At 65.0% G+C, this 55,354-nt stretch carries 54 protein-coding genes and 4 tRNA genes (2 of these 58 cut by a window edge); 16 read left to right on the top strand and 42 right to left on the bottom strand.

Annotated elements, in window-relative coordinates; genetic code table 11:
- From QUV35_RS04005 to QUV35_RS03995, 3 genes are all read left to right on the top strand, one after another.
- Nucleotides 1-372, top strand: partial view of a TRAP transporter substrate-binding protein gene (locus QUV35_RS04005; protein WP_300871038.1) — the end only. 675 nt of this gene lie to the left of the window's left edge; the window shows 372 of its 1,047 coding nt (coding positions 676-1,047); its start codon lies beyond the left edge, outside the window; the stop codon is at nt 370-372.
- 75 nt (nt 373-447) lie between these two features.
- Nucleotides 448-1,002, top strand: a complete 555-nt coding sequence (locus tag QUV35_RS04000; RefSeq protein ID WP_300871037.1) for an NUDIX hydrolase — start codon at nt 448-450, stop codon at nt 1,000-1,002.
- A gap of 36 nt (nt 1,003-1,038) precedes the next feature.
- A complete protein-coding gene (locus QUV35_RS03995; RefSeq protein WP_300871036.1) occupies nt 1,039-2,226 on the top strand; it encodes an MFS transporter in 1,188 nt (395 codons plus the stop codon).
- On the opposite strand, the gene QUV35_RS03990 is transcribed toward QUV35_RS03995, so the two are convergent.
- Nucleotides 2,223-2,546 (bottom strand): ATPase with chaperone activity, encoded by a 324-nt coding sequence (locus QUV35_RS03990; RefSeq protein WP_300871035.1) that lies wholly within the window; start codon nt 2,544-2,546, stop codon nt 2,223-2,225. The two genes, QUV35_RS03995 and QUV35_RS03990, sit on opposite strands and share 4 nt — an antisense overlap.
- A gap of 80 nt (nt 2,547-2,626) precedes the next feature.
- Here QUV35_RS03990 and QUV35_RS03985 point away from each other — a divergent pair, with 80 nt between their 5' ends.
- Genes QUV35_RS03985 through QUV35_RS03975 form a run of 3 tightly spaced genes read left to right on the top strand, consistent with a single transcriptional unit; the run spans nt 2,627 to nt 3,618 of the window.
- The gene (locus tag QUV35_RS03985; RefSeq protein ID WP_300871034.1) at nt 2,627-2,791 is read left to right on the top strand and encodes a hypothetical protein; all 165 of its coding nucleotides are present in this window, start codon (nt 2,627-2,629) and stop codon (nt 2,789-2,791) included.
- Nucleotides 2,788-3,042: a TIGR03643 family protein gene (locus QUV35_RS03980; RefSeq protein ID WP_300871033.1), complete on the top strand. Its 255-nt coding sequence runs from the start codon at nt 2,788-2,790 to the stop codon at nt 3,040-3,042. Before QUV35_RS03985 ends, QUV35_RS03980 begins: the two co-directional genes overlap by 4 nt.
- Before the next feature lie 21 nt (nt 3,043-3,063).
- Complete coding sequence (locus QUV35_RS03975) at nt 3,064-3,618, top strand: pyridoxamine 5'-phosphate oxidase family protein (RefSeq protein WP_300871032.1); 555 nt, start codon at nt 3,064-3,066, stop codon at nt 3,616-3,618.
- Between the two features lie 3 nt (nt 3,619-3,621).
- Here the strand turns inward: QUV35_RS03975 and QUV35_RS03970 are convergent, their stop codons facing one another.
- Entirely contained in the window at nt 3,622-5,646 is a 2,025-nt protein-coding gene (locus QUV35_RS03970; protein ID WP_300871031.1) for a PAS domain-containing sensor histidine kinase, read from the bottom strand.
- Between the two features lie 132 nt (nt 5,647-5,778).
- On the opposite strand from QUV35_RS03970, the gene QUV35_RS03965 reads away from it, so the two are divergent.
- The gene (locus QUV35_RS03965) at nt 5,779-6,255 is read left to right on the top strand and encodes a hypothetical protein (RefSeq protein ID WP_300871030.1); all 477 of its coding nucleotides are present in this window, start codon (nt 5,779-5,781) and stop codon (nt 6,253-6,255) included.
- A gap of 58 nt (nt 6,256-6,313) precedes the next feature.
- Here the strand turns inward: QUV35_RS03965 and QUV35_RS03960 are convergent.
- The 10 genes from QUV35_RS03960 to aceA form a co-directional block, all read right to left on the bottom strand.
- A tRNA-Pro gene (locus QUV35_RS03960) sits at nt 6,314-6,390 on the bottom strand.
- A 36-nt stretch (nt 6,391-6,426) separates the two neighbouring features.
- Entirely contained in the window at nt 6,427-6,882 is a 456-nt protein-coding gene (locus tag QUV35_RS03955) for a MerR family transcriptional regulator (protein WP_300871029.1), read from the bottom strand.
- A 274-nt stretch (nt 6,883-7,156) separates the two neighbouring features.
- Nucleotides 7,157-7,483 carry an integration host factor subunit alpha gene (locus QUV35_RS03950; protein ID WP_300871028.1) on the bottom strand — a complete coding sequence of 109 codons (327 nt, stop codon included), beginning with the start codon at nt 7,481-7,483 and terminating at the stop codon, nt 7,157-7,159.
- A 25-nt stretch (nt 7,484-7,508) separates the two neighbouring features.
- Nucleotides 7,509-9,938, bottom strand: a complete 2,430-nt coding sequence (pheT, locus tag QUV35_RS03945; protein ID WP_300871027.1) for a phenylalanine--tRNA ligase subunit beta — start codon at nt 9,936-9,938, stop codon at nt 7,509-7,511.
- Nucleotides 9,939-10,075: 137 nt separating this feature from the next.
- Entirely contained in the window at nt 10,076-11,128 is a 1,053-nt protein-coding gene (gene pheS, locus QUV35_RS03940) for a phenylalanine--tRNA ligase subunit alpha (protein ID WP_300871026.1), read from the bottom strand.
- 121 nt (nt 11,129-11,249) lie between these two features.
- The gene (rplT, locus tag QUV35_RS03935; protein ID WP_069046248.1) at nt 11,250-11,609 is read right to left on the bottom strand and encodes a 50S ribosomal protein L20; all 360 of its coding nucleotides are present in this window, start codon (nt 11,607-11,609) and stop codon (nt 11,250-11,252) included.
- A 24-nt stretch (nt 11,610-11,633) separates the two neighbouring features.
- A complete protein-coding gene (gene rpmI / locus QUV35_RS03930) occupies nt 11,634-11,837 on the bottom strand; it encodes a 50S ribosomal protein L35 (RefSeq protein WP_069048846.1) in 204 nt (67 codons plus the stop codon).
- Between the two features lie 184 nt (nt 11,838-12,021).
- Entirely contained in the window at nt 12,022-12,633 is a 612-nt protein-coding gene (gene infC, locus QUV35_RS03925; protein ID WP_300871072.1) for a translation initiation factor IF-3, read from the bottom strand.
- A 108-nt stretch (nt 12,634-12,741) separates the two neighbouring features.
- Nucleotides 12,742-14,649 carry a threonine--tRNA ligase gene (gene thrS / locus QUV35_RS03920; RefSeq protein ID WP_300871025.1) on the bottom strand — a complete coding sequence of 636 codons (1,908 nt, stop codon included), beginning with the start codon at nt 14,647-14,649 and terminating at the stop codon, nt 12,742-12,744.
- Between the two features lie 261 nt (nt 14,650-14,910).
- A complete protein-coding gene (aceA, locus tag QUV35_RS03915) occupies nt 14,911-16,242 on the bottom strand; it encodes an isocitrate lyase (RefSeq protein WP_300871024.1) in 1,332 nt (443 codons plus the stop codon).
- A gap of 349 nt (nt 16,243-16,591) precedes the next feature.
- Here aceA and QUV35_RS03910 point away from each other — a divergent pair, with 349 nt between their 5' ends.
- On the top strand, nt 16,592-17,512 hold the full coding sequence (locus QUV35_RS03910; protein ID WP_300871023.1) for a DMT family transporter: 921 nt from the start codon (nt 16,592-16,594) through the stop codon (nt 17,510-17,512).
- A gap of 1 nt (nt 17,513) precedes the next feature.
- Here the strand turns inward: QUV35_RS03910 and QUV35_RS03905 are convergent, their stop codons facing one another.
- Both QUV35_RS03905 and hemN read right to left on the bottom strand, forming a co-directional pair.
- The gene (locus QUV35_RS03905; protein WP_300871022.1) at nt 17,514-18,185 is read right to left on the bottom strand and encodes a sulfite exporter TauE/SafE family protein; all 672 of its coding nucleotides are present in this window, start codon (nt 18,183-18,185) and stop codon (nt 17,514-17,516) included.
- A gap of 66 nt (nt 18,186-18,251) precedes the next feature.
- On the bottom strand, nt 18,252-19,631 hold the full coding sequence (gene hemN / locus QUV35_RS03900) for an oxygen-independent coproporphyrinogen III oxidase (RefSeq protein ID WP_300871021.1): 1,380 nt from the start codon (nt 19,629-19,631) through the stop codon (nt 18,252-18,254).
- Nucleotides 19,632-19,779: 148 nt separating this feature from the next.
- On the opposite strand from hemN, the gene fnr reads away from it, so the two are divergent.
- Nucleotides 19,780-20,499, top strand: coding sequence for a fumarate/nitrate reduction transcriptional regulator Fnr (gene fnr, locus QUV35_RS03895; protein WP_300871020.1), 720 nt, complete (start codon nt 19,780-19,782; stop codon nt 20,497-20,499).
- 47 nt (nt 20,500-20,546) lie between these two features.
- Here the strand turns inward: fnr and QUV35_RS03890 are convergent, their stop codons facing one another.
- From QUV35_RS03890 to QUV35_RS03850, 9 genes are all read right to left on the bottom strand, one after another.
- Nucleotides 20,547-20,777 (bottom strand): hypothetical protein, encoded by a 231-nt coding sequence (locus tag QUV35_RS03890; RefSeq protein WP_300871019.1) that lies wholly within the window; start codon nt 20,775-20,777, stop codon nt 20,547-20,549.
- Nucleotides 20,778-20,808: 31 nt separating this feature from the next.
- Nucleotides 20,809-21,099: a hypothetical protein gene (locus QUV35_RS03885; RefSeq protein ID WP_300871018.1), complete on the bottom strand. Its 291-nt coding sequence runs from the start codon at nt 21,097-21,099 to the stop codon at nt 20,809-20,811.
- A gap of 36 nt (nt 21,100-21,135) precedes the next feature.
- The gene (gene ccoG / locus QUV35_RS03880; RefSeq protein WP_300871071.1) at nt 21,136-22,509 is read right to left on the bottom strand and encodes a cytochrome c oxidase accessory protein CcoG; all 1,374 of its coding nucleotides are present in this window, start codon (nt 22,507-22,509) and stop codon (nt 21,136-21,138) included.
- A 90-nt stretch (nt 22,510-22,599) separates the two neighbouring features.
- Nucleotides 22,600-23,517, bottom strand: a complete 918-nt coding sequence (gene ccoP, locus QUV35_RS03875; protein ID WP_300871017.1) for a cytochrome-c oxidase, cbb3-type subunit III — start codon at nt 23,515-23,517, stop codon at nt 22,600-22,602.
- A 46-nt stretch (nt 23,518-23,563) separates the two neighbouring features.
- Entirely contained in the window at nt 23,564-23,701 is a 138-nt protein-coding gene (locus QUV35_RS03870) for a cbb3-type cytochrome c oxidase subunit 3 (protein ID WP_300871016.1), read from the bottom strand.
- Between the two features lie 16 nt (nt 23,702-23,717).
- On the bottom strand, nt 23,718-24,344 hold the full coding sequence (ccoO, locus tag QUV35_RS03865; RefSeq protein WP_300871015.1) for a cytochrome-c oxidase, cbb3-type subunit II: 627 nt from the start codon (nt 24,342-24,344) through the stop codon (nt 23,718-23,720).
- Nucleotides 24,345-24,357: 13 nt separating this feature from the next.
- Nucleotides 24,358-25,803, bottom strand: coding sequence for a cytochrome-c oxidase, cbb3-type subunit I (gene ccoN / locus QUV35_RS03860; RefSeq protein WP_300871014.1), 1,446 nt, complete (start codon nt 25,801-25,803; stop codon nt 24,358-24,360).
- Between the two features lie 79 nt (nt 25,804-25,882).
- The gene (gene ccoS / locus QUV35_RS03855) at nt 25,883-26,020 is read right to left on the bottom strand and encodes a cbb3-type cytochrome oxidase assembly protein CcoS (protein WP_300871013.1); all 138 of its coding nucleotides are present in this window, start codon (nt 26,018-26,020) and stop codon (nt 25,883-25,885) included.
- Between the two features lie 42 nt (nt 26,021-26,062).
- Nucleotides 26,063-28,453 carry a cation-translocating P-type ATPase gene (locus tag QUV35_RS03850; protein WP_300871012.1) on the bottom strand — a complete coding sequence of 797 codons (2,391 nt, stop codon included), beginning with the start codon at nt 28,451-28,453 and terminating at the stop codon, nt 26,063-26,065.
- A gap of 79 nt (nt 28,454-28,532) precedes the next feature.
- On the opposite strand from QUV35_RS03850, the gene QUV35_RS03845 reads away from it, so the two are divergent.
- Both QUV35_RS03845 and QUV35_RS03840 read left to right on the top strand, forming a co-directional pair.
- Entirely contained in the window at nt 28,533-28,976 is a 444-nt protein-coding gene (locus QUV35_RS03845; protein ID WP_300871011.1) for a universal stress protein, read from the top strand.
- 50 nt (nt 28,977-29,026) lie between these two features.
- On the top strand, nt 29,027-30,406 hold the full coding sequence (locus QUV35_RS03840; RefSeq protein ID WP_300871010.1) for an MATE family efflux transporter: 1,380 nt from the start codon (nt 29,027-29,029) through the stop codon (nt 30,404-30,406).
- Between the two features lie 3 nt (nt 30,407-30,409).
- Here the strand turns inward: QUV35_RS03840 and QUV35_RS03835 are convergent, their stop codons facing one another.
- The 7 genes from QUV35_RS03835 to QUV35_RS03805 all read right to left on the bottom strand — a co-directional run bounded on the left by QUV35_RS03835 (nt 30,410) and on the right by QUV35_RS03805 (nt 38,039).
- The gene (locus QUV35_RS03835; protein ID WP_300871009.1) at nt 30,410-31,951 is read right to left on the bottom strand and encodes a malonyl-CoA synthase; all 1,542 of its coding nucleotides are present in this window, start codon (nt 31,949-31,951) and stop codon (nt 30,410-30,412) included.
- A gap of 32 nt (nt 31,952-31,983) precedes the next feature.
- Nucleotides 31,984-32,754, bottom strand: coding sequence for an enoyl-CoA hydratase-related protein (locus QUV35_RS03830; protein ID WP_300871008.1), 771 nt, complete (start codon nt 32,752-32,754; stop codon nt 31,984-31,986).
- A gap of 8 nt (nt 32,755-32,762) precedes the next feature.
- On the bottom strand, nt 32,763-33,749 hold the full coding sequence (locus tag QUV35_RS03825) for a tripartite tricarboxylate transporter substrate binding protein (protein WP_300871007.1): 987 nt from the start codon (nt 33,747-33,749) through the stop codon (nt 32,763-32,765).
- Nucleotides 33,750-33,780: 31 nt separating this feature from the next.
- Nucleotides 33,781-35,109, bottom strand: a complete 1,329-nt coding sequence (locus tag QUV35_RS03820; RefSeq protein ID WP_300871006.1) for a malonyl-CoA decarboxylase family protein — start codon at nt 35,107-35,109, stop codon at nt 33,781-33,783.
- Entirely contained in the window at nt 35,106-35,774 is a 669-nt protein-coding gene (locus QUV35_RS03815) for a GntR family transcriptional regulator (RefSeq protein WP_300871005.1), read from the bottom strand. The genes QUV35_RS03820 and QUV35_RS03815 overlap by 4 nt, the downstream gene beginning before the upstream one ends.
- Before the next feature lie 216 nt (nt 35,775-35,990).
- Complete coding sequence (gene lgt / locus QUV35_RS03810; protein ID WP_300871004.1) at nt 35,991-36,791, bottom strand: prolipoprotein diacylglyceryl transferase; 801 nt, start codon at nt 36,789-36,791, stop codon at nt 35,991-35,993.
- A 285-nt stretch (nt 36,792-37,076) separates the two neighbouring features.
- Nucleotides 37,077-38,039 (bottom strand): LysR family transcriptional regulator, encoded by a 963-nt coding sequence (locus tag QUV35_RS03805; protein WP_300871003.1) that lies wholly within the window; start codon nt 38,037-38,039, stop codon nt 37,077-37,079.
- Nucleotides 38,040-38,135: 96 nt separating this feature from the next.
- On the opposite strand from QUV35_RS03805, the gene ilvD reads away from it, so the two are divergent.
- Nucleotides 38,136-39,842 (top strand): dihydroxy-acid dehydratase, encoded by a 1,707-nt coding sequence (gene ilvD, locus QUV35_RS03800; RefSeq protein WP_300871002.1) that lies wholly within the window; start codon nt 38,136-38,138, stop codon nt 39,840-39,842.
- A gap of 78 nt (nt 39,843-39,920) precedes the next feature.
- Here the strand turns inward: ilvD and QUV35_RS03795 are convergent, their stop codons facing one another.
- Nucleotides 39,921-40,166 carry a TIGR04438 family Trp-rich protein gene (locus QUV35_RS03795; RefSeq protein ID WP_300871001.1) on the bottom strand — a complete coding sequence of 82 codons (246 nt, stop codon included), beginning with the start codon at nt 40,164-40,166 and terminating at the stop codon, nt 39,921-39,923.
- A gap of 123 nt (nt 40,167-40,289) precedes the next feature.
- On the opposite strand from QUV35_RS03795, the gene QUV35_RS03790 reads away from it, so the two are divergent.
- Nucleotides 40,290-40,595 (top strand): c-type cytochrome, encoded by a 306-nt coding sequence (locus tag QUV35_RS03790; protein WP_300871000.1) that lies wholly within the window; start codon nt 40,290-40,292, stop codon nt 40,593-40,595.
- A gap of 82 nt (nt 40,596-40,677) precedes the next feature.
- Here the strand turns inward: QUV35_RS03790 and acs are convergent, their stop codons facing one another.
- Entirely contained in the window at nt 40,678-42,672 is a 1,995-nt protein-coding gene (gene acs, locus QUV35_RS03785; protein ID WP_300870999.1) for an acetate--CoA ligase, read from the bottom strand.
- 203 nt (nt 42,673-42,875) lie between these two features.
- On the opposite strand from acs, the gene QUV35_RS03780 reads away from it, so the two are divergent.
- Nucleotides 42,876-43,475 carry a TIGR00645 family protein gene (locus QUV35_RS03780; RefSeq protein WP_300870998.1) on the top strand — a complete coding sequence of 200 codons (600 nt, stop codon included), beginning with the start codon at nt 42,876-42,878 and terminating at the stop codon, nt 43,473-43,475.
- Nucleotides 43,476-43,533: 58 nt separating this feature from the next.
- Here QUV35_RS03780 and fumC read toward each other — a convergent pair whose 3' ends face one another.
- Nucleotides 43,534-44,919, bottom strand: a complete 1,386-nt coding sequence (fumC, locus tag QUV35_RS03775; RefSeq protein WP_300870997.1) for a class II fumarate hydratase — start codon at nt 44,917-44,919, stop codon at nt 43,534-43,536.
- Nucleotides 44,920-45,043: 124 nt separating this feature from the next.
- On the opposite strand from fumC, the gene QUV35_RS03770 reads away from it, so the two are divergent.
- A complete protein-coding gene (locus QUV35_RS03770; protein ID WP_300870996.1) occupies nt 45,044-46,597 on the top strand; it encodes a fumarate hydratase in 1,554 nt (517 codons plus the stop codon).
- Nucleotides 46,594-47,394, top strand: coding sequence for a glutamate racemase (gene murI / locus QUV35_RS03765; protein ID WP_300870995.1), 801 nt, complete (start codon nt 46,594-46,596; stop codon nt 47,392-47,394). Before QUV35_RS03770 ends, murI begins: the two co-directional genes overlap by 4 nt.
- Here the strand turns inward: murI and QUV35_RS03760 are convergent.
- The 9 genes from QUV35_RS03760 to tig form a co-directional block, all read right to left on the bottom strand.
- Nucleotides 47,383-48,696 carry an MFS transporter gene (locus tag QUV35_RS03760; protein WP_300870993.1) on the bottom strand — a complete coding sequence of 438 codons (1,314 nt, stop codon included), beginning with the start codon at nt 48,694-48,696 and terminating at the stop codon, nt 47,383-47,385. The two genes, murI and QUV35_RS03760, sit on opposite strands and share 12 nt — an antisense overlap.
- An 86-nt stretch (nt 48,697-48,782) precedes the next feature.
- Nucleotides 48,783-49,406, bottom strand: a complete 624-nt coding sequence (locus QUV35_RS03755) for a DUF6806 family protein (protein ID WP_300870991.1) — start codon at nt 49,404-49,406, stop codon at nt 48,783-48,785.
- 40 nt (nt 49,407-49,446) lie between these two features.
- A tRNA-Leu gene (locus tag QUV35_RS03750) sits at nt 49,447-49,539 on the bottom strand.
- A 113-nt stretch (nt 49,540-49,652) separates the two neighbouring features.
- Nucleotides 49,653-49,726: transfer RNA gene (locus QUV35_RS03745), tRNA-Cys, on the bottom strand.
- Nucleotides 49,727-49,799: 73 nt separating this feature from the next.
- Nucleotides 49,800-49,875, bottom strand: a tRNA-Gly gene (locus QUV35_RS03740).
- 96 nt (nt 49,876-49,971) lie between these two features.
- Nucleotides 49,972-52,404, bottom strand: coding sequence for an endopeptidase La (lon, locus tag QUV35_RS03735; protein WP_300870989.1), 2,433 nt, complete (start codon nt 52,402-52,404; stop codon nt 49,972-49,974).
- A gap of 100 nt (nt 52,405-52,504) precedes the next feature.
- Nucleotides 52,505-53,770 carry an ATP-dependent Clp protease ATP-binding subunit ClpX gene (clpX, locus tag QUV35_RS03730; RefSeq protein WP_300870987.1) on the bottom strand — a complete coding sequence of 422 codons (1,266 nt, stop codon included), beginning with the start codon at nt 53,768-53,770 and terminating at the stop codon, nt 52,505-52,507.
- A 115-nt stretch (nt 53,771-53,885) separates the two neighbouring features.
- Entirely contained in the window at nt 53,886-54,503 is a 618-nt protein-coding gene (gene clpP / locus QUV35_RS03725) for an ATP-dependent Clp endopeptidase proteolytic subunit ClpP (protein WP_300870985.1), read from the bottom strand.
- A 183-nt stretch (nt 54,504-54,686) separates the two neighbouring features.
- Nucleotides 54,687-55,354: the 3' portion of a trigger factor gene (gene tig / locus QUV35_RS03720; RefSeq protein ID WP_300870983.1), read on the bottom strand. 643 nt of this gene lie beyond the right edge of the window; only the last 668 of its 1,311 coding nucleotides appear in the window; the start codon falls outside the window, past its right edge; its stop codon occupies nt 54,687-54,689.

Here is a 55,354-nt window from a genome sequence, read left to right as displayed (position 1 = left end):
AAGTTCCACAGCGAGTTCGACCCCGCCGGCGGCGCGCTCTACACCACCACCTTCGTGATGGCCATGAACAAGGCCAAGTACGCCAGCCTGCCGCCCGACCTCAAGGCCGTGATCGACAAAAACTCCGGCCTGGAGACCTCGGGCTGGCTCGGCAAGACCCAGCAAGGCGGCGACGCGGCCGGTCGCGAGTCGGCGGTCAAGCAGGGCAACACGATCTACACCATCCCCGCGGCCGAAGCGCAGGAGTTCCGCCGCAAGGCACGGCTGGTGGAAATCGAGTGGGTGCAGGACATGGACAAGCGCGGCTTCAACGGCAAGGAACTGCTGGAAACGGCCAAGGCGCTCATCGTCAAACACGGCAAGACCACCTGAAACCAATCCAGTGGGAGAAGCCGGGCCTTGGCCCGGCTTTTTTTCGTCGACACACCGGCCCGCTAAACTGCCGGCATGCTTCGCCCCCCCGCCAAACACTGCCGCAACTGCGGCACCGCCGTCGTGCTGCGTCTGCCCGACGACGGCGACACCAAAACCCGCGCGGTCTGCCCGGCCTGTCAGCTGGTTCATTACGACAACCCGCTCAATGTCGTGGGCACGGTGCCGGTCTGGGGCGACAGTGGTCAGTTCGTGCTGCTGTGCAAGCGCAACATCGAACCGAGGTTCGGCAAATGGACCTTGCCGGCCGGCTTCATGGAACTCAACGAGACCACCGCCGAAGGCGCGGCCCGCGAGACCGACGAGGAAGCGGGTGCGCAGTTTGAGATGGGTGAGATCTTCACGCTGATGAACGTGGCACGCGTCGGCCAGGTGCACATCTATTACCGCGCCCGCCTGCTCAGCGACATCTTTCACCCCGGACACGAAACCATTGAAGCCCGGCTGTTCACCGAAGAGCAGATTCCCTGGGAAGAGATCGCGTTTCGCACCGTCAGGGAAACGCTGGAACACTATTTCGCCGACCGGCGCCAGGGGCGTTTCGGTTTCCACGCCTTCGACATTGCCTGACCTTCGGGCGCGGCACGGGTTGCACCGCCCAAGCCCATGACGACTCCCCGTTCCTGGCCCCTGGTGCTGCGCCTGGGCACCGCACAGACCCTGGCCTGGGGTTCCACCTACTACCTGCCTGCCCTGCTGGCCCGGCCCATGGCCGACGGCCTGGGCCTGCCGGTCTCGCAGGTCTGGATCGCCTTCACGCTGGCCCTGCTGGCCTCGGCCGCGCTGGGCCCGTTCGCCGGCCGCGCCATCGACCGCTGGGGCGGGCGCCCGGTGCTCATGGGCACCAGCGTGCTGTTCGCGCTCGGTCTGGCCAGCCTGGCGCTGGTGCAGGGCACGGTCACGCTGATGCTGGCCTGGCTGCTGATCGGCCTGGCCATGGGCAGCGGCCTGTACGAGGCGGCATTTGCCGCGCTGGTGCGGCTGCAGGGCAGCCAGGCGCGGGGAGCCATCACCGGCATCACGCTCGTCGCCGGCTTCGCCAGCACCGTGGGCTGGCCGCTGACGGGCCTGCTGGAAGCCGAGTTCGGCTGGCGCGGGGCCTGCCTGGCCTGGGCCGGCCTGCACCTGGTGGTCGGCCTTCCGCTCAACGCCAGCATTCCCAGGGCAGCCCCTTTGCCCGCACCCGCACACGACATGGCTGCGGGCATGGCCGATGCGCCTGCTGCGCACCCCACCCCGCCCAGGTTCACCGCCTGGTTGCTGGCCTATGTTTTTGCGGCCACCTGGTTCATCAGCACCGCCATGGCCGCGCACCTGCCCCAGTTGCTGGTGGCCAGCGGCGCCACGCTGGCCGGGGCCGTGGCCATCGGCGCCCTGGTGGGGCCGGCGCAGGTGGCCGGGCGCATGCTGGAGTTCGGCTTTCTGCGCCGGCTGCACCCTCTGCTGTCTGCCCGCTGCGCCGCGCTGGCGCACCCTGTGGGCGTGGCCTGCTGGATGCTGTTCGGCCCGGTGGCCGGACCGGCGTTTGCGCTGCTGCACGGCGCGGGCAACGGCATCCTCACCATCGCCAAGGGCACGCTGCCGCTGGTGTATTTCGGACCGGTGGGTTATGGCCGGCGGCAAGGCGTGATGATGGCGCCCTCGCGTGTGGCACAGGCCTTTGCGCCGCTGCTGTTCGGCCTGTGCATCGAGCGCTGGGGGACCGGCGCGCTGTGGATCTCGGGCGGACTGGGGTTGAGCGCCCTGGCGGCGCTGCTCTTGCTGCGCTCTGGTGCATCCAGCCCCGCGCGCTAGGACGGCAGTGCTTGCAGTCCCGCATCGCTCCAGCCGAGCAACTCGGCCAGCCGGCGCACCACCCACACCGACTCGTCATGACTCACCACGGCGGGCTCCGCCCGCAAGCCCGACAGGCAGCGCGTGAGCACATCGCTTCCGGCCAGCCCCAGACTGAACTCCATGTTGCGGGCGGTCTCTGTCAGCAGCTGCGCCATGTCTTCGCAGAGTTCATAGCGTGCCAGGAGCTCGTCGCGCGGCAGGCTCGGCTTCTGTCGCGCGGGCAACAGGTACAGGGCGATGAAGGAGGCGGGGATATCGATCTGGGATTCGTCGGACATACCGCACTGTATTGCACCGGCATGGGCCTTCGGGCACGATCAGCCCGGTCACCACGAACTCACTCGACAAGGCACACACCATGGGCATCTGGCTCGAACTCGGCATCTTTGTGGTCATCCTGGCGTTTGGTGTCTGGCAGCTGTACGACGTGAAGAAGGTGATCCGCGAACGCGAACAGCACCAGGCGCGCGAGAAAACCGGCGCATCCGGCGCAGACGATGCGCCCGGTGAGCACCGGGCATGACCGGCGCACGACCGCTTCCACCGGCGCCTCTGGATCCACGCGAACTCACGCCAGGCGACCGCTCCCGGATCATTGAAATGGCCTGGGCCGACGACGTCCCGTTCGAAGCCATCCAGTTCCAGTTCGGGCTCGACGAATCCGCCGTCATCCGGTTCATGAAGCAGTCCTTGAAAGCGGGCTCGTTCAGGCTTTGGAGGCGCAGGGTCGAGGGCCGCGGGGCCAAGCACCAGCGCCGCCTGGCGGTCCGCTGAGCGCCGCTGCGTCCCACCACCATGAACAACACGACCCCGTCAGACGAGGCCAACCTGGTGCAGCGCATCTGGAGCGAACTGCAGCGCGCCACGGTGGACCGGCACCACGAATGGCGCAGCCCTGTGCTGGCCACGACCGGCCTCGATGGCCTTCCCCAGGCGCGAACCGTGGTGCTTCGCGCGGCCGATGCCACGGCCTCGCAACTGGTCTTCTTCACCGACAGCCGCAGCCCCAAGGTGGAGGAACTGCAGACTGCCCCTGCGGCCGCTTTGGTCTTCTGGAGCAAACGCCTGAGCTGGCAGCTGCGCGTGCGGGTGGTTTCGCAGGTCCACACCGATGGCGCCCTGGTCGACGCGGCCTGGCAGCGCGTCAGCCAGTCGGCCGCGGCGGGGGACTACCTGGCCGCGCAGGCGCCGGGATCTGCCTGGCGCGCAGGCGCAGACGCCAGCCCGGGCGCGCACCACCTGGCCGTCGTGACCTCCCGCGTCGAACACCTCGACTGGCTCGAGCTTGCTCGCGACGGTCACCGGCGGGCCCGCCTGGTTGGAAGCAGCGTGGAGTGGCTGGTGCCTTGACGGTCAGCGCGGGCGCGCCGGGCCCAGCACGGCCTGTGCCAGCCGGTCCACCGCGGCGAACAGCTCTTCGACTGTGTCGGGCTTGTAGATCAACTCGCTGACGCCCGCCGCAGGCGCTTGCGAGCGCAGTTCTTCGGAGATGTAGCCCGAGGTGATGGCCACCGGGGTGTCAGGACGCAAGACCTTCACGGCGCGGGCGAAATCCAGCCCCGACATGCCCGGCATGTTGTAGTCGGTGATCACCAGATCGAAGGGCTCGGCATGGGCGCGAACCGCAGCGAGCGCGTGGGCCGCCTGGGTGAACACGGTGACGCGGTACCCCTGGCGCTGGAGCAGCCGCTCCATCAGGAAGGCGATCATCTCGTCGTCGTCCAGGTACAGGATGTGAGCGCCGCCGGGCGCCGCGGTGCGGGGCAGCGGTCCTGAACGAGCGGCATCGGTGGCCGCGGCCGCAGCCTCGCCCACCACCGCAGGAAAGAAGACCGAGAAGCACGATCCCTTCCCGGGCGCGCTCTCAACCTCCAGCACCGCGTCGTGGTCCCGCAGGATGCCGTGCACCACCGCCAGGCCCAGGCCCGTGCCCTTGCCAGGCGGCTTGGTGGTGAAAAACGGTTCGAACATGCGCGCGAGCGTCTCGTCGGTCATGCCTTGTCCGTTGTCGCGCACGGTCAGTCTGGCCCACAAGGCTGGCGCCTGGCCGGTCGAAGCGGCCGTGGACTCGGCCGTGCCCCTGGATGACACCGGTGCGCCCCGATGCGCCTCCAGGCGGATCGAAACGCAACCGTGTCCAAGACCCTGAACCGCCTGCCAGGCGTTGGTGCACAGGTTGAGCAGAACCTGTTCGATCTGGGTCGCATCGGCCAGCACATTCGGCACGTCAGCGCCCACATGCAGGCTCAACTCGACCCCGGCCGGCAGGGTGGCACGCAGCAGCCGCGCCGTCTCCTCGACCACCTGTTCCAGTTGAATCACCTGCCGCTCCAGCAGCTGGCGCCGACTGAACGCCAGTATCTGCTGGACCAGGTCGCGCGCCCGGCGGCTCGCCTTGCGGATCTCGGTCAGGCTGGTGCGCGCGGGGCTGTTGGACGGCACGTCGTCCAGCGCGAGCTCGACATTGCCGATGATGGCGGCCACGATGTTGTTGAAATCGTGTGCCACGCCCCCGGCCAACGTGCCCAGGGCCTCCATCTTTTGCGATTCGCGCAATTGCGACTGGGGCAACGCCTGGATCGCCTCCGACTCCCGGCGTTCGGTCAGGTCGAAATCGATGCAATAGAACTCGGGCTCGCGACCGGGAATGTCGAGGTACACGTGGCTGGAATGCACCTCCACCGGCGCGCCGTCCTTGCGCCGCAGCGTCAGGTCGGCTGCGGGGATGGGTCGGCCACTGTCGATCATCTCGGTCACGGCGCCCACCACGGCCGCATGCATCTCGGGCGGAATGATCAGGTCCAGCAAACTCTTGCCGATGGCCTCGGCGGCGCAATAGCCGTAGAGGCGCTCGGAGGCCTGGTTCCAGTAGCGCGTGGTCAGATCCAGCCCATAGCCCTGCACCGCCACATTGGGCACGAACTCGAGCAGCTGGCGAAACCGTGCTTCGCTGTCGCGCATGGCATCGAAGGATCGCTGGCTGTCTGACACATCGACAATCACCGTGTTCCAGACCACCCATCCGTCGGCCAGCCGCTGCGGCCGTCCCACGCCGTGCAACCACTTGAGCTGGCCCGAAGGGGTGGTGATGCGCCACTCGTGCACCCAGTCCTTCAATGACAAGGCCGACTCCACCAGCGAGGCCTTCAAAACCACCAGGTCGCGTGCATCCACCATCGACCACAACACGTCGGCATCCTGCTCGGCCGCCTGCGGCGCGACCTCCCAGATGTCCCGGCAGCCCTGGCTCATCCAGCCGATGCGTTGCTCGCCCGACGGGCCGAGCACATACTGCAGCAGCGCGCCCGGCAGATGCTCGGCCACCGACTCAATCGCCAGCCCCCCGGCCGGCTTGCCTGAAGACACAGTGAAGTTCAAGGTCAGTCTCCTGAACGTTGTTCACACCTGCTTACAGTATCGACTGCTTCGTGCCTTTCATCCAAGCACCACCAAAGACCTCGTGCAGCGCAAGCTTGCCGGGTTCCTCCCACATTCCCCTTCTGCACCGCCATGACCATTGACAGCGACGAACCCATCCATGAAGACCGGCTGTGGAGCGACGGGCACTGGACCGCTCGGGTGATCAAGAACGAAGACGACGATGGCTGGGCGGTCGCCATGCACCTGGACGGCGGCTCCGAGCCCGCCCTGGTGGGCCCTTGGACGATGGGGCGAGACAAGAAAAATCCGAAGCCGCTCGACACCAATGCCTTCAACACACTGGTGAAGACCGCCCGGGAAGTCATCCGCCGCTCCGAGCAGCAACTGCATGCGCAGCTGAACAAAAACGTCAACGTGACCGTTGGCGACAAGCGACTGCGCATCGCGCTGGCCATCGTCCCCGATGACGAGGGCGCCACGGCGACCCTCAGCGCGCTCGACGAGTTCGATGAGGAGCTGGCCCGCGTGAGCGTGCCGCCCACCTTCAAACTGAGCATCGACAGCGCGCAGGCCTGGGTGGCCTCGGGCTTCGAGCGGCCTCGCTGAACAAGGCCCGAAACTGAAAAAGCCCGCCACCTTTCGGTAGCGGGCTTTCAGATCTCAATGGTCGGCGTGGCGGGATTCGAACTCGCGACCCCTTGCACCCCATGCAAGTGCGCTACCAGGCTGCGCTACACGCCGACAAGCGTCGAATTATAGCGGTCAAAGGGACGCCTTTCAGGCGGTGTGCCGAAGAAGCTCGCGTATTTCAAGCAACTCGCGCCGCACCTCGTGAACCAGCAGACCGGTTCCTGGCAACACGTCGCGCGACTTTTCAGTGCTCAACGCCGGAGCTTGCTCGTGGATCACGGCATCGAGATCGATGACGTCGATCGCTTCGTCCTCGTCTTCGCCGCGGCGCCTCTCGCGCTCGGCCTGGACCAGTTCCTGCAGCTTGTTGCGCGCCCCGCTGATCGTGAACCCCTGGTCGTACAGCAGCTCCCGAATGCGGCGGATCATCAGCACCTCATGGTGCTGGTAATAGCGCCGGTTGCCCCGCCGTTTCATCGGACGCAACTGGGTGAACTCCTGCTCCCAGTAACGCAGCACGTGCGGCTTGACACCACACAATTCGCCCACCTCACCGATGGTGAAGTAGCGTTTGGCTGGGATGGGCGGGAGCGTTTTTTCCATGAAAATCAAGGCGGTACAGACCGAAGCTTGAATTTACTCTAACAAGTGCAGGCGTGCGCAGGCGAAGGTGGAATTCTGTGAGAAGTGTTGCAAACGACACCGAGGGCGCGTGGGCGCGACCGTCTGGACGCACAAGCCAACCGCCTGTAGCAGGCTGGCAGCAGGCTGGCAGCCGGCCCGACCAGACCTGAAGCCAACAACGGCCTGGCCGATGGGTCTGTGCCAGAAAACGCGTTCGCGCCAATGCGAAGGCGCAGCGGACAGGAAGCGGGGTTCAGGCGCCGATGATGGCGGTCTGCACCTGTTCCTTGAGCTTGGGACTGGCGTGGAAGGTGACCACGCGCCGGGCCTCGATGGCCACGGGCTCACCCGTGCGGGGATTGCGCCCAGGGCGTGGTGCCTTGGTGCGGATCTGGAAATTGCCGAAGCCCGATATCTTCACATCCGTGCCTTCCACCAGGCTGTCCGTGACCAGATCGAAGAAGGCATCGATCATGTCCTTGGACTCGCGCTTGTTCAGACCGATCTGGTCGAACAGCATTTCGGCCAACTGGGCTTTGGTCAGTGCCGGTGTTTCCAGGCTTTCAACAGCGAGTTCCATGCGGGGCTTCTCCATCCTGGTTCGATCAGGCGCGCAGCCGGGCGGCCACACGCATTTGCAACGATTCGAGCGCTGCTTTCACAGTGGCCTCGATCTCTTCCTCGGTCAGTGTAGCGTCGTCGCGGTTGAGCACGAGTCGCACCGCGAGGCTTTTTTCGTCTGCGGCCAAGGCCCCGGGCGCGACGCCTTCCGACAGCTTCCTGGGGCGATAGACGTCGAACAGCACCACGTCGCGCAGCCAGGCATTCTGCGGGGCGCGAATGGCCTCGACCACTGCGGCGTGTGTCACGTTCTCCTTGACCACGATGGCCAGATCGCGCTCAACGGCCTGGTGGCGACCCACGGCCTGATAGGCCGGAACGTCTCTGGCCAGCACCGCGTCCAGCTCCAGTTCAAAAAGCACGGGCGCCTGTGCGAGCTCGTACGACTGTCGCCAGCGGGGGTGCAGCTCACCCACATGCCCGATGCAACGGCCCTGCAGCCAGACACTGGCGCAGCGACCGGGGTGCATGGCGGGATGTTCTTCAGCACGGAACTCGGCCTGCAGCGGCGCGAGCAGGGCTTGCACGTCGCCCTTGGCATCGAAGAAATCGGCCACGCGCTCGGCAGTTCCCCACTGCAGCGTGTCCACCGGACCAAAGCTCAAGCCAGCCACCCGCATGGGCTGGTGGAAACCGGCCACGCTGGTGTCGCTGTCGGGCACGGAGGCGTCCTTGAGGAACACGCGCCCCACCTCGAACAGCCGGACACGTTCGGCGCGGCGGTCGAGGTTGAACTTGAGCACGGCCACCAGGCTGCCGATGAGCGAGGAGCGCATCACGCTCATCTGGCTCGCGATCGGGTTGAGCAGCCGGACCGGATCGTTGTTGCCGGCCAGCTCTCGCTCCCAGCGATCCTCGACAAAGCTGAAGTTGATGGTTTCCTGGTAACCGAGCTGGGCCAGCAGGCGGCGCAGCGCGAACGGGCCGCGCCGGGCTTCGGGGCGGATCCTGGCGGTGATCGGTGCCAGCGGCGGGGTCTGGGGCAACTGCTCATAGCCCACGATGCGAGCCACTTCTTCAATCAGGTCTTCTTCGATCTGGAGGTCGAAGCGGTAGGCCGGCGGCGTGACCGTGATCGTGCCCTCGCCCTCCTGCAAAGCCAGACCGAGACGGCGCAAGGCGCCGGCGCACTGCGCCTGGGTGAGCGGCATGCCGATGACCTTGTTCGCGCGCGCCACGCGCAGCGTCACCGGCTTGGCGAGCGGCAGGTTGACCACATGGTCGTCCATCGGTCCGACCTGCCCGCCGCAGATCTCGAGCACCAGTTGTGTGATGCGCTCGATGTGCTCGACCGTGGTCGACGGGTCCACGCCTCGCTCGAACCGGTGCCCGGCGTCGGTGGAGAAGTTGAAGCGGCGCGAGCGACCGGCAATGGACTTGGGCCACCAGAAGGCGGCCTCGATGTAGATGTTCTGCGTGTCGTCGGACACCGCGGTCGCATCACCGCCCATGATGCCGGCCAGCGATTCCACCGCCTGGTCGTCGGCGATGACGCCCACCTGTGCATCCACCGAAACCGTGTTGCCGTTGAGCAGCTTGAGCGACTCTCCTTCGCGACCCCAGCGCACCTGAAGGCCACCGTGGATCTTGTCGAGGTCAAAGATGTGCGAGGGGCGGCCCAGCTCGAACATCACATAGTTGGAAATGTCCACCAGCGGCGAGACGCTGCGCTGGCCGCAGCGCGCCAGGCGCTCCACCATCCAGGCGGGGGTGGCGGCCCGGGTGTTGACGCCGCGCACGACGCGCCCGGTGAAACGGCCGCAGAGGTCAGGGGCGCTCACCGTGACCGGCAGGCGGTCCTGCAACGAGACAGGGGCCACTTCAAACCGGGGTTCGATCAGGGGTGAGCCGGTGAGCGCAGACACCTCGCGGGCGATGCCGTAAACGCTCAGGCAATGCGCGAGGTTGGGCGTGAGCTTGAGGGTGAACAGCATGTCGTCGAGCTGCAGTTGTTCGCGGATGTCGCGCCCCACCACAGCGTCGGACGGCAACTCCAGCAGGCCTGCGTGATCCTCGCTGAGTTTGAGTTCGCGCGCCGAGCACAACATGCCCTGGCTCTCCACGCCACGCAGTTGCCCCAGTTTGATCAGGAAGGGCTGGCCGTCTTCTCCCGGCGGCAGCGCCGCACCCACCAGCGCACACGGTACCTTGATGCCCACGCGGGCATTGGGCGCACCACACACGATGTTGAGCAGGCCGCCCTGCCCTGCATCCACCTGGCACACGCGCAGGCGGTCGGCATTCGGGTGTTGCTCGGCGGACTTGATCTCACCCACAACGATCTTGGAGAACGGCGGCGCCACAGGTTGCAGTTCTTCCACCTCCAGACCGGCCATGGTCAAGGTGTCGGCCAGTTGCTGGCTGGTCAGGGGCGGATTGCAGAAGGCGCGAAGCCAGGATTCTGGGAATTGCATGGAACGACTCAGTACGGTGGCTTGGCAAGGACTTGTGTCGGGAACACCGCAGAGCCGCCCTTCGACAAGCTCGGGACGGGCTGCAGGTGTTGACCCCTTGAGGGGGTGCCGCGAAGCGGCGCAGGGGTGTGCATGTTTTAGCGGAACTGGGCCAGAAAGCGGACGTCGCCGTCAAAGAACAGGCGCAGGTCGTTCACGCCGTAGCGCAGCATGGTCAGGCGGTCAGGGCCCATGCCGAAGGCAAAGCCGATGTATTTCTCGGGGTCCAGACCCATGTTGCGCACCACGTTCGGATGCACCTGGCCAGAGCCGGCCACCTCGAGCCAGCGGCCAGCCAGCGGCCCGCTCTGGAACTGGATGTCGACCTCGGCACTGGGCTCGGTGAACGGAAAAAAGCTGGGGCGAAAGCGCAGCACCAGATCGTTCGATTCGAAGAAGGTGCGGCAGAAATCGGTGAAGACGTACTTCAGGTCCTTGAAGCTCACGTTCTCACCCACCCACAGGCCTTCGCACTGGTGAAACATGGGCGAATGGGTCGCGTCGCTGTCCACGCGGTAGGTGCGCCCGGGCGCGATCACCCGGATCTCGGGCATGGGCTGGCCCGCATCGAGCGCAGCGCGGTGGCGCTTGACATGCTGCACCGCGTGGCGGATCTGCATCGGGCTGGTGTGGGTGCGCAGCAGGTTGGGCGCTTTCTCGCTGCCACCTTCCACATAAAACGTGTCGTGCATCGAGCGCGCCGGGTGGTCTTCGGGCGTGTTCAGTGCGGTGAAGTTGAACCAGTCGGATTCGATCTCGGGGCCCTCGGCCACCTCGAAGCCCATCGAGCCGAAGATGGCTTCGATGCGCTCCAGCGTCAGGCTCACCGGGTGCAGGCCACCTTGCCCACGCTGCCGCCCCGGAAGGGTCACGTCCAGCGCCTCGGCCTTGAGCTGAACTTGCAGCTCGGCATCGGCCAGCGCCTGGCGGCGCTCTGTCAGCAACGCTTCAATGGACTGCTTGGCGAGATTGATGGCCGCACCGCGGGTCTTCTTCTCGTCGACCGGCAATGCAGCCATGCCCTTCATCAACTCGGTGATGCGACCGGCCTTGCCCAGGTACTGGGCCTTGGCGTTTTCAAGATCGGCCGGGGTGGTGGCCTGCGCAAACGCTGCGCGGGCGCTGTCGACCAGTGCGTCCAACTCGTTCATGTGTGTACTTGAATCGTTGCCAATGAAAAAAGGGGTTGAAGCCAGCGAGGGAATTCCCTCAAGCCTCAACCCCTTTGAGCGACCGGAGATCACCGCGGTGACGCGGTGTCCCTGTCGTGAATCAAGCGGCCAGCTTGGCTTTGACTTGCTCCACGATGCTGCCAAAGGCAGCCGGGTCGTTCACGGCCAGATCGGCCAGAACCTTGCGGTCGATTTCGATCGAAGCCTTCTTCAGACCGTTGGCGAACTGGCTGTACGTCATGCCGCATGCGCGAGCACCGGCGTTGATACGGGCAATCCACAACTGACGGAAGACACGCTTTTTGGTGCGGCGATCGCGGTAGGCGTATTGCCCTGCCTTCATCACCGCCTGTTTGGCGATGCGGAAGACGTTGCCGCGGCGACCGCGGAAACCTTTGGCCAGAGCCAGTACTTTTTTGTGTCGGGCGCGAGCCGTGACACCACGTTTGACGCGAGGCATGTGTGTTCTCCTGTTCGTCGTTGATCAAATACCCATGCCGGGCAGCATCTGTGCCATGTGACCCATGTTGGTCTCATGCACGGTGACTGCTCCACGCAGGTGGCGCTTGGTCTTGGTGGACTTCTTGGTCAGGATGTGACGTTTGAAGGCTTGACCGCGCTTGACGGTGCCACCGGGACGAACGCGAAAACGCTTCTTCGCGCTGCTCTTGGTCTTCATTTTGGGCATCTTCATGCTCCTTTTCGTTTGTGCTCGTGAGGCGCTGCGAACCTTCCGCAGACTTGTAGGCCCCGAGCCACTTTTGATGGAAAACCTCTCGGCCTTCCGTTTCGGCGTCCGGCCTTTCGGCCAGCGCCTCGGACCGGCGGGAGACTACCCCGCCCATCCAATGCTGTTGTACCTGCCGCCGGCCTCAGGCCGCCGGTTGTCCTGCCGCGGGCGCTGCCGCCTCGACGGCTTTCGCCGCACCGCCACCGGTCTTCTTGCGACCAGGGGCGATCATCATGATCATCTGGCGGCCTTCCAGTTTGGGAAACTGCTCCACGATGATCGAATCGGCCAACTCGTCACGGATGCGGTTCAACAACGCCAGACCCAGATCCTGGTGGGTGATCTCACGACCGCGGAATCGCAGCGTGATCTTGCACTTGTCACCATCGTCCAGAAAGCGCCGGATGTTGCGCATCTTGATGTTGTAGTCGCCGTCATCGGTACCGGGCCGGAACTTGATTTCCTTGATCTCGATGACCGTCTGCTTGGCCTTGGCTTCTGCCGCCTTCTTCTGCTCCTGGTACTTGAACTTTCCGTAGTCCATCAGGCGACACACGGGAGGCACGGCCGTGGCCGCAATTTCAACCAGGTCGACGTCCAGTTCACCGGCCATGCGAAGCGCTTCTGACAGACTGACGATGCCCAGGGGCTCGTTTTCAGGTCCGTTGAGGCGAACCTCGGGAGCCATGATTTCTCGGTTCAGTCGGTGTGCGCGCTCTTCACGTTGGCGGCGGTCGCGAAAGTTGGTAGCTATGGTGAGTTCCTTGGTGTGGGCTGGTCAGGCGAAAGGGCGGCCCCTCGGCCGCCCGCATGCACATGAGGTGCGCCACAGCAGCATGGGCATCAACCGGGATGTTTGAAATCAAACCTTGGATGAAACGTCTGCCGCGATCAGTTTGGAAAAGGCTTCCAGCGACATGACACCGAGGTCTTTGTTACCTCGAGCCCGCACAGCCACGGCGCCAGCTTCTTTCTCCTTGTCGCCCACGACAACGATAAAAGGCAGCTTTTGCAACGCGTGCTCTCGTATTTTATACGTGATTTTCTCGTTGCGCAGGTCGGTTATGACCCTAAGCCCTTGATTCTGCAGAGATTTCGCGATTTCCCGACAGTAATCGGCCTGCGCGTCGGTGATGTTGAGCACCGCCACCTGCACCGGGGCGAGCCAGGTGGGCAGCGCGCCGGCGTGTTCTTCGATCAGGATGCCGATGAAACGCTCGAGGCTGCCGACGATGGCGCGGTGGAGCATCACGGGACGGTGGCGCGCACCATCTTCACCCACGTATTCGGCGTCCAGGCGCTCGGGCATGGAGAAATCGACCTGCATGGTGCCGCACTGCCACTGGCGCCCGATCGCATCTTTCAGCGTGTACTCGATCTTCGGGCCGTAGAAGGCACCGTCGCCAGGGGAAATTTCGAACTCGCAACCCGAGGCACGCAAACTCTCCATCAGCGCGTGCTCGGCCTTGTCCCAGACTTCGTCGGATCCAATGCGGGCATCAGGTCGCGTGGCGACCTTGTAGATGATGTTCTTGAAGCCGAAGTCAGCGTAGACCTTTTGCAGCAGCGCCGTGTAGGCCAGGCACTCGGGCAGGATCTGCTCTTCGGTGCAGAAGATGTGACCATCGTCCTGGGTGAAACCGCGCACGCGCATGATGCCGTGCAGGCCGCCGCTGGGCTCGTTGCGGTGGCACTGGCCGAACTCGCCGTAGCGCAGCGGCAGGTCGCGGTAGCTCTTGATGCCCTGCTTGTAGATCAGGATGTGACCCGGGCAGTTCATCGGCTTGAGGGCGTACTCGCGCTTTTCACTCTCCGTGGTGAACATGTTGTCGCGGTACTTGTCCCAGTGGCCGGTTTTTTCCCACAGCGACTTGTCGATGATCTGCGGACCTTTGACCTCCTGGTAGCCGTTCTCGCGGTAGACGCGGCGCATGTATTGCTCCACCTCCTGCCACAGCGTCCAGCCCTTGGGGTGCCAGAACACCAGACCCGGCGCGTGCTCGTCGATGTGAAACAGATCGAGTTCGCGACCGAGCTTGCGGTGATCGCGCTTCTCGGCCTCTTCGATCATGGTCAGGTGCTGCTGCAGTTCGTCCTTGGTGGCCCAGGCCGTCCCGTAAATGCGCTGCAACATCTCGTTGCGGTGGTCGCCGCGCCAGTAGGCGCCGGCGACCTTCATGAGCTTGAAATGCTTGAGCTTGCCGGTGCTGGGCACGTGAGGGCCGCGGCAGAGGTCCTCAAAGGCGCCTTCGCGGTAGAGCGAAACGTCTTCGTTGCTCGGGATGCTGGCGATGATCTCGGCCTTGTAGTGTTCGCCAATGCCCTTGAAATGCGCCACCGCTTCGTCGCGCGGCAACACGCGACGCACCACGGGTTCGTCCTTCGCTGCCAGCTCGGTCATGCGCTTCTCGATCGCCACCAGATCGTCGGGGGTGAAAGGCCGCTTGTACGAGAAGTCGTAGAAGAAGCCGTTCTCGATCACCGGCCCGATGGTCACCTGCGCATCGGGAAACAACTCCTTCACCGCGTAGGCCAGCAGGTGGGCCGTGGAGTGTCGGATGACTTCCAGGCCATCGGCGTCCCTGGCGGTGACGATGGACAGCGGGCTGTCCTGCGAAATGAGGAAGCTGGTGTCGACCACCTTGCCGTCGATCTTGCCGGCCAGTGCGGCCTTGGCCAGGCCGCTGCCAATCGAAGCGGCAACGTCGGCCACGGTGACAGGGCCAGGAAATTCGCGTTGTGAACCGTCGGGGAGCGTGATGTGCAACATGGGGAGTCCAGAAAACAAAAAGCGCGGCAGGGGCCGCGCTGGTGTGGGTCGAAAGGGAATCGGGCAGGCGCGAACTGCAGGCCTCACAAGGCCGGGAGGGAAGTCTCCTGAGTTCGCGGTGTCATAACCAGATTGCCTTTCTCGCTCTTGCTGTGTCAAACAGACCGCAATTTTCACATAAAAGAGCCTGGACGAAAAAAAGCCCGGGACTGGCCCGGGCTCCTTGTCTCCTCCAGCCGCTCTGGGGCGGACTCGGGGATGTCAGTGGAACTGCTCTTCTTCGGTCGAGCCGGTCAGGGCCTTCACGCTGGAGGAGCCGCCCTGGATCACGGTGGTCACGTCGTCGAAGTAACCGGCGCCCACTTCCTGCTGGTGCGACACGAAGGTGTAGCCCTTGTCGCGCGCGGCGAACTCGGGTTCCTGCACCATGTTCACGTAATGCTTCATGCCTTCGCCGCGGGCGTAGGCGTGGGCGAACTGGAAGGTGTTGAACCAGTTGATGTGGATGCCGGCCAGCGTGATGAACTGGTACTTGTAGCCGAGCGCCGCCAGATCTTCCTGGAACGAGGCGATCTGTGTGTCGTTGAGGTTCTTTTTCCAGTTGAAGGATGGCGAGCAGTTGTAGGACAGCAGCTTGCCCGGGCAGGCGGCCTGCACGGCCTGGGCGAACTCGCGGGCGAAGCCGATGTCGGGCACGCCGGTCTCGCACCACACCAGGTCGGCGTAAGGGGCGTAAGCGATACCACGGCTGATGGCTTGCTCCAGGCCGTTCTTGACGCGGTAGAAACCTTCCTGGGTGCGCTCACCGGTCAGGAAAGGCCTGTCGTTGGCGTCATGGTCGCTGGTGATCAGGTTGGCGGCTTCTGCGTCGGTGCGGGCCAGAACGATGGTGGACACACCCATCACGTCGGCTGCGAAACGCGCGGAGATCAGCTTCTCGCAGGCTTCCTGCGTGGGAACGAGCACCTTGCCACCCATGTGGCCACATTTCTTCACAGCGGCGAGCTGGTCTTCGAAGTGCACGCCGGCCGCACCGGCGGCGATCATGTTCTTCATCAGTTCGAAGGCGTTGAGCACACCACCGAAACCGGCCTCGGCGTCTGCCACGATGGGCAGGAAGTAGTCGATGAACTCCGGGCTGCCCGGCTCGACGCCACGTCCCCACTGGATCTCGTCGGCGCGCTTGAAGGTGTTGTTGATGCGGCGAACCATGGTGGGCACCGAGTCGTAGGCGTAGAGCGACTGGTCGGGGTACATGGTTTCGCTGGTGTTGCCGTCAGCGGCAACTTGCCAGCCCGACAGGTACACGGCCTCAAGGCCGGCCTTGGCCTGCTGCATGGCCTGGCCCGCGGAGATCGCGCCGAACGCGTTCACATAGCCTTTTTTGGCGCCGCCGTTGACCTTGTCCCAGAGCTTCTCGGCGCCGCGCTTGGCCAGCGTGTGCTCGATCTGCATGCTGCCGCGCAGACGCACGACGTCGGCCGCGGAATAGCCGCGCTTGACGCCCTTCCAGCGGGGGTTGGTCGCCCAGTCTTTTTCCAGGGCTTCGATTTGCTGCTGGCGGCTCAGTTGCTCGGTGAGGGATTGAGGCATGGGGATACTCCGTGAGGTTGATGAAACAGGGTTGGCGCCGGTTGGCTGCAGGCAGGCTGCGTTCCGGTGCCCAGTGCCTTGACTTTAAGTCTTATAGAAGAGTTTTGAAAGCTCTTATGTCTTATATAAGAGAAAAAGTTTTTCTATGTTTATCAACAATGTTTTTCTTCTTTCCCTCAATGCGAAATCTTCTTTCTTGTATCGAGAAATTTTTCTGCAGCGCAGCATTCTCATTTTTCACAATGAGAAAAGAGCGTCTCTCATCCCGAAAACTCCTCCTGCGCCGGCTCGGGCATGATCCGGCCCACCTTCGGAACCGAATCCTCTTCACGTGCACCCTCTCACTTCCTTGAACCGCTGGTGGGCCTACGGCAGCCTGGCGCTGAGCATGACGCTGGTGGGCAGCTACGTGGCCTTGTCCAAGCCCCTGGTACTCGTGTTCCCGATCTTTCTGCTGGCCTGGCTGCGTTTCGGCATTGGTGGCCTGGCCATGCTGCGCTGGTTGAAGAAGCCGCCGGGCGAACCACCGATCACACCCCACACGCGCCGGCTGCTGTTCCTTGAATCCTTCCTCGGCAACTTCCTGTTTTCCATCTGCATGCTGTTTGGCGTGAGCATGACCACAGCGGTGGCGGCCGGTGTGGTCATGTCGTCCATCCCGGCGGTGGTGGCGGTGCTGAGCTGGCTGTTCCTGCGCGAGCGCATCGGCTGGCGCAGCGCGGCCGGCATCGCCTGCGCGGCACTGGGCATTGGTCTTTTTTCGTTGCAAAAGGTCGACGGCGGCGCGGTTGCGGACGCCAGCGGCCCATGGGGGATCAGCCGGGCCCTGCTCGGCAACCTGCTGGTGTTTGCGGCGGTGGTGTGCGAGGCTTCTTACGTGGTGATCGGCAAGCGCCTGACCGAGGGCCTGGGCCCAAAACGCATCTCCGCGATCATCAACCTGTGGGGCTTTGCGCTGGTCACACCCTTCGGAATGTGGGCCGCCTGGTCGTTCGACTTCGCCACCGTCAACCCGCCGATCTGGGCACTGCTGGTGTTTTACGCGCTGGCGGCCAGCGTGTGGACGGTGTGGCTGTGGATGACCGGCCTCAGGACCGTCCCGGCGTCGCAGGCCGGCGTGTTCACCGTGATGCTGCCGCTGAGTGCTGCAGCCATTGGCGTGCTGTTCATGGGCGAGCGCCTGACAAGCCTTCAGCTGATCGCCTTCGGCATCGCGCTGCTGGGGCTGGTACTGGCCACCCTGCCCGAGCGCCGTCAGTCGCCAGCCTGACTCAGAGGCACCAAAGGCCTGTGGGTTGGGTCAGGCCCATCCACAGCGCCCATCCGGACGTTGCGGCCAGCGCCAGGCCGGCCAGGCGAATGCCCCAGGCGCCGGAACGCGCCCCGTTCAACCGGAGCAGCAGCCACGGCGCCGCGGTCAGCGAGATCGACGTTCCGATGGAGAACAAGGCCATGATGGCCGCGCCCTCCAGCGCATTGGCCGACAGCGATGCCACCAGCAGCGCCGAATACAACAGCCCGCAGGGCATGAGCGCCCATGCCACGCCGAGCACGACGGGCGCGCGCTGGCCCATGGACGCGAGCACGGGGCGGGCCTTGCGCCAGATGTTCTGTCCCATGGTTTCGATCCAGGCGGGCTGGCGGGCGCGCCAGAGCAAGGTCACGCCCAGCAGCAAGGCCGCCACATGGAACGAGGTCCACACCGGACGGATCACCGCGGTATTGGTGCCCAGCCACGCCAGACCCTGCACAGACCCGGCAGCGAAGGCCCCGAACAAGGCGTACCCGACCATGCGGCTGAGCTGGAAGGTCCACAGAGCCTGCGTGCTGCGGGCACCCGCGGCTCTGCTGATGCCGGCGCAGGCCGCGCCACACATGGCCACGCAGTGGGGGCCACCCACCACGCCCATGAACAGGGCCGTGATCGCCATCGAAGTTTGCATGGGGTCAATGTAGTGCAGCAGCGGACCGCAGAGGGTTCAACCCCGCCAACGAGCGGGGGATGGCGCTCAGATGATTTTGGAGAAGCGCGCCCGGTCCTGGTCCACCCGCAGGTATTTGTCGAACACCATGGCAATGGCACGCACCAGGTACCAGCCGGCTTCGGTGACCTGCAGGCCCGACGGGTCCAGCCGCACCAGGCCGTGCTCGGTGAGTCCTTCAAGGGCCTCCAGCTCGCGGGCGAAATAACTCTTGAAGTCGATCAGGTGACCGAGCTCGATCGACTCGAACTGCAGCTCGCCCTGGCACATCAGCGACATGATCACGGCGCGGCGCAGCAGGTCGTCGCGCGAGAGCGCCAGACCGCGCACGATCGGCAGGCGCCCCTGGTCGAGCATGTCGCGATACTCCTCCAATGTCTTGGCGTTCTGGCTGTAGGTGGCGCCGATGCGGCCGATCGCCGACACGCCGAGCGCGATCAGGTCGCAATCGGGTTGGGTGCTGTAGCCCTGGAAGTTGCGGTGCAACCGACCCTGGCGTTTGGCCACGGCCAGTGCGTCGGTGGGCAGCGCGAAGTGGTCCATGCCCACATACACATAGCCGGCGTCCTGCAGCGCATCGAGCGAGGCGGACAACATGGCCAGCTTGGCGCCCCCACTGGGCAGCTCGGCGGCGATGATGCGCCGCTGCGGCTTGAAACGCGATGGCAGGTGTGCATAGGCGTACAGGGCGATGCGGTCGGGCCGCAGCTCGTTGACCTGCTTGAGCGTGCGCGCAAACGACTCGGGCGTCTGCATGGGCAGTCCGTAGATCAGGTCCACATTGATCGACTCGAACCCGATGCGCCTGGCGGCGGCCACCAGCTCGAAGACCTGCTCGACGGGCTGGATGCGGTGCACCGCTTTCTGGACGGCCGTATCGAAGTCCTGCACGCCAAAGCTCAAGCGGTTGAAACCCAGGCGCGCCAGCGTGCGCAGGCGCTCTTCGGTCACCGTGCGCGGGTCCACCTCGATCGAGTACTCGCCGCCGGGCACCAGCGTGAAGTGCGAGCGCAGCATGGTCATGAGGTCTTCGAGCTCGGCATCCGACAGAAAGGTCGGCGTGCCGCCGCCCAGGTGCAGCTGCGAGACGTTGTGGCCAAGGCCGAAATGCGCCACCTGCAACTCGACCTCGCGCGTGAGGTAGCGCAGGTACTCGGCGGCGCGCTCGTGGTGCTTGGTGATCACCTTGTTGCAAGCGCAGTAGTAACAGACCGATTCGCAAAACGGAATGTGCACATACAGCGACAGCGGCAGCGCCATCGAGCCCGCCTTGCGCTGCTCCAGCGCCTGGATGTAGTCCTGCTCGGTGAAGGCTTCGACAAAACGATCGGCGGTGGGGTACGAGGTGTAGCGCGGCCCGGGAACGTCGAAACGGCGCAGCAGGTCGTCGGAAATGGTATGGCTCACGGGTGTCTCCAGATCAATGGGGCCACTGTGCAGCAGGTCGCTTTCCCACCCCTTGATCTTCATCAAGAGGCGCATTCGCGCCGGGGGTTTTGGCCAGCGACACCCCACCGGGGTATGCTGTCGTCTGTCACACCTTTCCGGATTCTGTATGGATGCCCACTCGATCAAAGTTGCCTGCTCCAGCTGCAACCTGCGCGAACTCTGTCTGCCCATGGGTCTGAACCCTGACGAGATGGACAAGCTGGACCGCGTGATCTCCACCCGCAAGCGGGTCAAACGGGGCCAGGCGCTGTTCAATGTGGGCGACAAGTTCAGTTCGCTCTACGCCGTGCGCTCCGGCTTTTTCAAGACCTGCGTGACCACGGCCGACGGCCGCGATCAGGTCACCGGCTTCCAGATGACGGGCGAGATCATCGGCATGGACGGCATCGTCAGCGACCACCACTCGTGCGACGCCATTGCCCTCGAAGACGCCGAAGTCTGCATCATGCCGTTCGACCAGGTCGAGGAGTTGTCCCGCGAGTTCACCACCTTGCAGCACCACGTGCACAAGATCCTGAGCCGCGAGATCGTGCGCGACCACAGTGTGATGCTGCTGCTGGGCAGCATGCGGGCCGAGGAGCGACTGGCCGCGTTCCTGCTGAATCTGGTGCAGCGCCTGCACGCGCGCGGGTTTTCGCAATCCGAGTTCGTTCTGCGCATGACGCGCGAGGAAATCGGCAGCTACCTTGGCATGAAGCTCGAGACCGTGAGCCGCACCTTCTCGAAGTTCGTGGAAGACGGCATCATCGATGTGAAACAGCGCTACGTCCACATCAAGAACGTTGAAGGCCTGCGTCAGATCGTCAACCCGCAGACCTGTTCATAAGGCCCCACGGTGGCTGATCCGCCTCGGGGTGGCCCGGCGGCAACCGTTCAGAGTTCGGAAGGCGGCAAGGCCAGCAGCGTGGTGAGTGCACTGGACGCCATGGTCAAGCCCCAGAACACGAAAAACGCCAGCGTGTAGACGGCCTCGCGCGAGAGCGCCAGGGGCGAGCCGAACCAGTGCAGGTCGCTCGGGTCCACGAGCGCGAACACCACCATCTCGAGCACGGCCGCCACCAGAAAGGCGGGCCATGCGATCCACATCAGGCGTTTTCCCCACATGGGCTGGTCTCCCGGTTGTCGTTGCGGTGAATCACTCGGCCGCAATCACGGGTGAGGCTGCGTTGTTGCGCGCCTGGTGCGCCGGCTGCAACTTGGCCAGCGCGTCGATGCGTGCCTGGCCCTGCAGGGCCTGCGCGGCCTTGTAGTCGCGCTGGTAGTCGACCTTGTTGAGCACCGGATCGGCGCCATTGATGGCGAAGAAAGCGGCGGTCAGGCTCGCGGCCACGCCCAGCACCGGCAGGCCAAACACCAGCCACGCCTGGGGTGTGCGCCACCAGGCAGGTGCGGGAGTGGATCGGGTCGCGGTGTTGGCTCGGTTCATGGCTTTTTCCTGGTGAGGCATTCTGGGCGGGGTTGTTCAGCGTGGCACGAGGAAGGCGGCTTTTTCGGTCACCCGGGCCACCTCGTCGCCGGTGGAGTGGATCTCGAACTGGATCGGGTGCGAGCCGGTGCTCGCGGCACCCGGCGGGATCTGCACCCGCACCGCGGCCGAGCGCACCTCCGTGGGCAGCACCTCGACCTCGGTCGCCGGATCCATCGTGATGCCGGGCAAGCCGGACACGGTGATGGCATAACGCTGCGTCTCTTCGGTGGCGTTCATGATCTGCAGGCGGTACACATTCTCGATGCGGCCCTGCTCCACCATGCGCGCGAGCGATCCGCGGTCACGCATCACGTCCACCCGCAGCGGCGTGCGAAGGAACAGGCTCACGCCCACCGCCGCGGTGATCGCCAGCAGGATGGTCGAGTACACCAAGACACGCGGGCGCAGGGCACGCATGAGCATCTGGCGGGTGTTCCATCCCTGCTCCATGCCGTGCTGGGTCGAATATTTGATGAGGCCGCGCGGATAACCCACCTTGTCCATCACGTCGTCGCAGACGTCGATGCAGGCGGCGCAGCCGATGCACTCGTACTGCAGTCCCTTGCGGATGTCGATACCGGTTGGACACACCTGCACGCACAGGGTGCAGTCAATGCAGGAGCCCAGCCCCAGTGCCGCCGGGTCGGCCTTCTTGGAGCGCGCACCGCGCGGCTCGCCGCGTTTCTCGTCGTAGGTCACGATCATCGTGTCCTTGTCGAACATGGCGCTCTGGAAGCGGGCGTAGGGGCACATGTACTTGCACACCTGCTCGCGCATGAAGCCGGCGTTGCCATAGGTGGCGAAACCGTAGAAGAAAATCCAGAAGGTCTGCCAGGGCCCGAGCGACGCGGCCAGCGACAGGGCCGCGAGCTCGCGGATCGGCGTGAAGTAGCCCACAAAGGTGAAGCCGGTCCACAGCGCAACAGCGATCCACAGCGCGTGCTTGAGTCCGCGCTTGCCGAACTTGGCAGCGGACATGCCCGCAGCGTCCAGCTTCAGGCGGGCCGATCGGTCGCCTTCGACCTTCTTCTCGATCCACATGAAGATTTCGGTGTAGACCGTTTGTGGGCAGGCATAGCCGCACCACAGGCGCCCGGCCACCGCGGTGAACAGGAACAGCGACAGCGCCGAGATGACGAGCAGGCCGGTCAGGTAGATGAAGTCCTGCGGATACAGCACCAGGCTGAAGATGTAGAAGCGGCGAACTTCCAGGTCGAACAGCACGGCCTGACGGGCGTTCCACTCCAGCCACGGCAGGCCGTAGAAAACGATCTGCGTGATCCACACCGTGACCCAGCGCCAGTTGGAGAACACACCCGCCACCGAGCGGGGCTGGATCTTCTGGCTCGCCGCGTACAGCGACACCATCACTTCGTCGTCAACGGGAACGATGGGAATGACGGTGGCTGGGGGCTTGGCGGGGGGGCTGGCTTGGGACACGGGGAACGTCGATCTCGGTCAGTTGGTGGCGGCGGCGGGTTTGTTGGACAGACCCCAGATGTAGGCGGTCAGCACATGGATCTGGTCTTCATTGAGCTTGCCCGCCTGCGCAGGCATCTGGTTGTTGATGCCGTTGTTCACGGCGCGGGTGATGGCCTCCTCGCCCCAGCCATGCAGCCAGATGCCGTCGGTCAGGTTGGGTGCGCCCAGGGCGGTGTTGCCCTTGCCATCGGCACCGTGGCAGGCGGCACAGACAGCAAACTTGGCCCGCCCCTGTGAGGCTCGAACCGAGTCGTGCGGCGTGGCCGACAGGCTCATGACGTAATGCGCCACGTTGCGCACATCGTCCGGCGTGCCCACCGCAGCGCCGAGCGCCGGCATCACGCCGTTGCGGCCCTGCTGCAGCGTGGTCTTGATGGCAGCGGGTTCGCCGCCCCAGAGCCAGTCGCCGTCGGTGAGGTTGGGAAAGCTGCGGGCTCCGCGGGCGTCCGAGCCGTGGCACTGGGCGCAGTTGTTCATGTACAGGCGCTCGCCCACCGCCATCGCAGGCGCATCGCCGGCCAGCTGCTCGGGCGACAGACCATTGAAGCGCGCATAGATGGGTGCGATGTCCTGCTGCATCTTGTCCACCTCGGCCTGGTGCTGGCCCTGCGAGGACCAGCCCAGCACGCCTTCGTACTTGCCGAAGGTGGGATAGAGCACACCGTAGATCAGCGCAAAGATCACGGTGATGATGAACAGGTACACCCACCAGCGTGGCAGCGGGTTGTTCATTTCCTGCAGGTCGCCATCCCACACGTGCCCGGTGGTGTTGTCGTCCCGTGCCTTGACCTTGGTGGTGCCGCTGATCCAGAGCAGGACTGCGCAGGCCAGGATGCTGGCCAGGGTCAGCCCGGCCACGTACCAGGACCAGAATTCGCTGGTGAAGTCACTCATGATGTTTCTCTTGTTCTGACGTGTTCGTCGGGGTCGTTCGTAGCGCTCACTCGTCCTGGAAAGGCAGCTGGGCAGCCTCGTCGAAGCGTTCCTTGTTCCGCTTCGACCAGGCCCAGACCACGATGCCCAGGAAGGTCAGGAAACTGACCAGGGTGACGATGCTGCGCAGGTCGTTGATGTCCATGCTGTCCTCCGTGGGCTTACTTGATCGCGGTGCCGAGCACCTGCAGGTAGGCGATGAGCGCGTCGAGCTCGGACTTGCCCTTCACGTCTGCGGTGGACGCGGCGATCTCTTCGTCGGTATAGGGCGCGCCCAGGGTGCGCAACACCTCCATGCGGCGCGGAATGCCGGCCTCGTTGACGGTCTTCTTCTCCAGCCATGGGTAGGCGGGCATGTTCGACTCGGGCACCAGGTCGCGCGGGTTGATCAGGTGGACACGGTGCCATTCATCGCTGTAACGACCGCCCACACGGTGCAGGTCGGGACCGGTGCGCTTGCTGCCCCACTGGAAGGGTCGGTCATAAACGAACTCGCCGGCCAGCGAGTAGTGGCCGTACCGCAGCGTCTCGGCCTGCAGCGGCCGGATCATCTGCGAGTGGCAGTTGTAGCAACCTTCTCGCACATAGATGTCGCGCCCGGCGATCTGCAGCGCGGTGTAGGGCTTGAGGCCTTCCACCGGCTGGGTGGTGGACTTCTGGAAGAACAGCGGAACGATCTCCACCAGTCCGCCGACCGCGATCACCAGAACGATGAGCACGATCATCAGGAAGTTGTTGGTTTCGATCCGCTCGTGCGTGAAACCCAGGGGCTTTTCTTGGTTGGCCATGGTGTTTTTGTCCTCAGGCGTGGGCAGGGTTGACAGCAGGAATGCGCACTTCGGGCACCTGTCCGTTCCTGACCGTCATGAATGTGTTCCAGGCCATCACCAGCATGCCGCCGAGGTAGAGCGCACCACCCAGCAGGCGAATCACATAGAAGGGATAGGTGGCCTTCACCGATTCGACGAAGGTGTAGGTCAGGCTGCCGTCGGGGTTGATCGAGCGCCACATCAGGCCCTGCATCACACCGGCGATCCACATGGCCGCGATGTAGAGAACGATGCCGATGGTGGCAACCCAGAAGTGCAGTTCGATCGCGGGCACCGAATACATCTTCTTCTGGCCGTACAGGCGCGGGATCAGGTAGTACATCGATCCCATGGTCACCAGACCCACCCAGCCCAGGGCGCCCGAGTGCACGTGGCCCACGGTCCAGTCGGTGTAATGGCTCAGGGCGTTGACCGTCTTGATCGACATCATCGGGCCTTCAAAGGTCGACATGCCGTAGAAGGACAGCGAGACGATCAGGAAACGCAGGATCGGGTCGTCGCGCAGTTTGTGCCAGGCGCCCGAGAGCGTCATGATGCCGTTGATCATGCCGCCCCAGCTCGGTGCGAGCAGGATCAGCGAGAAAACCATGCCCACCGATTGCGTCCAGTCGGGCAGCGCGGTGTAGTGCAGGTGGTGGGGACCGGCCCACATGTAGGTGAAGATCAGCGCCCAGAAGTGCACGATCGACAGGCGATACGAGTACACGGGACGCTCGGCCTGCTTCGGAATGAAGTAATACATCATCCCGAGGAAACCGGCGGTGAGGAAGAAACCCACCGCATTGTGGCCATACCACCACTGCACCATCGCGTCCTGCACACCGGCATAAGCCGAGTAGGACTTGAAGCCGTCCACCGGCAGCGCCGCGCTGTTGACGATGTGCAGCATGGCCACGGCCAGGATGAAAGCGCCGAAGAACCAGTTGGCCACGTAGATGTGGCGCACCTTGCGCTTGCCGATGGTGCCGAAGAACACCACCGCGTAGGCCACCCACACCACCGCAATCAGCAGGTCGATCGGCCACTCGAGTTCAGCGTATTCCTTGCCTTGCGTCAGGCCCAGGGGCAGCGTGATCGCGGCGAGCACGATCACCAGCTGCCAACCCCAGAAGGTGAAGGCCGCCAGCCCGTCGGAAAAGATCCGGGTCTGGCAGGTTCGCTGCACCACGTAGTAACTGGCAGCGAAGAGGCCGCAGCCACCGAACGCGAAGATCACCGCGTTGGTGTGCAGTGGCCGCAGGCGGCCATAAGACAACCATTCAATACCCAGATTGAGCTCTGGCCAGGTGAGCTGGGCGGCAATGATCACGCCCACCAGCATCCCCACCACTCCCCACACCACCGTCATGATGGTGAACTGCCGCACCACTTTGTCGTTGTAGACCGCCGACTGGCTGGCCTTGTTTGTCACGGACATGCTGAAACTCCTCACAAATGTCACTGGTTGTAGTGTCTTCACTGGCACCACGCGGCGCCTTGACTTACATCAATCGGGCTCAATCGCTTTTGAGAATCCGCTCACCTTCGCGCTCGATGTTGTCGAACTGCCCCGCCTGCAAGGCCCACCAGAACAGGCCGATGATGCCGAACACGAGCAGCACGGACAGGGGAATCAGCAAGTACAGGACGTCCATGGGCTTTGTGGTCTCGAAATCTTGGGAGGGGTGCGACCCATGCTACGCCGATGCCGGCGCAGCGGTGGGGTTGCTCGCTGATTGTGGGGTTTTGCCGGCCAGGCGCAGGGCATTGCCGATCACCAGCAATGAACTGCCGGCCATGCCCAGGCCGGCGAGCCAGGGCGGCATCCAGCCCACCAGGGCCAGCGGCACGGCCACCACGTTGTAGGCGCCGGCCCAGACCAGGTTCTGCCGCACGGTGCGCAACGTGGCCCGCGCCTGCAGCAGCGTGTGCACCACGTCCATCACCTGACCGCCCTGGATCACATAGTCCGACTGGGCCTGGGCCAGCGGCGCGGCCTGGCCCAGCGCAAACGAGGTGTCGGCGCGAGCGAGCACCGGCCCGTCGTTGAGACCGTCGCCCACCATGGCGATCGTCAGGCCCTGCGACTGCAGCCGCGTCACCTCCAGCAGCTTCTGTTCGGGGGTGGCGCCGGCGATCACATGGTCGACCCCCACCGCGCGACCCACAGCCTCGGCCGCCGAGGCGCGGTCGCCCGACAGCAACCAGGTGCGCACGCCCAGCGCACGCAGCGCCTGCACCGCCGCCCGGGCGTCCTCGCGCAGGCCTTCTTCAAGCGTGAAGCTGGCCATCCAGCCCCCCTCGTCGCTGAGGTGGGCGCGCGGCGCCTCGTCGCCCTCCTCTGTTGCGGGCGCTGCGCAAAACAGGGCTGAGCCCAGCCTCACGGCGCTGCCGTCGGCCAGGCGGGCCTGCATGCCCTGTCCGGCCACTTCGGTCACGTCGAACAGCGGCTGGCCGCCACCCTGGCGCGCCAGCGCGCGGGAGACCGGGTGCAGCGAGCCGGCCGCCAGTGCACTGGCCAGGCCGAGCGCCTGCTCGCGGCTCACACCGGCGCGGGTCTGGACATCCTGCAGTTCCAGGCGGTCGTGCGTGAGCGTGCCGGTCTTGTCGAACACCACCGCACTGATGCCGGCCAGCACCTCGAAAGCTTGCAGCCGGCGCACCAGCACACCGCGGCGCGCCAGCGCCCCGGCCGAGGTCAGCATGGCCGCCGGCGTGGCCAGCGACAGCGCGCACGGGCAGGTGACGATGAGCACGGCCACCGCCACGGCCAGGGCGCGGGAGTGGTCGATCTGCCACCAGTAGAAGCCAGCCACGGCCGCGGCCAGCAGCACCAGCACCAGGAACGGGGCGGCGATCTGGTCGGCCAGGATGGCCAGGCGGGGTTTTTCGGTCGAGGCCTGTTCCATCAGCCGCACGATCTGGGCAAAGCGGGTGTCGCGCCCGACCTGGGTCACGCGCATGCGCACCGGGCCGCCCAGGTTGAAGCTGCCGGCCACCACGCCCTGCCCCAGGGTGCGGCTCACCGGGCGCGATTCGCCGGTGAGCAGTGCCTCGTCCACGGTGGCGCGCTCGCTGAGCAGCTCACCGTCGGCGGCAAACGCCTGCCCGGCCTGCACGCGCACCGTGTCGCCGACCGCGAGGCGCCGGATCGAGACCGTCTCCACGCCTTTGGCGGTCTCACGTTCGCACACCTCGGGCAGCCGGTTCATCAGGCTGTCGAGAGCGCCGGCGGTGCGGTCGCGCGCCTTGAATTCGAGGTAGCGCCCGCCGAGCAGGAAGAACACGAACATGGTCAGGGAATCGAACCAGACTTCGTGGCCCCAGGGCCCGGTGGGGTCGAAGGTGGCGGCCGAGCTCGCCAGAAACGTGACCAGGATGCCGATGGACACCGGCGTGTCCATGCCCACACGCCCATGCTTGAGATCGCGCCAGGCGCTTTCGAAAAAAGGGCCGCTGGCGAAAAAGACCACCGGCAGGCTGAGCACCCAGCTGGCCCAGCGCAACAGCTGGTCGATGTCGGCCGGGATCTCGCCCGGCTCGGTCACATACGCCGGCCACGCGTACATCATCACCTGCATCATGCAGAAACCGGCCACGAACAGGCGCCACAGGCCCTGCCGCGTCTCGCGCAGGCGTTCGCTGATGCTCAGGGCGGCCTGCATCGGCAACAGGCGGTAGCCGCGCTCGCCCACCACCTGTGCCAGGGTCGACATGCGGGTGGCCTGCGGGTCCCAGCGCAGGGTGAGCCGGCGCGTGGCGGCATGCACCCGCGCCTGCTGCACGCCGGGCAAGCCTTGCAAGGCGGACTCCACCGTGTCGGCACAGGCCGCGCAATACATGCCCTGGACCATCAGCACCGATTCGGCCAGTTCGCCCTCGGCCTGCTCGACGCGTTGGGTGAAAGTTTCCTGCTCCACCGGGTCGTCAAGCACGGCGAAGTTGTCGGTGACGGTGAGCGGGCCGCGGTGATCCCCCAGCCAGTCGGACGCGGGCGACGCAGCGTGGGGTTCGGCGTGCGCGGGCCGCACCGGGAGCGTGGCAACGGCCTGGTTCATGGCTGGAGGGTAATCGGGGAGTTGTTTCATGGGCTTGATCCAAGTCAACCACAAGGTGGCGACCTGCGCTACCCTGAGGCTTCGAACAACAAACTTGAAGGAGCAAGCCATGTACAAGCGCATCCTGGTGGCCACGGACGGATCCAAACTCTCGAAGATGGCGGTGGAACATGCCATCAACCTCGCCGATCTCACGGGTGCCGAAGTGGTTGCCCTGAAAGTGGTGCCGCGCTACCCGCAGACCTACTTTGAAGGCGGCGTGGCCCTGGCGGCGGCCGAGATCGCGCGCATCGAAGCCCAGTGGAACGAAGAGGCCCTGGCGGCGGTGACCGCGGTCAAATCGGCCGGCCAGTTGCGCGAAGTGAAGGTCAAACCCGTCACCGTGAAGTCGGACCTGATCGCCGAGGCCATCATTGCCACCGCCAAACGCAACAAGTGCGACCTGATCGTGATGGCCTCGCACGGCCGCCGCGGCCTCAAACGCCTGCTGCTGGGCAGCGAGACGCAGCAGGTGCTCACGCATTCCCACACCCCGGTGCTGGTGTTGAGATAACGCCCCCGGCACCTGCGGTGTAGAGTGGGCGGGCACCCAAGCCCACCCCCATGCCGCCCTCTCCCCACGCCGCGCCCACCTTCGTCACCGGCTCCACCCTCAAACACGTCATCCGCATGACCGCCACCGGCTCCATCGGGCTGGCGGCGGTTTTTTTCGTGGATGTGCTCAACCTTTTCTACATCTCCCAGCTGGGTGAAAAGGAACTGGCGGCGGCGGTGGGCTATGCCGGCACCCTGCTGTTTTTTCTCACTTCGCTGGCCATCGGCCTGTCGATCGCCGCCACGGCGCTGGCCTCGCGCGCGCTCGGGCGGGGTGAACGCGATCAGGCCAAGGTGATCGCAGGCGCTTCGCTGGTGCTGATGGCGCTGTTCATGAGCGCTGCGGTGCTGCTGGTCTATCCCTGGCTGGGCGAACTGCTCGCCCTGCTCGGTGCCACCGGCGACACCGCCGAACTGGCGCTGCGCTTCACGCGCTGGGTGCTGCCGTCGGCGATTCCGCTCGGCCTGGGCATGTGCCTGGCGGCGCTGCTGCGCTCGCTGGGCGATGCGCGCCGGGCGATGTTCGTCACGCTGGGTGCCGGGGCCGTGTCGGCTGTGCTGGATCCGCTGCTGATCCTGGTGCTGGACTGGGGACTCGACGGGGCGGCCACCGCGACCGTGCTGGCCCGCTGCTCCATGGTGGCGATCGGCCTGCGGTCGCTGCTGCGGGTGCACGGCCTGTTCGCCTGGCCAAGCACCCAGGTGCTGCTCGTCAGCCTTCGGCCCTTTCTTGCCATCGGCTTTCCGGCGGTGCTGACCCAGGTGGCCACACCGGTGGGCAACGCCTTCGTCACGGCGGCCATCGCACCCTTCGGCGACAACGCGGTGGCTGGCTGGGCCGTCATCGTGCGCCTGATTCCTGTCGCCTTCGTGGCCCTGTTCGCGCTCTCGGGCTCGGTCGGTCCCATCCTCGGGCAGAACCTTGGCGCGCGCCGCTTCGACCGCCTGCGCAGCACCGTGCGTGACAGCCTCAAGGTCACGCTGGTGTATGTGCTGCTGGTCTGGTTGCTGATGGCGCTGGGCAGTGGCTTCATCGCCGACGCGTTCGGCGCCCAGGGTGAAGCGCGCGAACTCATCGTGTTCTTCTGCGTGTTCGTGGCCGGCAGCTTCTTCTTCAACGGCGCCCTGTTCGTGGCCAACGCGGCCTTCAACAACCTCGGCTTCGCCTTCTACTCCACCGCGCTCAACTGGGGACGCGCCACGCTGGGGGTGGCGCCCTTCATCTGGATCGGCGCGCAGTGGTTCGGCGCACGCGGCGTGCTGGCCGGCTACGGGCTGGGGGTGGTGGTGTTCGGTGTGGTGGGCGTGTGGTTGAGCCGGCGGGTGCTCAAGCGGCTGGAGCGTGACGCTTCTGCCGGCCCGGTTTCCCGCCAGCCCGGCGCCCGCTGAAGCTCAGACAAACAAGGCCTTGTGCTCCTCGCGCAGCACGTTCTTCTGCACCTTGCCCATGGTGTTGCGCGGCAACCCTGGCACCACCAGGCAGCGCTTGGGAATCTTGAAATTGGCCAGCCGCGACTTGAGTGAGGACAGCACCTGCGCCGGGTCCACCTGCGCGCCGGCCCGGGCGATCACCAGCGCCACGCCCACCTCGCCGAAGTCCGGGTGCGGCACGCCGATCACCGCGCTCTCGGCGACCCCGGGCATCTCGTTGATGCAGCCCTCGATCTCGGCGGGGTAGACGTTGTAGCCGCCCGAGATGATGAGGTCCTTGCTGCGGCCGACGATGTGCACGTAGCCGCGTTCGTCGACACGGCCGACGTCGCCGGTCTTGAAGAAGCCGTCGGCGGTGAACTCTTCGGCGGTCTTCTCGGGCATGCGCCAGTAGCCCTTGAACACGTTGGGCCCACGCACCTGGATGCCGCCGATGTCACCCGGTTGCACCGCCTGGGCGTCTTCTCCCACCACGCGCAGATCGACACCGGGCAACGGGAAGCCCACCGTGCCGCCGCGCCGCTCGGCGGCGCCGCCGAAGCGCGCGTCGGCGTTGCAGGGATTGGATGTCAGCATGGCGGTCTCGCTCATGCCGTATCGCTCCAGGATGGTGTGGCCGGTGCGGGCCTTCCATTCGTTGAAGGTTTCGATCAGCAGCGGCGCCGAGCCCGAAATGAACAGCCGCATGTGCGACGCCTGCGCCGGGGTGAGCGTGGGTTCGGCCAGCATGCGCGTGTAGAGCGTGGGCACGCCCATGAACACGGTGGCCTCGGAAAACTTGCGGATCGCCAGCCTGGGGTCGAACTTCGACATCCAGAACATCTTGCTGCCGTTGATCAAGGCGCCGTGGATGGCCACGAACAGGCCGTGCACATGGAAGATCGGCAGCGCGTGGATCAGCACGTCGTCGGGCTTCCAGCCCCAGTAGGTCTTGAGCACCTCGGCGTTGCTGCGCAGGTTGCCGTGCGTGAGCATCGCGCCCTTGCTGCGGCCGGTGGTGCCGCTGGTGTACAGGATGGCAGCCAGGTCGTCGTCGCCGCGCACCGCCGGGGTGTGGCGGTCGCCCATGTGGGCTGCGCGTTCCAGCAAGCTGCCGCTGCGGTCGTCACCCAGCGTGAACACATGGCGCGTGCCGGCGGTGAAGGCGATCTTGCTGACCCAACCGAACTGGCCCGGGCTGCACACCACCACGGCGGGTTCGGCGTTGCCGATGAAGTACTCGATCTCGGCGCTCTGGTACGCGGTGTTGAGCGGCAGGAACACATGGCCCGCACGCAGCGTGGCCAGGTACAGCACCAGCGCCTCGACCGACTTTTCAACCTGCACGGCCACGCGCGAAGCCGGTGGCAGCGCCAACGAATCCAGCAGGTTGGCCACCATGGCCGAAGCGCGGTCGAGATCGCGCCACGAATAGCACAGGCCTTCGTCGGTCTCGATCGCCACGCGATCGAGGTCCTGCGGAAAGGCGGCACGCAGGGCGACAAACAGATTGGGGTTGCTCATGGTCGGGTCAACAAGATGGATGAACGAAACAATCAGAAAAGCGCGGGTCGTTTGGCCAGGAAGGCCGCGATGCCCTCCCGGTGCTCCGGGCTGTTGGCGTATGTGTAGGCCGCGCCGTCATCGGCCGGCGGTGGGCCTTGCAGCGCGCGCAAGGTCTGCTTGTTCAGCCGGGCCGCCTGGGGCGACAGCGCGACGATGCGCTGCGCGCGCGCCGCCACGGCGCTGGCGAGCGTGCCCTCGGGCAGGACGGTGTTGATGAAGCCGCGCGCCTTCATCTCGGCCGCATCGAACACCGCCGCCTCCAGCAACATCTCGCGCGCGGTGGCCCAGCCGGCCTCTCGCGCAACCAGCGCGGCCTCGCGCGGTGCCATGGGAAATCCGAGCCGGGCAATCGGTGCGCCGAAGCGCGCGCTGGCCGACGCCACGCGGATGTCGCAGCAGCTGGCGATTTCCACACCGGCGCCCATGCAGTTGCCTTCGATCTGCGCCAGCAGCGGCAGGTCACACGCGAGCATGGCGCCCAGACCACCCCACACCTCGGCTTCGTGAAAATCGCGCAAGGCGTCTTCATCGAACCGGAAGTCGGGGTACTCGGCGATGTCGCCACCGGCGCAGAAGTGACCGCCCTCGCCCGCCACGATCACGCAGCGAAGGTCGGTGCGTTGCTGCAAGCCGGAGAAAACGGTCGCAAGCTCGCGCCACATCGCACGCGACATGGCGTTGAACTTGCCGGGGTGCGACAGGGTGACATGCGCCACCTGGTCGCGAGTGACCAGGTGGACACAGCCAGTGGCCGGGGTCATGCCTGGGTTCAGTCCAGCTTGGCGCCGGAGGCCTTGACCACCTGCGCCCACTTGCGAATCTCGGCCTTCACGAAGGTGTCGAACTGCGGCCCGCTCACGTTGGCGAACTCGGCGCCCTGGTTGGCCCAGACCGCCTTGGCTTCGTCGGTCGTGACGGCCTTGCGGATCTCCTCGATGGCGCGGGCCTGTGCATCGGCCGGCGTGCCCTTGGGCGCCCACACGCCGTACCAGGTGGTCACGTTGTAGTCGGGCATGCCCAGCTCGGCGGCACAGGGCACGTCGGGGAAGGCCGGGTTGCGCTTGGGCCCGGAAACCATCAGCGCCTTGATGCGCCCGCCCTTGATGTGACCGGCCGAAGAACCCAGGCCGTCGAACATCATGTCGACCTGGCCAGCGATCAGGTCGTTGAGGGCCGGACCCGCACCGCGGTAGGGGATGTGCGTGATGAAGGTGCCGGACTGCTGCTTGAACAGCTCACCCGCAAGATGGTGCGAAGTGCCGCCACCGGCCGAGCCGTAGTTGAGCTTGCCGGGGTTGGCCTTGACCTGCGCCATGAACTCCTTGAAGCCGGCGCCCGGGATGTTCTTGGGATTGACCACCAGCACCTGCGGCACGCTGGCCACCAGGATCAGCGGGATCAGGTCGGTCTCGATGTTGTAGTCGAGGCGGGGATACATGCTCGGGGCGATGGTGTGGTGCACCGCGCCCATGAACAGGGTGTAGCCGTCGGGGCTGGCCTTGGCCGCAATGCCCGCGCCGAGCGTGCCGCCCGCACCACCACGGTTGTCGATCACCAGGCTCTTGCCCACCAGGCGCGTGAACTGCGCGGCCATCGGGCGGGCAAACGCGTCGGTGCCGCCACCGGCCGGGAACGGCACGATCATGGTCACCGGTTTGGTGGGCCAGGTGGACTGGGCGTACCCGGTGGTGCCGTAAACAGCGGCGCCGGCCATGGCGGCGCGCAGGATGTCTCGGCGATTGAGGCTTTCGGTCATGTCTTGTCTCCTGTGGTTATGAAAAACAGCGTCAAAGGTACAGGTCTTCGATCGCTGCGGCTATCGGGATCTTTCCCTGCGCCAGCCAGGCGCGGTGCTTCTCCAGGCGCTTGAGGTCGTAGAGGTAATTGACCATCAAGCCGTAGGACTGTTTGAAACCCTTGTTGGACGGATCCGCCGCCCAGTTCAGGCGTTCCACCCGGGCGCCGTTGCCCAGGTGAAAGCGCGCCACCGGATCGAGCGGTTTGCCGTCCTGCGTTTCCTGGCCCAGGTAGCGCGCGGCCCAGCCCAGCAAGGCCTTGCGCTGCGGAGCCGTCTCGCCGAGCTCCTCGGGGTTCTCCCAGCCCTTGAGCAGTTCGGCGGGCGCGTTCTTGTTGAGCCAGGCACGCAAGCCCGGAATCGGCGAGAGCGTGGCAAACACCTTGAGCCGGGGGAATTCCTGGTGCAGCGTCTCCACCACGCGCTTGATGAGCGAGTCGCCAAAGCTCACGCCGCGCAAACCGTTCTGCGTGTTGCTGATCGAATAGAAGACAGCGGTATTGGCCTTGGCAATGTCGACCGGCGCGGCCTCTTCGTCGAGCAGCGGCGTGATGCTGGCCGCGATCTCGTTCATCAGCGCGACCTCCACGAAGATCAGTGGCTCTTCGGGCAGGCGCGGGTGAAAGAAGCCGTAGCAGCGGCGGTCGCCATCGAGCCGGTTCTTCACGTCGGCCCAGCTGCGGATGTCGTGCACCGCCTCGTACTTGATGAGTTTTTCGACCAGCGAAGCCGGCGAGTCCCAGCTGATGCGCCGCAGCTCGAGAAAGCCCACGTCGAACCAGGTGGAGAACATGTATTCCATCTCCACGTCGAGCGCGAGCAGTCGCTTGTCGCCCTTGAGGTGGGACTGCATCTCGGCGCGCAGGTCGACCAGGAAGCGGATGCCGTCGGGATGGGCGCTGAAGCGCTGCAGGATGCGCCGGCGCGGCGACACGGTGGCGCGGCGGTACAGCACCTCGGCCGCGGCCTCGTCGGGCGTGCCCACCGCTGCCGCAAACTGGGCCTGGGCCGCCTTGATCTGTTCGGCATCGGCCACGAACTGCTCGCTCATGAGCAGCCACAGGTCGCGCCGCTGAGGTGGCGTGGCCTTGGCATACCAGGACATCAGGTCCTGCGCGCGGCGCCCGCCTTCGACCTCGCTGAGCAAGGGATCAACGATGCCCTTGAGCTGTTCGAGCAGGCGGCGCAACTGGCGCGGCGACATCGCCTCGTCGTCGTGCCGCAGCGCACCCTTGAGACGCTCCTGGGTCGACCGCGTTCCCGCCTTGGCGCCGGGGCGAAGCATGGACGCGCCCTTTTCCAGCCATTGCGCGGTGTTCATGCGGTGATCCTCGACGTGTTGTTGCGCGCCAGTTCGCGCAAGGCCACGCGCTGCCGTGTGAGGTGGGTTCGCATGGCGGCCTCGGCACCTTCGGCGTCGCGCGCCTTGAGTGCGGCAAACACCGCCATGTGCTCGGACAGGCTTTGCTCGAGCCGACCCGGCGCGTGCAGCTGCTGCAGGCGCGCGAGCTTGACGATCTTGCGCAGGTCACCGATCACCTGCGCCAGCCAGCGGTTGTTGGCCAGCGTGATGATGGCCTCGTGGATGGCGAAGTTGGCCTGGTAGTAGTCGTTGATGCGGCGTGCCCTGGCACAGCGGTTCAGGCGCTCGTGCATCTGCTCCAGCGCCAGCAGATCGGCATCGGTGGCGTTGCTGGCGGCCTCAAACGCACACCGCCCTTCGAGCAGGGCGATCACCGGGAAGATCTCGTCGAGGTCGCGCTCGGTGATCTGGTTGACGAAACACCCCCGACGCGGCTCATGGCGCACCAGGCCCTCGGCAGCCAGCACCTTGAGCGCTTCCCGCAGCGGCGTGCGCGAGATGGCCCATTCACCGCACAGCCCCAGTTCGTCGACGAAGCTGCCGGGCGCGAGCTCACCATTGAAGATGCGCTCGCGCAGCTTGGCGGCCACTTCGTCGTGCAGGGAGTTGAGCACCAGTCGCATGGGTTGGAGGGGTTCGTAATCACCTGTAATTACGGCCCATCTTAAAAAATCCCCGGGTCTGCGCACCGGGGATTTACCCTTGTCGGCGATGAGTGGTGAACAGCCCCGCCGCCGGGCCGCCCCCAGGCGGATCAGCCCCACGGACCCGGCAAGGACGGGGCCCTCCCCGTCCTGGGGCAGCAACCCGCGAAGCGGTGGAGCGTGGGGGCAGCATCCCTAGCTGCGTCGGCCGAACCACCACCACATGAACGCACCCCCCAGCACCATGGGCACGCACAGCCACTGGCCCATGCTCATGCCCAGGGTCAGCAGGCCCAGGTGGGCATCGGGCTCGCGGAAATACTCCGCGATGAAGCGGAACACGCCATAACCCATGAGGAACACGGCAGACACACGGCCGCGCGCGCGCGGCTTGCGTGCATACAGCCACAGCAGCACGAACAGCAGCAAGCCTTCGAGCAGGAACTGGTAGACCTGCGACGGGTGGCGCGGCGCATCGCCCGCACCGGGAAACACCATGCCCCAGGGCAGCGACGGGTCGGCCACACGGCCCCAGAGTTCGCCGTTGATGAAGTTGCCCACCCTCCCGGCGGCCAGGCCGGTCGGCACACAGGGCGCCACGAAGTCCATGACTTCCATGAAGGGACGCTGGCGGCTGCGCGCATACCAGACCATGGCCAGCATCACTCCGATCAGGCCGCCATGAAAACTCATGCCGCCCTGCCAGATGGCAAAGATCTCCAGCGGGTTGGCCAGGTAGTAGGCCGGTTTGTAGAACAGGCAGTAACCGATGCGCCCACCCGCCACCACTCCGAGCACGCCCAGAAACAGGATGTCCTCGACATCGCGGCGCGTCCACGGCGGGCTGTTGACGCCGGCAAAGGGCTGGTGACGCAGGCGCAGGTTGGCCAGCCACATGAAAAGGCCGAAAGCCGCGAGGTAGGTGAGGCCGTACCAGTGGATGGCCAACGGGCCGATCTGCAAGGCGACCGGATCGATCTGGGGATGTTGAAGCATGGGCGGGATTGTCGCAGCGATCCGCCGCCGGGCCGGATCAGCCCCCTCGGGGGCAGCGACCCGCGCAGCGGCGCAGCGTGGGGGCAAACAGATCCGGCGCCGGGCCGCCCCAAGCCGGATCAACCCCCTCGGGGGGCAGCGACCCGCGCAGCGGCGCAGCGTGGGGGCAAACAGATCCGGCGCCGGGCCGCCCCAAGCCGGATCAACCCCCTCGGGGGGCAGCGACCCGCGCAGCGGCAGAGCGTGGGGGCAAACAGATCCGCCGCCGGGCCGCCCCAAGGCGGATCAGCCCCCTCGGGGGGCAGCGACCCGCGCAGCGGCGCAGCGTGGGGGCTCTTGCGCAAAACCGATGAAATGCGCCAGCGCCGGGCTCACTGCGTCGGCGCGCCAGACCAGGCTGGTCTCGCAGGCGGGCACCGCCCTGCCCCGCGGCCAGACCACCGACCGGTACACCACGCCGGGCCGTTGAAACTGGCGCACGCTCTGGGGCACCCACGCCATGCCCAGACCGGCCGACACCAGGTTCACGATGGTCTGCATCTGGATCGCCTCCTGTGCCACCTGCGGCACGCGACCGGCGGTGTTGTACAGCGCAAAGATCGCATCGAACAGCGAGGGGAGAATGCGCCGCGGAAAGATCACCAGCGGCTCGTCGAGCAGGTGTTTGAGCGCCGGGCGCTCTTCCCGCGCGAGCGGGTGTGACTCGGGCAAGGCCACCACCAGCGGCTCGCTGGCGATCAGGGCGTGGGCCACGCCCGGGGCGGTGAAGCCCGGCGAATGCAGCAAGAAGCCGGCGTCCACCTCGCCGCGCGCGAGCAGCTCCAGCTGCACATCGCCCGTGGCCTCGATCAGCTCCAGTGCCACCTGCGGCCACTGCTCACGAAAGGCCCTCACCCAGCGAGGCAGCAGCTCGAACCCGACCGTGGACACGAAGGCAAGACGCAGCCGCCCCAGCTCGCCCGCGGCCGCCGCGCGCGCGAGTTCGGGCAGGGCCTGGGCGCGCGCCAGCAGTTCGCGCACCGCGGGCAACAGGGCCGCGCCCGCCGGCGTGATCTGCACGCTGCGCTGGGTGCGGTCGAACAGGCGCACGCCCAGCGCAGCCTCCAGCGCGGCGATGGCCTGGGTCAGCGGCGGCTGGGTCATGTGCAGGCGCGCAGCGGCACGCCCGAAGTGCAGTTCTTCAGCCAGTGCGACGAACTGGCGCCACTGGCGCAATTCAATACGCAGCGATCTGGATCGATCATTCATATGCCGAGCGTATCAAAACCGGCCCCCGAAGCTATTGGAAAGGCGCCCGGGGCTGCCGCATACTGGCGCCTATTTCCCCATCCACGAGACACGACCATGGCCGAGAACAAAACCATCCCGATCAAGCCCATCAACAGCCGCAGCGCCAACATCACGCAGGGCAAGTCGCGTGCACCGAACCGCTCCATGTACTACGCCATGGGCTATGAAGAGGGCGACTTCGTGAAGCCCATGGTGGGCGTGGCCAACGGCCACAGCACCATCACGCCTTGCAACTCGGGCCTGCAGAAGCTGGCCGACGCCGCGATTGCCGGCATCGAAGAGGCCGGTGGCAACGCGCAGGTGTTCGGCACACCGACCATTTCGGACGGCATGGCCATGGGCACCGAGGGCATGAAGTATTCGCTGGTCAGCCGCGAGGTGATCTCCGACTGCATCGAGACCTGCGTGGGCGGACAGTGGATGGACGGCGTGGTGGTGGTCGGCGGCTGCGACAAGAACATGCCCGGCGGCCTGATGGGCATGCTGCGCGCCAACGTGCCCGCCATCTACGTCTACGGCGGCACCATCCTGCCAGGCCACTGGAAGGGGCAGGACCTCAACATCGTCAGCGTGTTCGAAGCGGTCGGCCAGAACGCGGCCGGCAACCTGAGCGACGAGGACCTGCGCGAGATCGAGATGCGCGCCATCCCGGGCACCGGTTCGTGCGGCGGCATGTACACGGCCAACACCATGTCCAGCGCTTTCGAGGCCCTGGGCATCTCGCTGCCTTACTCCAGCACCATGGCCAACCCGCACGACGAGAAATTGAACTCGGCGAAGGAATCGGCCAAGGTGCTGATCGAGGCGATCAGGAAAGACATCAAACCGCGCGACATCGTCACCCGCAAGTCGATCGAAAACGCCGTGGCGGTGATCATGGCCACCGGCGGATCCACCAACGCGGTGCTGCACTTCCTGGCCATTGCCCATGCGGCCGATGTCGAGTGGACCATCGACGATTTCGAGCGCGTGCGCCAGAAGACGCCGGTGCTGTGCGACCTCAAGCCCAGCGGCAAGTACCTCGCGGTCGACCTGCACAAGGCCGGCGGCATTCCGCAGGTCATGAAGATGCTGCTCAAGGCCGGCCTGCTGCACGGCGACTGCCTGACCATCAGCGGCCAGACCATCGCGGAAGTGCTCAAGGACGTGCCCGATGCGCCGCGCGCAGACCAGGACGTGATCCGCCCGATCGACAAGCCCATGTACGAGCACGGCCACCTGGCCATCCTCAAGGGCAACCTCAGCCCCGAAGGCGCGGTGGCCAAGATCACCGGCCTGAAGAACCCGGTCATGACCGGCCCGGCGCGCGTGTTCGACGATGAGCAGTCGGCGCTGCAGGCGATCCTGGACGGCAAGATCCAGGCCGGCGACGTGATGGTGCTGCGCTACCTCGGCCCCAAGGGTGGCCCGGGCATGCCCGAGATGCTGGCTCCCACCGGGGCGCTGATCGGTGCGGGCCTCGGCGAGAGCGTGGGCCTGATCACCGATGGCCGGTTCAGCGGCGGTACCTGGGGCATGGTGGTGGGCCACGTGGCGCCGGAAGCCGCGGCCGGCGGCACGATCGCGTTCGTGCATGAAGGCGACAGCATCACCATCGATGCCAACCAGTTGCTGCTGGCGCTCAACGTGCCCGAGGCGGAGATCGAAAAACGCCGCGCTGCCTGGACGGCACCGGCGCCACGCTACACGCGTGGCGTGCAGGCCAAGTTCGCATTCAATGCGTCCAGCGCCAGCAAGGGCGCCGTGCTCGACAACTATTGACACCCCCGCGCCGGGCCGGCAAAGCCGGTTCTGCGGTGCTTCAGGGCGAGACCCCGCTTCTGGTGTGTGGTGGCTCGTTCAGCGCGAGCGACGCTTGGTCTTGATGCCAAGGTTCTCGCGCTGCTTGTCGATGCGGTCCTGTTTCTTCTTGTCCATCTTGTCCATCTCGCGGCGCTTGGTGTAGCCGGTGGTGTCGGCCCAGGCCCACCAGACCACCGCCAGCGCAAACGGCGACAGCACCCACCACCACGAGAGGTCGACCGCGAAGCCGACCTCGAGGTACTTCATCAGCATCAGGATCACGCCCAGGATCAGCAAATACATCACACGCTCCAGTAAAGGTCCGACAAAGTGGGGCAAGAATCTGTAAGCGTTCGTTTCATCGCCCCCCTGCCTCGCTAGAATCCGGCCTGTGCCGACCTCAGCATTCACTCAAAAGGACAACCCATGAAACGCGCTCTCCTGATTATGGCCGCCATGACCACGCTGGCCGCACCTGCCTTCGCAGACGAAGCTCTGGCCAAGAGCAAGAACTGCATGGCGTGTCATGCGGTGGACAAGAAGCTGGTGGGCCCTTCCTACAAGGACGTGGCGGCCAAGTACGCCGGCAACGCCAAGGCGGTCGATGCGCTGGCCACCAAGATCGTCAAAGGCGGCTCGGGCGTCTGGGGTGCGATCCCGATGCCGGCCAACCCGCAAGTGACCGAAGCCGACGCGAAGAAGCTGGCGGCCTGGGTGCTCGGCCAGAAGTGAGGCTTGCCCGGTTCAACAAAAAACCCGCTGGCGCCCAGCGGGTTTTTTGTTGGCTGCCCGGAACCGGTGTCCCGGGCAATTTTCAGTTGTTTTCCGACAGCTGATCGAGGATCGCGGGATTCTCGAGTGTCGAGGTGTCCTGGGTGATCGCCTCACCCTTGGCGATCGAGCGCAGCAGGCGGCGCATGATCTTGCCGCTGCGGGTCTTGGGCAGGTTGTCGCCGAAACGGATGTCCTTCGGTTTGGCGATCGGACCGATCTCCTTGCCCACCCAGTCGCGCAGCACCTTGGCGATGGCCTTGGCCTCCTCGCCCGTGGGGCGCGAACGCTTGAGCACCACGAAGGCCACGATGGCCTCGCCCGTCAGGTCGTCGGGACGGCCCACCACGGCGGCTTCGGCCACCAGGTCGGTCTTGCTCACCAGTGCGGACTCGATCTCCATCGTGCCCATGCGGTGACCGGAGACGTTGAGCACGTCGTCGATGCGACCGGTGATGCGGAAGTAGCCCCGGTCGGCACTGCGCACCGCACCGTCGCCGGCCAGGTAGTACCCCTTGAGCTCTTCCGGGAAGTAGCTCTTCTTGAACCGCTCCGGGTCGCCGTAGATGGTGCGGATCATCGAAGGCCAGGGCTTCTTGACCACCAGGATGCCGCCCGACCCGTTGGGCACGTCCATGCCGGCCTCGTCAACGATGGCCGCGGCAATGCCCGGCAACGGAAGGGTGCAGGAACCCGGCACCAGCGGCGTGGCGCCCGGCAGCGGCGTGATCATGTGGCCGCCGGTTTCGGTTTGCCAGAAGGTGTCGACGATGGGGCAGCGCTCGCCGCCCACGTGTTTGTAGTACCACATCCACGCTTCGGGGTTGATGGGTTCACCCACCGAGCCGAGCAGGCGCAGGCTCGAGAGATCCGAACGTGCCGGGTGCACCTTTTCGTCGGCCTCGGCCGCCTTGATCAGCGAGCGGATCGCGGTGGGTGCGGTGTAGAAGATGGTGCACTTGTGCTTTTCGATCATCTGCCAGAAGCGCCCGGCGTTCGGGTAGGTGGGCACACCTTCAAACACGATCTGCGTGGCGCCGGCGGCCAGCGGGCCGTAGGTCACGTAGGTGTGGCCGGTGATCCAGCCGATGTCGGCGGTGCACCAGAAGATGTCGTCGGCCTTCAGGTCGAAGGTCCAGTTCATGGTCAGGTTGGCCCACAGCAGGTAGCCACCGGTGCTGTGCTGCACGCCCTTGGGCTTGCCGGTGGAGCCGGAGGTGTAGAGCACGAACAGCGGGTGTTCCGCGCTCACCATTTCGGCCGGGCAGACGTCGGACTCGCTCGCCATCACCTCGTGCATGAAGCTGTCGCGGCCGGCCACCATGTTGCAGGCGGTGGGCGTGCGCTGGAAAACGATGACGTTCTTGATGCACTCGCAGCCACCCATGGAAATGCCGTCGTCCACGATGGATTTGAGCGGCAGCTCCTTGCCACCGCGCAGCTGGTAGTTGGCGGTGATGACGGCCACCGCACCCGCGTCCTGGATGCGCTCCTGCAAGGCCTTGGCCGAGAATCCGCCGAACACCACGCTGTGGGTGGCACCGATGCGTGCACAGGCCTGCATGGCCACCACGCCTTCGACCGTCATGGGCATGTAGATGACGACGCGGTCGCCTTTCTTCACACCACGCGCCTTCAAGGCATTGGCAAAGCGCGACACCTTGGCCAGCAGCTCCTTGTAGGTGACCTTGGTGACTTCTCCACCATCGGCCTCGAAGATGATGGCGGTCTTGTTCTCCACCGGGGTGCCCATGTGGCGGTCCAGGCAGTTGTAGGAGGCGTTCAACTCGCCATCCTCGAACCACTTGTAGAACGGCGCGTTGGACGAATCCAGCGTTTTGGTGAAGGGCTTGTTCCAGGTCAGCGTTTCGCGGGCCAGGCGGGCCCAGAACCCCTCGAAGTCCTTGTCGGCCTCGTCGCACAGGGCCTGGTAGGCCGCCATGCCCGAGACCCGGGCCGCCTGAACCGTGGCGGCAGAGGGTTCGAATACGCGGTTTTCCACCAGGGTGGATTGGATCGACGACGAAGGTGCGGACATGGGCAGTCTCCTCAGGTAATGTGGATTCAGGTCAACCAACGACTGTGGGCACAGGCTCTTACGAGCCACTTACATGGCTGTTCCGGGCCCCTTCACCGCAGCTCCGGACATGGGTGGAAACCCGGGCTTCGGAAGCACGCGACCCTACAATACGCGGGCCTTGTGGCGACCCGTACCGGGCCGCCGGCGCATTGTCTCCTCCCATGACCGATCCCGTCAAAACGCCCGCCCCGATCCGCGCCCTGCCCAACCTGATCTTCGCCAGCCGCTGGCTGCAATTGCCGCTCTACATCGGCCTGATCGCAGCGCAATGCATCTACGTCTTTCACTTCTGGGTGGAGCTGGTCCATCTGGTGGAGGCAGCCTTTGGCAGCCAGGTCGCGCTCGACAAGCTCATCAGCAGCATCGGCTACAAGAGCGATGTGCAGATGACCGGCCTCAACGAGACCGTGATCATGCTGGTGGTGCTGGCGCTCATCGACGTCGTCATGATCTCCAACCTGCTGATCATGGTGATCGTCGGTGGCTACGAGACCTTCGTCAGCCGCATGCACCTGGAAAACCACCCGGACCAGCCCGAGTGGCTGAGCCACGTGAACGCCTCGGTGCTCAAGGTGAAGCTGGCCACCGCCATCATCGGCATCAGCTCCATCCACCTGCTCAAGACCTTCATCAACGCCGCCAACTACGACGAGAAGGTCCTGATGTGGCAAACCATCATTCACGTGGTGTTCCTGCTCAGCGCCATGGCGATCGCCATGACCGACAAGCTGATGCAGCAGCCGGCGGGCGGCAAACACTGAGCGCCTTGCCGCGCACGCCATGAAAGCGGTCTTCACGACCGCTTTTTTGCGCTGACCGTCAGCGCCCCACCATGTTCTCGGGCCGAACCCAGCGATCGAACTGCTCGGCCGTCACGTGACCCAGCGCCAGCGCTGCCTCGCGCAGGCTGCTGCCTTCAGCGTGTGCTTTCTTGGCGATCTGCGCGGACTTGTCGTAGCCGATGTGGGTGTTCAGCGCCGTCACCAGCATGAGCGAGCGGTCCACCAGCTCCCGGATGCGCGCGCGGTTGGGCTCGATGCCCACGGCGCAGTGATCGTTGAAACTCTTCATGCCGTCGGCCAGCAGGCGCACGCTCTGCAGGAAGTTGTGCGCCACCAGGGGTCGGAACACGTTGAGCTCGAAGTGGCCCGAAGCGCCTGCGATGTTGATGGCCACGTCGTTGCCCATGACCTGCGCGCACAGCATCGTCACCGCCTCGCACTGCGTCGGGTTGACCTTGCCCGGCATGATGGAAGAGCCCGGTTCGTTTTCGGGAATGCTCAGTTCACCCAGTCCGCTGCGCGGGCCGCTGGCCAGCCAGCGCACGTCGTTGGCGATCTTGTTCAGGCTCGCGGCCAGCGTCTTGAGCGCGCCGTGCGCATGCACCAGGGCATCGACACTGGCCATGTTTTCGAACTTGTTGGGCGCGGTGACGAAAGGCAGACCGGTGAGTCGCGCCAGTTCCGCAGCCGCCGCCCCGGCGTAACCCGTGGGCGCGTTCAGGCCGGTGCCCACGGCCGTGCCGCCCAGCGCCAGCTCGCACAGGTGCGGCAAGGCATCGCGCAGGTGCTGCGTGCCGTGCCCGAGTTGCGCGACCCAGCCCGACATCTCCTGCCCGAGGGTCAGGGGCGTGGCGTCCTGCAGATGGGTGCGACCGATCTTCACGATGTCGTCGAATTCGCGCGCCTTGTGCGCCAGCGTCGATCGCAGCGCGTCGAGCGCCGGCAGCAGGCGGCGATCGATGGCCTCCACTGCGGCCAGGTGCATGGCGGTGGGAAACACATCGTTGCTCGACTGGCTGCGGTTGACGTCGTCGTTGGGGTGCACCAGCCGGCCCTCGCCCCTCGGGCCGCCGAGCAGTTCGCTGGCGCGGTTGGCCAGCACCTCGTTGAGGTTCATGTTGGTCTGCGTGCCCGAGCCGGTCTGCCACACCACCAGCGGGAATTCGGCTTCGTGAACACCGGCGATGACTTCGTCGGCCGCTGCCACGATCGCGTCGGTGGTCGCCGGGTCCTGCAGACCCAGTGCCTGGTTGACCACCGCCGCCGCCCGTTTGACCTGCGCCAGCGCACGGATGAGCTCGGCCGGCTGCCGCTCACCCGAGATGTCGAAGTTCTGCAGCGAGCGCTGGGTCTGGGCACCCCAGAGGCGTTCAGCGGGGACGGCCACCTCGCCCATGGTGTCGCGTTCGATCCGGGTTTTCATGTTCGCTCCTGTGTCAGCCAGCGTTGGGACGACCTGTCAAAATACCGGCTGGCCCACCGTAGCAGACTGTGCGCCCGAGCGGCCCCTGCGGCAACAGTCCCCCCGACACCAACTCCCCACCGCCATGACCACGAGCATCCGCCAGAACGACCTGATCGAATCCGTTGCTGCCGCCCTGCAGTACATCAGTTACTACCATCCGGCCGACTTCATCGCCCACCTCGCCCGCGCCTACGAGCGTGAGCAAAGTGCGGCGGCCAAGGACGCGATCGCACAGATCCTGACCAACAGCAAGATGAGCGCCATCGGCCATCGGCCGATCTGCCAGGACACCGGCATCGTCAACGTGTTCCTGAAGGTCGGCATGAACGTGCGGCTTGAGGGCTTCACCGGCAGCCTGGAGGACGCCATCAACGAGGGTGTGCGCCAGGGCTACAACCACCCCGACAACCAGCTGCGCGCCTCGGTGGTGGCCGACCCGCAGTTCGCGCGCAAGAACACCAAGGACAACACACCCGCCGTGATCTTCACCGAACTCGTGCCCGGCGACACGGTGGAAGTGACGGTGGCGGCCAAGGGCGGCGGCAGTGAAAACAAAAGCAAGATGATCATGCTCAACCCCGGCGACTCGGTGGTCGACTGGGTGATGAAGACCGTGCCCACCATGGGCGCAGGCTGGTGCCCGCCGGGCATGCTGGGCATCGGCATCGGTGGCACGGCCGAGAAGGCCGTTCTGATGGCCAAGGAAAGCCTGATGGACGACATCGACATGTACGAACTCCAGGCCAGGGCCTCCCGCGGCGAGAAGCTGAACCAGGTCGAGGAACTGCGACTGGAGCTCTTCGAGAAGGTCAATGCGCTGGGCATCGGCGCACAGGGCCTCGGTGGACTCACCACCGTGCTCGACATCAAGATCAAGATGTACCCCACGCACGCCGCCAGCAAGCCGGTGGCCATGATCCCCAACTGCGCCGCCACGCGCCACGCGCATTTCGTGCTCGACGGCAGCGGCCCCGTGTACCTGGAGGCGCCCAGCCTGGACCTCTGGCCCAACGTGAACTGGGTGCCCGACACGCAGAAGAGCCAGCGCGTGGACCTGAACCAGCTCACCAAGGCCGAGGTGGCCAGCTGGAAGCCCGGCCAGACCCTGTTGCTCAACGGCAAGATGCTCACCGGCCGGGACGCGGCGCACAAGCGCATCCAGACCATGCTGGCCAAAGGCGAGCAACTGCCGGTCGACTTCACCAACCGCGTCATCTACTACGTCGGTCCGGTCGACCCGGTGCGTGACGAGGCCGTGGGCCCGGCCGGCCCCACCACCGCCACGCGCATGGACGGCTTCACCGACATGATGCTCGAGCAAACCGGCCTGATCGCGATGATCGGCAAGGCCGAGCGCGGCCCGGTCGCCATCGAGTCCATCAAGCAGCACAAGAGCGCCTACCTCATGGCGGTCGGTGGAGCCGCTTACCTGGTCTCCAAGGCCATCAAGCACGCCCGCGTGGTGGGCTTCGAAGACCTCGGCATGGAAGCCATCTACGAGTTCGACGTGGTGGACATGCCGGTGACGGTGGCGGTGGATTCGGGCGGCACCAGCGCCCACATCACCGGCCCGGCCGAGTGGCAGAAACGCATCGCCACCGGTGAATTCAAGGGCATCAGCGTCGCCGCTGCTTGAAAACGGTCGGTGTGTTCGACAGCGGGGTCGGCGGCCTGAGCGTGCTGCGCGCCCTGCTGGCCGAGCTGCCCGGCGTGCGCCTGGTCTACCTGGCCGACAGCGCCCATGCACCGTACGGTGAACGCAGCGCCGGTAAGGTCGTCGAGCGATCCGGGCGGCTCACCGCCTGGCTGCGCGCCACCCACCGCATCGACGCACTGGTGATCGCCTGCAACACCGCCACCGCACTGGCCATCGACGGCCTGCGAACCACGCACCCCGACCTGCCCATCGTGGGCGTGGAGCCGGCGCTCAAACCCGCCGTGGCTGTGAGCCGCACACGAGCCATCGGTGTGCTGGCCACCCGGGGCACGCTGCAGAGCGAACGCTTTGCACGTCTGCGCAGACAGGTTGAAAGCACGGCGTCCAGCCCGGTCCATTTTTTTGGCCAGCCCTGCGACGGACTGGCTGACGCGATCGAGCGCCACGACCCGCCCGCGCTGCGCCAGCTGTGCCACCGCCACGTGCAAGCCTTGCTGTTGCAGGCAGGCGGCGACATCGACACCGTGGTCCTGGGCTGCACGCACTACCCTTTCGCGGAAGACCTGCTGAAAGAGGCGCTGGGGCCGCGTGTGACGTTGATCGACACCGGCGTGGCGGTGGCACGCCGCACCCGGGACGTGCTGGATCTGCCGCACTCGAGCCGAGCCACAGGCGCACCGCCCTTGCTGTTTTCGACGGGCGACCCGGACGCGCTCACGCAGGCAGCGCTCCGATGGCTCGGTCTGCCATGCCTTGCGCAACGGTCAAGGGCTTGACGCGCCGACCTGCTGGAGGGCGGCTTCACGGCCACGCTTCATGTTGACCGGGATCAGCAACACCAGGCCCACAACGAACAGAACCGCCGTGGAGCCGATGGCCAGGCGCTGGTTGCCCCCGGTCATCCAGGTGATGGCGCCGTAGCTCAACGGTCCGATGATGCTGGCCACCCGGGTGGCAAAGGTCCACAGGCCGAAGAACTCGGCGAGTTGGGCAGGTGGCGCCAGCATGCCGGCCATGGCGCGGCCCGACGACTGGCTGGAGCCCATGCACACGCCCGCGATGGCGGCGGCGTACCAGAACCCTCCTTTGGTGGTGGTGATCGCAGCAATGATGCAGGTGGCGATCCAGCCGACCAGGGTGATGCCCAAAGCGAGCTTGTGCCCCAGCCGGTCCTGCCAGTAGCCGAACGCAAACGCGCCCACCATGGCGGCGATGTTGAGCACAAAGATCAGCACCATCGTTTCCTGCTGCACGAAGCCGATCACCTGTTCCGCATAAATGGCAGCCAAGGTGATCGCCACCGCCACACCGCCCTGGTAGGCCGTGGCACAGGCGAGCAGCCACATGAAATCCTGGTAACGCCGTGCCTGCTGGAAGGTGCTGCGCAACTGGCCATACGACTGGCGCCACGCCGAGCCGACGAACACGGCCTGCGGTGTCGCGCGCTCGCGCAACAAAGCCAGCGTGAACAGTGAAGCCAGCGCAAAGACCGAGGCGGTGATCAGCATGGTCACGGGCACGAACTCGGCCGCCTTCTGCCCTTGCGCCTGCGCCCACAGCACATAGGCCAGACTCAGGCCCAGCGCCAGCATGCCGCCGCAGTAACCCAGACTCCAGCCCCAACCGCTGACACGACCCATTGCCGAGGGCTTGGCCAGTTCCGGGAGGAATGCCGCCACCAGCGATTCACCCCAGGCGAAAAACACGTTGGACACCACGATCAAGGCCATGCCCAGCACCACGGCCCCGGGCCCGACCGTGGCCAGTGCCGCCGTGGCGAGCACGCAGCCGACCGTGGTGAACATGAGCAGCCGCTTCTTCGCCGCATGCCGATCGGCCCAGGCGCCCATCGCCGGAATGGTCAGCATCACGATGAGATGGGACAGGCTCAAGGCCGCCGTCCAGGCAAAGGCCGCCCATTCGGCACCTCCAGCCACCGCTCCGACAAAGTACGCAGCGAACACGGCCGTCAACACCACCGTGGTGTAGCCCGAGTTCGCAAAGTCGAACATGGCCCAGCCAAACACCTCGCGCTTGCGCACGCCGGGGTTCAGGGCATCGGTGGAGAAGATGGACATGAGCGCTCCGTGGGACGGGTCTGGAATGCCGCCATGCAGCGCAGTCTAGGGCCTGCAGATGACAGGCCCCGGGCGCACGGTGTGGATCAGTGCAGGTGACGCGGCTTGCGTGGGCCGCCGTGGCCCGAGGGCCCACCGTGGCCGCGCGGGGGCTTGCCCAGCTGCATGGAATTCACCAGGGCATCGAAGCGCTGTGTGAAGAGCTTGTCGATCGCGCCGACCACATCACCGAGCTCGGACGCATCGAAGTGACGCTCCATGACATGGAGCACATCCTGAACCAGCAGATCGCGCTGCACCTGCATGATGGCGGCCGGCGTCGGCCCGACGAAGCACATCAGGAAATCGTCGCGCGCCTCTTCCTCGGCGGACTCATCTTCCTCATCGAACTCCGCATCGTAGAAAGAAACCTCCAGCGGGGCGCCGGCAGAAGCGATGTCGTTGAGACCCATGCAGGCCTCTTCAATCACCTGGCGAAAATCCTCTTCCCCAGGGACTGTCCAGCAGATCTGAAGCACATGGGATGCGGCGTCAAAACGGATGCCGGGTTCATCCTCGTAACTGCTCTCGGCCGCGGCCGCCAGCGACTTGGCGCCCGCATAAACCCACAGTGGCTTGAGTGCGTCCTGGATCTGGGCGTACACCACGTCATCGCGCAAAGGCACATCACCGTGCACGTGAATTTCGAAGGGTGCGTTGTATCGGGTCATGAAAACTCACTGTACCGGCGAAACCGGAAAAAACCTAGCCTGGTGCCTCGAACCGGGGTCGAACCGGTACGCTCCCTTTCGGGATGGCGGCGGATTTTAAGTCCGCTGTGTCTACCAATTTCACCATCGAGGCCGAGCACGGATTGTCGCAGGTGAACACAGCACCCCGACGAGCCGGTTGCTGCATCGGCACCCGCAAATGAAACAACCTCGGCAACGGTGAGGTTGGCGAGGTTGCAGATGTTCTGGAGGCGCGACCCGGAGTCGAACCGGGCTAACCGGATTTGCAATCCGGGGCATAACCGCTTTGCTATCGCGCCGTCAGCGCCAGTGCCATTGGCAAGGGCTTGAAAAGGCTACAAAAAAGGGAAGCAGAGCTTCCCTTTTTGAATCTGGAGCGGGAAACGAGACTCGAACTCGCGACCTCAACCTTGGCAAGGTTGCGCTCTACCAACTGAGCTATTCCCGCATTTTTCAACATTTTCATGCTGTTCCGCTTGTCTGCCGGAAACCGAAATTCTAACCCAAAAATCAGGCCTCTTTCAAGCCCCTTCGATTTTTTTGATCAGTGTTTGACGGCGTCCTGGCCGGGCGTTGGTGCTCGCGTGGAGGCCGCGGCGATTTGCGCAGCCACCTCCTCGTCCGTCAACGGCACGGGCTGTCGCTCGAGGGCGATGGCCAGCACCTTGTCGATCCATTTCACCGGCACGATCTCGAGGCCCTGCTTCACATTGTCGGGAATGTCGGCGAGATCCTTCACGTTCTCTTCCGGGATGATCACGGTCTTGATGCCGCCACGAAGCGCCGCGAGCAGCTTTTCCTTGAGGCCGCCAATGGCGGTCACCTCGCCGCGCAGGGTGATCTCGCCCGTCATGGCCACGTCGGCACGCACCGGGATGCCGGTGATCGACGAAACGAGTGCCGTGGTCATGGCGGCGCCCGCGCTCGGGCCGTCCTTGGGCGTGGCACCGTCTGGCACGTGAATGTGGATGTCGCGCTTGTCGAATTGCTCGTCCTTGATGCCGAGCATGCGGGCGCGGCTGCGCACCACGGTGCGGGCGGCTTCCACCGATTCCTTCATCACGTCGCCCAGCGAACCGGTGCGCGTGATGATGCCCTTGCCCGGCATGATGGCCACCTCGATGGTCAGCAGATCGCCTCCCACCTCGGTCCATGCGAGACCGACCACCTGGCCCACCTGGTTTTGCGCTTCGGCACGACCGTAGCTGTACTTGCGCACCCCCAGGAAATCGTTCAGGTTCTCGGCGTTCACGATCACCGTGGGCGTGTATTTCTTGAGCAGCAGGCCCTTGACCACCTTGCGGCAGATCTTGGAGAGCTCTCGCTCAAGCGAGCGCACGCCCGCCTCGCGGGTGTAGTAGCGCACGATGTCGCGCACGGCCTCTTCCTGAACCTCCAGCTCACCCTCTTTCAGGCCGTTGTTCTTCAGCTGCTTGGGCAACAGATAGCGCATCGCGATGTTCGTCTTTTCCTCCTCCGTGTAGCCCGACAGACGAATGACTTCCATCCGGTCCAGCAGAGCCGGTGGAATGTTCATCGAGTTCGAGGTTGCGACGAACATCACGTCGGAGAGATCAAAGTCGACTTCGACGTAATGGTCGCCGAAGGTGTGGTTCTGTTCGGGATCCAGCACTTCAAGCAGTGCGCTGGATGGGTCACCGCGGAAATCGGTCCCGAGCTTGTCAATCTCGTCGAGCAGGAACAGCGGGTTGCGCGTGCCGACCTTGGTCAGGCTCTGCAGCACCTTGCCCGGCATCGCACCGATGTAGGTGCGGCGGTGACCGCGGATCTCGGCCTCGTCGCGCATGCCGCCCAGGGCCATGCGAACGTATTTGCGGCCGGTGGCTTTGGCGACCGACTGTCCCAGCGAGGTCTTGCCCACGCCGGGTGGACCGACCAGACAGAGGATCGGCGCCTTGACCTTTTCCACGCGCTGTTGCACCGCAAGGTATTCAAGGATGCGGTCCTTGACCTTTTCCAGTCCGTAGTGGTCCTCGTTGAGCACCGCCTCGGCATGCGCCAGGTCGTGCTTGATCTTGGTCTTCTTGCTCCAGGGCAGCGCCACCAGGGCGTCGATGTAGTTGCGCACCACCGTGGCCTCGGCCGACATGGGCGACATCAGCTTGAGCTTCTTGAACTCGGCATCGGCCTTCTTGCGCGCTTCCGCGGGCATCCTGGCGGCCTTGATCTTCTTTTCGATTTCCTCGATGTCGGCGCCTTCTTCGCCTTCACCCAGTTCCTTCTGGATGGCCTTGACCTGCTCGTTCAAATAGAAGTCGCGCTGGTTCTTTTCCATCTGGCGCTTGACGCGGCCACGGATCTTCTTGTCGACGTTGAGGATGTCGACCTCACGCTCGAGCTGCTCGAACAGGTTCTCCAGTCGCTTGTTGACCGGATCAAGGTCGAGCACCACCTGCTTGGATTCGAGCTTGAGCGGGAGGTGGGCCGCGATGGTGTCGGCCAGACGACCCGGATCGTCGATGCTGGAAATCGAAGTGAGGATCTCGGAGGGGATCTTCTTGTTGAGTTTGACGTACTGGTCGAACTGCTGCATGACCGCGCGGCGCAGCGCTTCGAGTTCGTTCGACTGCGTGTCGGCCCGCTCGACCACCGGGTCAACCGGGCTCACGCTGGCAATGAAATGGCTTTCGCCGTCGCGGATCGCCAGCACCTTGGCCCGCTGCACGCCCTCGACCAACACCTTCACGGTGCCGTCGGGAAGTTTGAGCATCTGCAGGATCGTGGCCACGCAACCCATCTCGAACATGTCGTCGGTGGAGGGTTCATCCTTGGCGGCAGCCTTTTGCGCGACCAGCATGATGCGGCGCTCTGACTCCATCGCGGATTCCAGCGCCTTGATGCTCTTGGGACGTCCCACGAACAACGGAATGACCATGTGCGGGAACACGACCACATCGCGCAGGGGCAACAGGGGCAGGTCCAGGGGGGAACTGGGGAGAGGAGTTTGTCCGGACATTTCAACCTCGACTAAAACGGGTAACTGGGGTTGGTGCGGGCGATATCAACCGGACGCATCGCTGGGGCGCTGCCGTCAGCACCCACATGGACAAGGCCGTTCAGGCCTGTTTGGCCGCCTCGCGGTAAACCAGCAGAGGTGGCTTGTTTTCCTCGATGGTGGATTCGTCCACCACCACTTTTTCAACGTTGTTCATGCTCGGCAGGTCGAACATGGTGTCGATCAGCGCGTTTTCCAGGATGGAGCGAAGGCCACGAGCGCCGGTCTTTCGGGCCAGCGCCTTGCGGGCAATGGCCTTGAGGGCACCGGGCCGCACTTCGAGCTCGGCACCTTCCATGGCCAGCAAGCGGGAGAACTGCTTCACCACCGCATTCTTGGGCTCGGTGAGGATTTCGACCAGCGCGTCTTCGCTGAGTTCCGACAGTGCGGCGATCACGGGCACGCGTCCGACGAGTTCGGGAATCAGGCCGAACTTGATGAGGTCTTCAGGCTCGATTTCCTTGAAGGCTTCCGTCAGGCTGCGCTGCTTCTTGCTTTTCACCGTGGCGCCGAAGCCGATGCCCGAAGCCTCGGTCCGGTTCTCGATGATTTTTTCCAGGCCGGCGAAGGCCCCGCCGCAGATGAACAGGATGTTGGTCGTGTCGACCTGCAGGAAATCCTGGTTGGGATGCTTGCGTCCACCCTGGGGTGGCACCGAGGCCATGGTGCCTTCGATGAGTTTGAGCAGGGCTTGCTGCACGCCCTCACCCGACACGTCGCGGGTGATGGAGGGGTTGTCTGACTTGCGGGTGATCTTGTCGATTTCGTCGATGTAGACGATGCCCTGCTGCGCCCGCTCGACGTCGTAATTGCAGCTTTGCAGGAGCTTGGCCACGATGTTCTCGACGTCTTCACCCACATACCCGGCTTCGGTCAGCGTGGTGGCATCGGCCATGACGAACGGCACATTGAGCATGCGGGCCATGGTCTGGGCCAGCAAAGTCTTGCCCGAGCCGGTGGGGCCGATCAGCAGGATGTTGCTCTTGGCCAGCTCCACGTCGTCCTTGCGGGCCGTCTGCTTGTGGCGCAAGCGCTTGTAGTGGTTGTAGACAGCCACCGCCAGTGCCCGCTTGGCGCCTTGCTGGCCGATCACGTAGTTGTCGAGGTTGGATTTCAGGTCGGAGGGCGTGGGCACGTCTTCACCCGAAGCCTTGACTGACTCGAGCCCGGGCAACTCGTCACGGATGATGTCGTTGCACAGGTCAATGCATTCGTCGCAAATGAACACCGAGGGACCAGCAATGAGCTTCTTGACCTCGTGCTGGCTCTTGCCACAGAAGGAGCAGTAAAGCGCTTTTTCGCTGGAGGCGGCTTTTTTGTCGGCCATAGGGGGAGGTCAGGTGGAACAGTGAGATCAATGATAGAGCAAGGATTTCATGAGCAAAACCCGGGAAAAGCGCCTTTACAGGCAGCGTCTCCCGGTTTTCGCCGCACGGTCGGGATCAATTGGCGCTGGGGCGCTTTTCGATCACTTTGTCGATCAGGCCGTATTCGGCCGACTCGGCGGCGGACATGTAGTAGTCCCGCTCGGTGTCGCGGGCAATGCGCTCGAGCGGCTGGCCGGTGCGCTCGGCCAGGATCTTGTTGAGCTGCTCGCGCGTCTTGAGAATCTCGCGGGCCTGGATTTCAATCTCCGTGGCCTGACCGCGACTGCCGCCCGAAGGCTGGTGGATCATGATCTTGGAATTGGGCAGCGAAAAGCGCTTGCCCTTGGTGCCTGCGGCCAGCAGGAAGGCGCCCATGCTGGCTGCAAAGCCGCAGCACAGCGTCGACACATCGGGCTTGATGAAATTCATGGTGTCGAAAATCGCCATGCCTGCGCTCACCGAGCCGCCAGGCGAGTTGATGTAGAACGAGATGTCCTTGTCCGGGTTCTCGCTTTCCAGGAACAGCAACTGCGCCACCACCAGGTTGGCCGAATGGTCGTTGACCTCACCCACGAGGAAGATCACGCGCTCCTTGAGCAGGCGGGAGTAGATGTCGTAGGCGCGCTCACCACGGCCCGAGGTCTCGATCACCATGGGCACCATGCCCAGGCCTTGAATGTCCATTGCGCTCATGCGTTTCTCCATGTGTTGATGCATTGCCGTCTCACTACTGTAACCAACCCACTGTGGCCGTATTCACACAAGGGCGATGGCCTTTGAAGGCCCCGAAAACACCGGTTGTTCGCACGTGGGGTTCAAACCGGCAAAAAAAAGGGCGGATCGCTCCGCCCTCGTTCTTCAGGCCTGGCCGGCCGATCAGTTTTGCGCCATGAGCTCGTCGAAGCTGACCGCTTTCTCGGTGATGGTCGCTTTGGACAGCACAAACTCGGTCACGTTGTTCTCGATCACGATGGCTTCGACTTCGGCCATGCGGCGGTTGTCGCCCTGGTACCAGCGCACGACGTCGGCGGGCTTCTCGTAAGAAGCCGCCAGTTCTTCGATGTGGGCCTTGATCTGCTCGGGCTTGGCGTGCAACTCGTTGGCGCGCACCAGCTCTGCCACCACCAGGCCCAGGCGCACGCGGCGCTCGGCCTGCGGGCGGAACAGTTCTTCAGGAATCGGGGCCTTCTCGGCGTCCTTCACGCCGCGCTGCTTGAGGTCGGCGCGAGCGCCTTCAACCAGCCGGTCGAGTTCGGACTGCACCACCGATTTCGGCAGGTCCAGCTCGGACACGGCGATCAAGGCGTCCATCACCGACTGCTTGTTGCGTGACTGCAGGCGGAACTTGACTTCGCGCTCCAGGTTTTTCTTGATGTCGGCGCGCAGGCCATCGACCGTGCCGTCGGCGATCCCGAGCGACTTCGCCAGGGCTTCGTCCACCTCGGGCAGGTGGGCGGCTTCGAGCTTGTTGACCGTGACCAGAAAGTCGGCGGTCTTGCCGGCGACGTCCTTGCCGTGGTAGTCCTCGGGGAAGGCGAGCGGGA

The organism is Hydrogenophaga sp., from assembly GCF_030373225.1.
GTDB lineage: Bacteria > Pseudomonadota > Gammaproteobacteria > Burkholderiales > Burkholderiaceae_C > Hydrogenophaga.
The sequence above is the reverse complement of the archived record's forward strand: the minus strand, read 5'-3'. Positions and strand labels throughout refer to the sequence as shown.

Bases quoted from the DNA above. Each gene is read 5' to 3' on its own strand.
- clpP (WP_300870985.1), bottom strand. From the start codon at position 54,503: ATGAGCGCAATGGACATTCAAGGCCTGGGCATGGTGCCCATGGTGATC.
- QUV35_RS03995 (WP_300871036.1), top strand. From the start codon at position 1,039: ATGACGACTCCCCGTTCCTGGCCCCTGGTGCTGCGCCTGGGCACCGCA.
- QUV35_RS03965 (WP_300871030.1), top strand. From the start codon at position 5,779: ATGACCATTGACAGCGACGAACCCATCCATGAAGACCGGCTGTGGAGC.
- QUV35_RS03825 (WP_300871007.1), bottom strand. From the start codon at position 33,749: ATGACCGAAAGCCTCAATCGCCGAGACATCCTGCGCGCCGCCATGGCC.
- fumC (WP_300870997.1), bottom strand. From the start codon at position 44,919: ATGAAAACCCGGATCGAACGCGACACCATGGGCGAGGTGGCCGTCCCC.
- QUV35_RS03955 (WP_300871029.1), bottom strand. From the start codon at position 6,882: ATGGAAAAAACGCTCCCGCCCATCCCAGCCAAACGCTACTTCACCATC.
- QUV35_RS03980 (WP_300871033.1), top strand. From the start codon at position 2,788: ATGACCGGCGCACGACCGCTTCCACCGGCGCCTCTGGATCCACGCGAA.
- ccoO (WP_300871015.1), bottom strand. From the start codon at position 24,344: ATGGCCAACCAAGAAAAGCCCCTGGGTTTCACGCACGAGCGGATCGAA.
- QUV35_RS03805 (WP_300871003.1), bottom strand. From the start codon at position 38,039: ATGAATGATCGATCCAGATCGCTGCGTATTGAATTGCGCCAGTGGCGC.
- QUV35_RS03755 (WP_300870991.1), bottom strand. From the start codon at position 49,406: ATGACCCGATACAACGCACCCTTCGAAATTCACGTGCACGGTGATGTG.
- QUV35_RS03885 (WP_300871018.1), bottom strand. From the start codon at position 21,099: ATGAACCGAGCCAACACCGCGACCCGATCCACTCCCGCACCTGCCTGG.
- ilvD (WP_300871002.1), top strand. From the start codon at position 38,136: ATGGCCGAGAACAAAACCATCCCGATCAAGCCCATCAACAGCCGCAGC.
- acs (WP_300870999.1), bottom strand. From the start codon at position 42,672: ATGTCCGCACCTTCGTCGTCGATCCAATCCACCCTGGTGGAAAACCGC.
- QUV35_RS03835 (WP_300871009.1), bottom strand. From the start codon at position 31,951: ATGAGCAACCCCAATCTGTTTGTCGCCCTGCGTGCCGCCTTTCCGCAG.
- QUV35_RS03795 (WP_300871001.1), bottom strand. From the start codon at position 40,166: ATGTATTTGCTGATCCTGGGCGTGATCCTGATGCTGATGAAGTACCTC.
- QUV35_RS03850 (WP_300871012.1), bottom strand. From the start codon at position 28,453: ATGAAACAACTCCCCGATTACCCTCCAGCCATGAACCAGGCCGTTGCC.
- rplT (WP_069046248.1), bottom strand. From the start codon at position 11,609: ATGCCTCGCGTCAAACGTGGTGTCACGGCTCGCGCCCGACACAAAAAA.
- QUV35_RS03950 (WP_300871028.1), bottom strand. From the start codon at position 7,483: ATGGAACTCGCTGTTGAAAGCCTGGAAACACCGGCACTGACCAAAGCC.
- aceA (WP_300871024.1), bottom strand. From the start codon at position 16,242: ATGCCTCAATCCCTCACCGAGCAACTGAGCCGCCAGCAGCAAATCGAA.
- QUV35_RS03975 (WP_300871032.1), top strand. From the start codon at position 3,064: ATGAACAACACGACCCCGTCAGACGAGGCCAACCTGGTGCAGCGCATC.
- ccoN (WP_300871014.1), bottom strand. From the start codon at position 25,803: ATGTCCGTGACAAACAAGGCCAGCCAGTCGGCGGTCTACAACGACAAA.
- QUV35_RS03845 (WP_300871011.1), top strand. From the start codon at position 28,533: ATGTACAAGCGCATCCTGGTGGCCACGGACGGATCCAAACTCTCGAAG.
- QUV35_RS03890 (WP_300871019.1), bottom strand. From the start codon at position 20,777: ATGTGGGGAAAACGCCTGATGTGGATCGCATGGCCCGCCTTTCTGGTG.
- rpmI (WP_069048846.1), bottom strand. From the start codon at position 11,837: ATGCCCAAAATGAAGACCAAGAGCAGCGCGAAGAAGCGTTTTCGCGTT.
- thrS (WP_300871025.1), bottom strand. From the start codon at position 14,649: ATGTTGCACATCACGCTCCCCGACGGTTCACAACGCGAATTTCCTGGC.
- QUV35_RS03770 (WP_300870996.1), top strand. From the start codon at position 45,044: ATGACCACGAGCATCCGCCAGAACGACCTGATCGAATCCGTTGCTGCC.
- QUV35_RS03830 (WP_300871008.1), bottom strand. From the start codon at position 32,754: ATGACCCCGGCCACTGGCTGTGTCCACCTGGTCACTCGCGACCAGGTG.
- fnr (WP_300871020.1), top strand. From the start codon at position 19,780: ATGGATGCCCACTCGATCAAAGTTGCCTGCTCCAGCTGCAACCTGCGC.
- QUV35_RS03985 (WP_300871034.1), top strand. From the start codon at position 2,627: ATGGGCATCTGGCTCGAACTCGGCATCTTTGTGGTCATCCTGGCGTTT.
- ccoP (WP_300871017.1), bottom strand. From the start codon at position 23,517: ATGAGTGACTTCACCAGCGAATTCTGGTCCTGGTACGTGGCCGGGCTG.
- QUV35_RS03780 (WP_300870998.1), top strand. From the start codon at position 42,876: ATGACCGATCCCGTCAAAACGCCCGCCCCGATCCGCGCCCTGCCCAAC.
- pheS (WP_300871026.1), bottom strand. From the start codon at position 11,128: ATGAACGAGTTGGACGCACTGGTCGACAGCGCCCGCGCAGCGTTTGCG.
- QUV35_RS03840 (WP_300871010.1), top strand. From the start codon at position 29,027: ATGCCGCCCTCTCCCCACGCCGCGCCCACCTTCGTCACCGGCTCCACC.
- QUV35_RS03870 (WP_300871016.1), bottom strand. From the start codon at position 23,701: ATGGACATCAACGACCTGCGCAGCATCGTCACCCTGGTCAGTTTCCTG.
- QUV35_RS03905 (WP_300871022.1), bottom strand. From the start codon at position 18,185: ATGCAAACTTCGATGGCGATCACGGCCCTGTTCATGGGCGTGGTGGGT.
- QUV35_RS03820 (WP_300871006.1), bottom strand. From the start codon at position 35,109: ATGAACACCGCGCAATGGCTGGAAAAGGGCGCGTCCATGCTTCGCCCC.
- pheT (WP_300871027.1), bottom strand. From the start codon at position 9,938: ATGCAATTCCCAGAATCCTGGCTTCGCGCCTTCTGCAATCCGCCCCTG.
- QUV35_RS03790 (WP_300871000.1), top strand. From the start codon at position 40,290: ATGAAACGCGCTCTCCTGATTATGGCCGCCATGACCACGCTGGCCGCA.
- lon (WP_300870989.1), bottom strand. From the start codon at position 52,404: ATGTCCGGACAAACTCCTCTCCCCAGTTCCCCCCTGGACCTGCCCCTG.
- QUV35_RS03990 (WP_300871035.1), bottom strand. From the start codon at position 2,546: ATGTCCGACGAATCCCAGATCGATATCCCCGCCTCCTTCATCGCCCTG.
- lgt (WP_300871004.1), bottom strand. From the start codon at position 36,791: ATGCTTCAACATCCCCAGATCGATCCGGTCGCCTTGCAGATCGGCCCG.
- ccoS (WP_300871013.1), bottom strand. From the start codon at position 26,020: ATGGACGTCCTGTACTTGCTGATTCCCCTGTCCGTGCTGCTCGTGTTC.
- QUV35_RS04000 (WP_300871037.1), top strand. From the start codon at position 448: ATGCTTCGCCCCCCCGCCAAACACTGCCGCAACTGCGGCACCGCCGTC.
- clpX (WP_300870987.1), bottom strand. From the start codon at position 53,770: ATGGCCGACAAAAAAGCCGCCTCCAGCGAAAAAGCGCTTTACTGCTCC.
- ccoG (WP_300871071.1), bottom strand. From the start codon at position 22,509: ATGGTGTCGCTGTACGCGGCGAGCCAGAAGATCCAGCCCCGCTCGGTG.
- QUV35_RS03760 (WP_300870993.1), bottom strand. From the start codon at position 48,696: ATGTCCATCTTCTCCACCGATGCCCTGAACCCCGGCGTGCGCAAGCGC.
- QUV35_RS03815 (WP_300871005.1), bottom strand. From the start codon at position 35,774: ATGCGACTGGTGCTCAACTCCCTGCACGACGAAGTGGCCGCCAAGCTG.